Raw genomic sequence first — 56,869 nt, forward strand, 5'->3', positions numbered from 1 at the left:
GGCGGTTTCTCGATTCTGCCCTATTGTTTTATCGGGTGGCGCCCGTTGTGGTGTTCTCTCGCCCCTTTTTTGGGGGGGGGCGCGGCGGGCGGGGGGGGGGGGCCCCCCCCCCCCCGCCCCCCCCCCCCCCCACCCCTGCGTCCGGTGTTTCGTCAGAATCCCCGTACGGTGAGCCACTCGTCCAGCGCGACCGAGACGATGTCGCCGATGGGCAGGTGGTCGAGTTCGTTGTCCAGCGCGAAGCGTTTGATCCGCCTCTTCAGCTTCAGCGCGGTGGGGACCGACGAGTCGAGGCTCTCGCGCGCGATGATGCGCTGGTTGAGAACGACGGCGGTCTCAGGAATGTCCTTGGGGCGGCCGGGCCCTTGAGCCCACGGGGTTCCCTCGCTGGGTGTCTCCTCCCGGCGCGTGTGCTGCTCCTGGTGAGATTCCGGAGTATCGGTCCTCACTGGGAAGGCCGTACCGCCCGGGACCGGAGCAACGGCTGGCCGGACGGCAACCTCGGCGGTCGGGGACACCCCAGCGGTCGTGGGGGCGGCCTGGGGCAGACCGGCCTGCGGAACCTGCTCGACGAGCTGCCTGGCCTGAACCGTGGATGCCGCGGGTTCGGCAGCGCGGTCCACGAACTGCTCCGGCCCCTGCGTCGAATGCCCAGAAGGACCCGGCTGCACCGCGGCATCGACTACGGCCCGGGCCTGGACGGGGCCGCTCGATGCGACGCCAGCGGTCGGAGGGGCCTGGGACTGTGGTGCCTCGCGGACCGTCCTGGTCGGGTCGCCCTGCGCCGTAGTCTCCCCGGGAGCCGTAGAAGGGTGCTGAGCCGCGGACTCATCGGAAGCGGGACGCCCTTCACCTTGGTCGGTGGCCTGTTCGGCGGCGAACTGCTCAGGCGTGAGCTCGGCGGCCGGGGGAGGGGGCGGCGGGGTCGTCTTCTTGGCCCCGCCCAGGGTGCGCCCGCCCGTGCGGCGGGCCGGAGGCTTCGGCCTCTCGTTCTTCTCGCTCATGCCTGGGTCAGCTCCTTCATCAGGTGGGCGTACTCGCTCAGTTCGGTGGGGATCTCGCCGAAGGCCTCCATGTAGTGGACCCAGGAGTGGATGGTGGTCTCGGCGAGCGGGAACGGTTCGTCGCGGTCCGGGCCGATGCCCTCGCCTTCGGCGGGCTCCAGCAGCTGCTCCTTCGCCCGGCTGGGCAGGCTGGTGCGGTCGTCGGCCTTGACCATGACGACGTGGGCGGTGACGCCGTGCTCGTTGCGGGCGGCGGCGCGTTCGGCCTCGTCGAAGGTGGCGACGAGCTTGCGGCGTTCGATCTTGGTGGGGGCGACCGGCACGAGCAGCAGGTTGGCCTCGGTGACGGCTTCGTGGAAGATGCGGGCGCTGCCGCCGCCGGCGTCGACCACGATCGCGCCGAACTCGGCACGCTTGGCGCGGATGTACTCGGCGATGTCGTCGAACGGGTACCTCTCGACGACCAGGTTCGTCGGCAATTCGAAGCCCTCGGCCGCCGCGACCTTGAACCAGTCGTAGGCGGACTGGCTGGTCGCGTCGGCGTCCAGCAGCAGTGTCGGCAGGTTGAGGACGACCGCGTAGTAGAGCGCGATGAACCAGGCGGAGGTGGTCTTGCCGGTGCCGCCCTTGAGCATGCCGACGACGATGACGAAGGCGTCCCAGGCGTTCGCTGTGGCCGCGGCCAGGGTCTTGGTACGGGTGTTCTCACTCACGTGTGCTTGATCTCCTGAATCGGGGAAGGTGTGTTGGCTTGCGCGCGCCGGTGAGAGGGTCGGCGTTCGGGTGTGACTGCCTGCCGGTGACGGAGGGGCCCGTGCTGCAGCGCTGGAATCGGGATGGCTCACTGTCGGCCTCTTGATGTGCCGCGCTCTGCCGGCGACACGTGCGAGCGTGCTCATGACCGCTTCATCGGGGTGCGGGCGGCGCCGTGGTTGTGCTGGGGCCGCATCGGGGTGTCGGCTTGGTGCAGGAGCCGATAGACGGTGGCGACGGAGTAGCTGCACTCTTCGGCCAGTTCCGGCACGGTGGCGCCGGCCTCGTACCGTGCCCGCAGGGACGCCACGAGCCTCTTTCGCCGTGCGGTATTGACTGCGGAGCGGATGCGGTGGGTCTGCTGGGTGGTGCGGGGCGTGCCCCCGGCCTCGATCAGCAGCCGCCGGGCGGTATAGCGCGTCACGGACCCCGCCTTGGCCAGCTCCGTGAGCGTGGCGCCTTGCTGCTCGTAGAGGCGGCGCAGACGGGCCGCGAGGTTGCGGCGGGCTGGCCCGTCGCGCAGCCTGCGGGTCTGCCACGAGGTGCGCATCACGGTGTCGGCCTCGCGCAAGCGGTTGAGGACCGTGCCGTACGACAGCCTGCTCGCGGCGACGAGTTCGGCGACCGTGGCACCGGACTCGTACTGCTCACGCAGGCCTTGAGGGGTGGTCGATGAGCTGTCGGCATCGGCGGGTGGAGGTTGTGGGTTCACGCGGCGGAGTTCCATTCGCTGAGGGCTTCGGCATGGGCGGCGGCCAGCTCGTCGTAACTGCGCTGGTCGGCAGGGGTGATGAGGATCAGTCGGCCGTCGGTGGCGATCCGCCAGTCGGCGGCAGGCCGGCCGGTGACCGGGTCGAGGACGCTCCCGCCCGGGGCCTTGCACGTGGACGGGATCTCGTCGGGCCGGGGTGCCGGGACCAGGACCTGGCACCCGTCGCGGACGATCACCGTGGCCTTGCTGCGGTGTTCCGCGCGTCGGTCCAGCGCCTCCTCGTATGCAGCCCGCTCGACCGTGTGCAGGGTCTTGCGCCGGGCCGCGATGCCCGCCGTGGCGCAGAGCTGGGCGATGTCGTTCCAGACTTGTGCCGGGCGTGCCCCCGGTTCCACGGCGGCGTCCAGAAGGCCTTGACCGACCCCCTCCACGGCGCGGGGAGCGAGGGTCCAGGTCTCGCCGTCGTGCCGGACGAGTCCGTGGTCGGCCAGACGGCGCAGGGTCCGGTAGGCAGTGGCGCGGGACACGGAGGCCGTACCGACAAGGTCGCTGACGGTCTGAGCGGGCCGGACGTGCAGCGCGCTGATGATCATGAGGGCTGAGCTTCCGAGGCCGCGGTGGGCGAAGGCGTCGTGGCCCATGAGGCGGGCGATGACGGTGGAGTCGATGTCGGCCGTCATGGCCGTCTCAGGGGTGGTCCACTCCTCAAGTGCCAGGTCGGGGGGGTACTGAGTGGTCCGGAAACGAGACAGCGACGTATGGGCATGACGACGAGGAGTGGTGCCGTGGTCGAGGTACCAGGTGGAGCCTTCCCGGCCGTGGCCGACCCGCAGGCGACGCAGCCAGCCCCCAGGCTTGAGGACCGTCTCGTAGACCGCACGCAGCGTCGTTCGCGAGATCCCTGCCTCCTCCGCGGTCTGCCGCTCGCTCGCGTGGTGCAGCGGGCCGCCGGCGCTCTCGGCGAAGTTCAGATGCGCCCGCAGCACCCGCAGCGCGGTCCGTCCCCGCTCGCCGCGCCAGGGCGTGGTCTCGATGCGGTCCCGCAGCGCGGCCAGGACCTCGTAGACGTGGTGACGCGACTCCAGCACTCGCGTTCCGGCGACCACAGCCGAGGCGCTGGCCCACACCCGGCGGATGTAGTCCAGGGCACGTGCCTGCCCCGAGCGCAGCGCGATGTGCCGGGCGTGTCGGCCGCCCTCGTGGTCGGGGTGCAGCAGGAGCCGGGTCAGCTCCTCGACGGTGCCGCCGGCCCGTGCGACATGGCAGGCGATCGCCGCTGTGACGCGGTGCCCGTGGCCGGCTGCGCCCTCGCGGTCCTGGCGGACGACCACGGTGCGGCCGTCGGAGCCGAGCCTGCTGTAGCTGCCCGTCGCGTACCGGCCGGTGAGATCTCCGAGCAGGACGAGCTCGGCGGCAGCCGGACGAAGGTGGTGAAGGCCGAGTCGGCCGAACGGGTGAGGGGTCTGACTCTGTGGTTCTGCCTGATGACGGTGGTATGGCACGGTGAGGTCGTCTCGCAAGGACAAGGGCGCCACCCAGGCCCGCTAAAACCACGGGTGGTACCCGGAACCGACCTCCGAACGGTGCCAGCGAAGCCTCCAGGACGGCCATCCTGGAGGCATTCGTATGCCTGGCCCCGCTCCGGAGGCAGGCGTCCCCATCGCAACTCGACCAGGGCGGGATCGGCGAAGCAGCGAGATCGCCGCTCCTGATCAACGCCCGTCAACTCAGGTTCCTCAGAGGCGAGTTGTAGAGGGATCGCCTCTGACTGCCTCTGAGCGGACCGGGTCGAACCGGGGTCGAATCGGAGCGTTTTCCTCTGACTGCCTCCGATCGCCTCTGCAACCCGTCCTAGCAGGTCACAGCCGTTTCGACCTCCATGAGCCCAGGTCAGAGGGGTGCGGTCGGATTACCACGAGTACACGGTGAAGACCCCCGGGTCGTCGACGCGCGGAGCGCGCCGCATCGTGACCGGGAAGAAGACCGACGAGGACTACTACACGGCGGACCACTACGTCACGTTCAACCTGATCAACTACGGCTGCTGAGCCGGATCGCGATCGACGGTCGAACGTCCAGGAACGGCGCGACGGCGCCGGAGGTCCGGCTCACCCCACTCAGCCGGACCTCCGGCTCTCCGCGGCGGCGAACAGGGCGAACGCCGCCGCGATGAGCGCGGCGCTCGCGTACACCTCGTAGCCGTCGAGGAAGCCGAGCCGCTGCACGAGACCCGCGTGCCAGTCGGTGAACTCGTGCAGCAGGCCCAGGACGCCCTGCACCAGGGCGAGAAATCCGAGTACTCCCAGCAGTTCCTTCATGTCCGAGACCCTCGCCCCGCGGACCCCCCTCGCGCCATCGGCCGCGGGGCGAGACATCTCCGACGCAAGGTCCTCTCCCGCCCGCCCGGCCGCGCCGAAAGGAGCGGGCGCCGCGACTTCGGTCGACGGCCGTCTCCCTTCGGTAGGCATCCGGGCCAGGAAGAGGTGCCGCGGGTGCGCACTGCGTAGATTTGTCGACCATGAGGGCAGACGACGACACGGCGCCGACGGCCGTCGCGATCACCGGACACCGATGGCTGCTGCCGTCCGCCGTGGTCGCGGAGCTCGCCCCGGACCCCGAGCGCCCCGGCCGGCCGCAGCGGCGCACCGCCCGCGACTGGGTCGTCGACTTCTGCTGTTTCCTCGTCGCCGTCGGCGTCGGCCTGGCGGTCGCCGACGCGCTCCCCGGCGACGCGGACCTCCCGTCCGCCTTCGCCGGTGACCGACCAGCTCCTGGGCGTCCTCGCCTGCGCGGCGGTCTGGCTGCGCCGCCGGTGGCCCCTCGCCCTGGCGGTCGCCCTCGTCCCGCTCGGCTTCCTGTCGACGACCTCGGCCGGCGCCTGCACGGTCGCCCTGTTCACCCTCGCCGTGCACCGGCCGCTGCGCTACGTGGCCTGGGTCGGCGGCGCCCAGCTCGCCCTGCTCCCGCTGCTGGCCTGGGTCCGCCCGGACCCCACCCTTGCGTACGGGCCGTCGCTGGCGTGGAGCGTGCTGTTCATCGTCACGGCCATCGGCTGGGGCATGTTCGTGCGCTCCAAGCGGCAGCTGATGCTGAGCCTGCGCGACCGCGCCCGGCGCGCCGAGACGGAGGCCCGGCTGCGCGCCGAGCAGGCGCAGCGGCTGGCCCGTGAGTCCATCGCCCGTGAGATGCACGATGTGCTCGCCCACCGGCTCACCCTGCTCAGCGTGCACGCGGGCGCCCTGGAGTTCCGTCCCGACGCGCCCCGCGAGGAGGTCGCGCGGGCGGCCGGGGTCATCCGGGAGAGCGCCCACGAGGCCCTCCAGGACCTGCGGGAGATCATCGGAGTCCTGCGGGCCGGCGAACCCGACGACGCCGGCCGCCCGCAGCCGACGCTGGCCGCCCTGGACACGCTCGTCGCCGAGTCCCGGGAGGCCGGCATGAAGGTGACCCTCGACCAGCGCGTCACGGACGCCGACGCCGTCCCCGCCTCGGTCGGCCGCACCGCCTTCCGCATCGTCCAGGAGTGCCTCACCAACGCCCGCAAGCACGCCCCGGGCGCGGAGGCCGCGGTCACCGTGTCCGGCGGGCGGGGCGCGGGTCTCGCCGTGGGCGTGCGCAACCCGGCCCCCGAGGGCGACGTCCCGGCCGTCCCCGGCTCCGGCCAGGGCCTCATCGGCCTGACCGAACGGGCGACGCTCGCCGGGGGACGCCTCACGCACGGGGCGTGCGAGGACGGCGGGTTCGAGGTGCGGGCCTGGCTGCCCTGGCCGTGAGCGGAGCCCGTCCCTCCGGCCGGCGGCCCGGCGACCCGAGGCGTCCGCGCCGCCCGCATCCGCACAACTCGCCTGCCGCAACCGTGATTACGTAAGACCCATGACTGCGATCAGACTCCTCCTCGTCGACGACGATCCCCTGGTGCGGGCCGGTCTGACGTTCATGATGGGCGGCGCCGACGACATCGAGATCGTCGGTGAGGCCGCCGACGGCGACGAGGTGGAGGGGCTCGTGGAGCGCACCCGCCCCGATGTCGTCCTGATGGACATCCGGATGCCGTCGGTGGACGGGCTCACCGCCACCCGGCGGCTGCGCGAGCGCGAGGACGCCCCGCAGGTCGTGGTGCTCACCACCTTCCACGCCGACGAACAGGTGCTGCGGGCGCTGCGCGCGGGCGCCGCCGGGTTCGTCCTCAAGGACACCCCGCCGGCCGAGATCCTCGACGCCGTGCGCCGGGTGGCGGCCGGCGACCCCGTCCTGTCGCCCGCGGTCACCCGGCAGTTGATGGACCACGCGGCCGGCACGGCCGCCGACACCCGCCGCGCCCACGCGCGCGTGCGGCTCGCGGAGCTCGGCGCGCGCGAACGCGAGGTGGCCGTCGCGGTCGGCCGGGGACTGTCCAACGCGGACATCGCCGCCGAGCTGTTCATGAGCGTCGCCACCGTGAAGGCCCATGTCTCCCGGGTCCTGGCCAAGCTCGACCTGAACAACCGCGTCCAGATCGCCCTCCTGGCCTACGACGCGGGCCTCCTGGAGGGAGGAGAGCAGGGCGGGCACTAGGCGGACGTCCCGTGCGTTGTGGGGGTGGCAGGCCCGGGTGGCAGGCCCGGGTTGACGACGTCAGGGGGAGCGGCATGGTGGAGACGGTGGACCTGGGGGAGTTCGGCGACGACTTCCGCAGGAACCCGCACCCGGTCTACGCGCGACTGCGCGAGCGCGGCCCGGTGCACCGGGTGCGGCTGCCCGAGGAGGACCACGTGACCTGGCTCGTCGTGGGCCACGCGGAGGCCCGCGCGGCGCTCGCCGACCCCCGGCTGGCCAAGGACGCCTCGCGGACGAGCCGCACGTTCCTCGACGAACGGCTGATCGGCAGCCACCTGCTGATCAGCGACCCGCCGCAGCACACGCGCCTGCGCGCGCTGGTCTCCCGCGCCTTCACCATGCGCCGCGTGGAGGAACTGCGGCCGCGGATCCAGGAGATCACCGACGACCTGCTCGACGCGATGCTTCCGCACGGCCGCGCCGACCTCGTCGAGTCCCTCGCCTACCCGCTGCCCCTCACCGTCATCTGCGAGCTCCTCGGCGTTCCCGAGCTGGACCGCACCGAGTTCCGCAAGCTGTCCGGCGAGGCCGTCGCGCCCACCAGCATGGAGGCCGAGCACGACGCGTTCGTGCGGCTCGGCGCATACCTGACCGAGCTGATCGAGGACAAGCGGTGCGCAGGACCGAGCGACGACCTGCTGAGCGACTTGATCCGCACCACCGCGCAGGACGGCGACCGGCTCTCGCCCGGCGAACTGCGCGGCATGGCGTTCCTCCTCCTCGTCGCCGGCCACGAGACGACCGTCAACCTGATCACCAACGCGGTGCACGCCCTGCTCACCCACCCGGACCAACTCGCCGCCCTGCGCGCCGACATGACCCTGCTGGACGGCGCGGTCGAGGAGACCCTGCGCTACGAGGGGCCGGTGGAGAACGCCACCTACCGGTTCGCCGCCGAGCCGCTGGAGATCGCCGGGGTGCCCGTCGCGCCGGGCGAGGCGGTGATGATCGGGCTGAGCGCCGCCGGCCGGGACGCGGAGCGCTTCGCGGCTCCCGACGGCTTCGACATCCGCCGCGACAGCCGCGGCCACCTCGCCTTCGGCCATGGCGTCCACTACTGCCTGGGGGCCCCGCTGGCCCGCCTGGAGGCCCGCACGGCGATCCGGTCCCTCGTCGAGCGCGCCCCGTCCCTGGCGCTGGACGGACCGCCCGGCGCATGGATCCCCGGCATGCTGATACGCGGCGTGCGCAGCCTGCCGCTCCGCTGGACGCCGAGCAGTGACCCCCGGGCCTGAACCGCCGGTGCGCCCGGGCTCAGCCCGGCTGGGAAGTCTCCGGGATCTCGGCGAGCCACACCGCTCTGCGCTCCCGTCGGGAGACCTCGCAGGCCTCCGCGATCCGCAGCGCCTGGAGGGCCTCGCGGCCGTCGCAGGGGTTGGCCCGCAGACCGCGCACGACGTCCACGAAGGCGTTCAGCTCCGCCTGGTAGGAGGGCTCGAAGCGTTCCAGGAACCCGGTCCACGGCTTGTCCGCGGCGGGCGGCCCGGTCGGTTCGGTGGACGCGATCGGCGTGCGGTCGTCCAGGCCGACGACGATCTGGTCGAGCTCCCCGGCCAGCTCCATGCGGACGTCGTAGCCCGCGCCGTTCAGCCGGGTCGCCGTCGCCGTGGCGAGGGTGCCGTCGTCGAGGGTGAGGACGGCGGCGGCCGTGTCCACATCGCCCGCCTCGCGGAACATCGCCGGTCCGGCGGCGGAGCCGGTGGCGTACACGTCCGCCACCTCGCGCCCGGTCACCCAGCGCAGACAGTCGAAGTCGTGGATGAGAGCGTCCCGGTAGATCCCGCCGGAGAGCGGCAGCCACGAGGCCGGTGGCGGTGACTCGTCGGAGGTCAGCGCCCGCACCGTGTGCAGTCGTCCGAGCCGCCCCGACCGGACCGCCTCCCGGGCCCCCGCGTATCCCGCGTCGAAGCGCCGCTGGAAGCCCATCTGAAGGATCGTTCCGGCGGTCTCCACCTCGGCGATCGCCTGTAAGGTCCCCGCCAGATCCAGGGCGATCGGCTTCTCGCAGAAGACCGGCAGCCCGGAGCGCGCCGCCCGGCCGATCAGCTCGGCGTGGGCCGAGGTGGCCGTCGTGATCACCACGGCGTCCACGCCCCAGCGGAAGATCTCGTCCACCCCTGGGGCGGCCGTCTCGCCCAGCCGGTACGCGAGCTCCTGGGCCCGCGCATGGTCCGCGTCCGTCAGGATCAGGGATCCGACCTCGCGGTGACGGCTGAGTGTGTTCGCATGAATGGTGCCTATGCGGCCCGTCCCGATGACCCCGATGCGCATGGAATCAAAGTGACCTCGCAGGCAGCGCCCTGTCAATGCGTATGTCCGGACAACCGAACCACAGAACTTCCCGTCAACCGGCCACGGAGCTACGCTCGGCCCGTGCCGAAACCAGGAGTGGACCCGACTGTGCAGCTCGAACTACGTGTGGACCGAAACTCTCCGGTGCCGTTGTACTTCCAGCTGGCCCAGCAGCTGGAGGCCGCCATCGAGCACGGCTCGCTCACCCCCGGCAGCCTGCTCGGCAACGAGATCGAGCTGGCCGCACGGCTCGGGCTGTCCCGGCCGACCGTCCGCCAGGCCATCCAGTCCCTCGTCGACAAGGGCCTCCTGGTGCGCCGGCGGGGCGTCGGCACGCAGGTCGTGCACAGCCAGGTCAAGCGCCCGCTGGAGCTCAGCAGCCTCTACGACGACCTGGAGGCGGCCGGGCAGCGTCCCGCCACCACGGTCCTGGTCAACACCATGGTCCCGGCGTCCGCCGAGGTCGCGGCCGCGCTCGCGGTGGCCGAGGGCAGCGACGTCCACCGGGTGGAGCGGCTGCGGCTGGCGCACGGCGAGCCGATGGCCTACCTGTGCAACCACATCCCCTCCGGCCTGCTCGGTCTGGACACCGAGCAGCTCCAGGCCACCGGCCTGTACCGGCTGATGCGGGCCGCCGGGATCACCCTGCACAGCGCCCGGCAGTCGATCGGCGCGCGGGCCGCCACCGCCGCCGAGGCCGAGCGGCTCGCCGAGGACGAGGGCGCCCCGCTGCTGACCATGCAGCGCACGACCTTCGACGACACCGGCCGCGCGGTGGAGTTCGGCGACCACATCTACCGGCCGACCCGCTACTCCTTCGAGTTCCAGCTGCTCGTGCGCCCCTGAGGAGCATTGGTCGTATTGTCCGGACAATGCGATCGGACGGTCGATATGCACGCACAAAGCGGCCGACGGCCGTGCGGCGTGCGGCCTCCGTCACGGCCGCCCGGGACAGGGCGCGCGGCCATGTCGATTTGTCGCGCCGCCGCGTGGGCCTCGACCAGCCACGACGCACCCGGGAACGGCCGACGACGCGCCCGCCCCGCCGCCGCCCGGCTCGGCACCCGGCACGAGGGTGAGGCAGAATCGGCGACGATGAGCACCTACGGCAACTTCACCGCCCCCATCGGCTCCCGCCGCGCCCCGGCGCTGCGCACGGTCGGCACACGGGAGCGCCGCTCGCACCTGACGGCGCCCCGGGTGCCCACGGTGGGCATCGACATCGGCGGCACCAAAGTGATGGCGGGCGTCGTCGACGCCGACGGCAACATCCTGGAGAAGGTCCGCACCGAGACCCCCGACAAGTCCAAGAGCCCGAAGGTCGTCGAGGACACCATCGTCGAGCTGGTCCTGGACCTCTCCGACCGCCACGACGTGCACGCGGTCGGCGTCGGCGCGGCGGGCTGGGTCGACGCGGACCGCAACCGCGTCCTGTTCGCACCCCACCTGTCCTGGCGCAACGAGCCCCTCAGGGACCGCCTCTCCAGCCGGCTGGCGGTTCCCGTGCTGGTCGACAACGACGCCAACACCGCCGCCTGGGCGGAGTGGCGCTTCGGCGCGGGCCGCGGCGAGGACCACCTCGTCATGATCACCCTCGGCACCGGCATCGGCGGCGCCATCCTGGAGGACGGCCAGGTCAAGCGCGGCAAGTACGGCGTCGCCGGCGAGTTCGGCCATATGCAGGTCGTGCCCGGCGGCCACCGCTGCCCGTGCGGCAACCGCGGCTGCTGGGAGCAGTACAGCTCGGGCAACGCGCTGGTCCGCGAGGCCCGGGAGCTGGCCGCCGCCGACTCCCCGGTGGCCTACGGGATCATCGAGCACGTCAAGGGCAACATCGGCGACATCACCGGCCCGATGATCACCGAGCTGGCCCGCGAGGGCGACGCCATGTGCATCGAGCTGCTCCAGGACATCGGCCAGTGGCTCGGCGTCGGCATCGCCAACCTGGCCGCCGCCCTCGACCCGTCCTGCTTCGTCATCGGCGGCGGCGTCTCGGCCGCCGACGACCTGTTGATCGCGCCCGCGCGGGACGCCTTCAAGCGCCAGCTCACCGGCCGCGGCTACCGCCCCGAGGCCCGGATCGTCCGCGCCCAGCTGGGCCCCGAGGCCGGCATGGTGGGAGCCGCCGACCTGGCCCGCCTGGTCGCCCGCCGCTTCCGGCGCGCCAAGCGCCGCCGCGTGGAGCGCTACGAGCGCTTCGAACGGTTCACGGAGGCGGCCCGCCGCGCCCAGGACCCGGCGTGACCGCCGCACCGCCCCGCACCGCCCAGGACACCGCATGACCACCGCACCGCCCCGCACCACCCGGGACACCGCATGACAGCATCGCTGCCCCGCCAGGCCGACGCCGCCGAAGAGCCGTCCCGCCCGCCGGAGGACCGCCGGCACGTGATCCGTCGCCGGGCGCTCACCCTGCTGATCATCGTGCTGCTCATCGGCGTCCCGGCCGGCTACCTGGTGATCTCCGCCAACCAGAGCCGTGACAGCGGCAGGACCAAGGAGGCCAAGTACTCGGCCACCGGCCTGACCGAGGGCTGGCCCTCCAAGGTCCAGCGCCGGCTGTACCAGGTGCCGATCCCGCACCCGTCGAACCAGGTCGCCTACTACGAGACGAACAACTGGAAGACCAGCCGCCTCTATGTGCAGTTCCAGACCACGCACGCCGGTCTCGACCAGTTCCTCGCCGACCTCGGCCTGAGCCGGGCCGACCTGAAGAACGGCGACATCGCCATCAGCGCCCGCGACCAGGAGATCACCGGCTGGAAGTTCTCCGGCACCGGCTCCCGCCCCGGCGACGACTTCGGCACCGTCCATGAGCAGAAGGACCCCCAGCCGACGCTGGACATCGTGGTGAACACCGGCAACGCGGTGTACCCCTTCGTCTACGTCGTCTCGCGCGCGGTCCCCTGACCCGGCCGGGCCCGAGCCCCTCGGCAGGCCGCCGGGGCCGAATGTCAGACCCCGCCCGTAGAGTCGAAGACGACTGATCCGACACGCGGGCGGGAGGTGGACACCAGGCATGCGCGCCCTGGCCGACGACGACACGGCATCGACGCAGACGGCCTCCGTCCCGCTGCGGCTCGCCGCCGTCTTCCTGCCCGCGCCCCTCCCGCGCGAGGGCCGCGTCGCCTTCTGGGACCCGGCCGACGCCGCCCTGCCCGTCGAGGCGGACGCGGAGCGCACGGAGCTGACCGTCGTGCGCCGCCACGGTTCCTCGATCCGCCGCAGGCAGGCCCCCGCCCTGTCCCTGCCGCTCGACAAGGCGCTCCCGCTGCTCGTGCGCGCCCGCCGAGACCCCGCCGCCCACCCGGCGACGGCCTGCTGGGGCGCCGCCGCGCTGCACGCGCTGCGGCTCACCGCCCGCGGCCGCCTGCTGCCCGGTCTGACGCCCACCGGGCACGACGCCTGGCGGGCGGGCCCGCTGGACCCGGAGGACATCGCCCACCTGCGCGCGGTCGCCGCCGCGCTCCCGTCCGAGGGCCACGCCGTGCCGCTCCCCGGCCCCGGCCCGCTCCGGCTGCCCCGCCCGGAGGCCCTGATGCGATCCTTCCTGGACGCCGTCGCGGACACCATGCCCCGCACCCCGGCCGCGCCCCACGCGTGCGGGAAGCCCTTCGCGGACCGCCGGCCCCAGCGGCTGCCCGGCGCGCACGACTGGGCCGCCGAGGTAGCCGCGGGCATGGACGCGGGCGTGCGGATCTCGCTCCGCCTCGACCTGAACGCCTACGACCTGTTCGACGACGACGGCGGCGGGCGGGGGCGCAGCGCGGGCGCGGCCGTCGTCCAGGTGCACAGCCTCGCCGACCCCACCCTGGTGACCGACGCGGCGGCCCTGTGGGCGGGCGCGGCCGACGCCGCCTTCGGGGCACGCGCCCGCGTGGACGCGGCCCTCGCGGTGCGGCGCGCGGCCCGCGTCTGGCCGCCGCTCGCCCGGCTCGCCGAACAGGACGCGCCGGACGTCCTGGCCCTGTCCGAGGACGAACTGGGCGATCTGCTCGGCGTGGCGGCGACCCGGCTGGCGGCCGCCGGCGTCGCCGTGCACTGGCCCAGGGACCTGGCGCAGGACCTCGCCGCGGCCGCCGTGGTCCGCCCCGCACCGGGCTCGGCGACCGACGGCACCGGCTTCTTCGAGAGCGAGGAACTGCTGCAGTTCCGCTGGCAGCTGGCGCTCGGCGGCGACCCGCTCAGCGAGGCCGAGATGGACCTGCTGGCGGAGGCCCACCGCCCGGTGGTCCGGCTGCGCGACCAGTGGGTCCTGGTCGACCCGGCGCTGGTGCGCAAGGCCCGCAAGCGCGAGCTGGGCCTACTGGACCCGGTCGACGCCCTGTCCGTCGCCCTCACCGGCACCGCGGAGGTCGACGGCGAGACCGTGGCGGCCGTCCCCGTCGGCGCCCTGGCCACCCTGCGCGACCGACTCACCGCAGGGGTGCACCCCGCCGAACCGCCCGCCGGCCTGCACGCCACCCTGCGCGACTACCAGCTGCGCGGCCTGGCCTGGCTGGACCTCATGACCTCCCTCGGCCTCGGCGGCTGCCTCGCCGACGACATGGGCCTCGGCAAGACGATCACCCTGATCGCCCTGCACCTCAAGCGCGCCCGCACCGAGCCGACCCTGGTGGTCTGCCCGGCCTCCCTGCTGGGCAACTGGCAGCGCGAGATCACCCGCTTCGCGCCCGGCGTCCCCGTCCGCCGCTTCCACGGCCCCGAGCGCAGCCTGACGGACCTGTCCGGCGGCTTCGTCCTCACCACCTACGGCACCATGCGCTCGGCGGCCCCCGCACTGGCCGAACAGCCCTGGGGCATGGTCGTCGCGGACGAAGCCCAGCACGTCAAGAACCCCTACTCGGCGACGGCGAAGGCGCTGCGCACGATCCCGACGACCGCGCGCGTGGCGCTCACCGGCACCCCCGTCGAGAACAACCTCTCCGAGCTGTGGGCCCTGCTCGACTGGACGACACCGGGACTGCTCGGCCCGCTGAAGTCCTTCCGCGCCCGGCACGCGCGCGCGGTGGAGAACGGCGAGGATGCGCAGGCGGTGGAGCGCCTCGCCCGTCTGGTCCGCCCGTTCCTGCTGCGCCGCAAGAAGTCCGACCCCGGCATCGTGCCCGAGCTGCCGCCCAAGACCGAGACCGACCACCCGGTCCCGCTCACCCGGGAACAGGCCGCGCTGTACGAGGCGGTGGTGCGGGAGTCCCTGCTGGCCATCGAGACGGCGGACGGCATCGCCCGCCGCGGCCTGGTCCTGAAACTGCTGGGCGCGCTGAAGCAGATCTGCGACCACCCGGCCCTGTACCTCAAGGAGGAGGCCGCCTCCGCCGGCGACGCCCTGGCCGCCCGCTCCGGCAAACTCGCCCTGCTGGACGAGCTGTTGGACACCCTGCTCGCGGAGGACGGCTCGGCCCTCGTCTTCACGCAGTACGTCGGCATGGCCCGCCTGATCACCGAGCACCTCACCGCCCGCGCGGTCCCGGTCGAACTCCTGCACGGCGGCACCCCGGTACCCGAGCGGGAGCGGATGGTGGACCGCTTCCAGAGCGGCGCGACCCCGATCCTCGTCCTGTCCCTGAAGGCCGCCGGCACCGGCCTGAACCTCACCCGCGCAGGCCATGTCGTCCACTTCGACCGCTGGTGGAACCCGGCGGTGGAGGAGCAGGCCACCGACCGCGCCTACCGCATCGGCCAGACCCAGCCGGTCCAGGTGCACCGCCTGATCACCGAGGGCACGGTCGAGGACCGCATCGCGGAGATGCTCGAGGCGAAGCGCGCCCTGGCCGACGCGATCCTCGGCTCCGGCGAGTCGGCGCTGACCGAACTGACGGACCGTGAACTGTCCGACCTGGTCAGGCTGCGGAGGGAGGCGTGATGGGGGAGAAGGAGGAGACCACGGCCGCCGAGGTGTCCGAGGTGTCCGAGGAGCCGGGTCGGGAGGGGTCGGCGGTCTCCGAGGTGCACGAGGAGCCGGGGTCGAGGCCCGCCGACGAGGCCCGCCGCGCGCTGCGGGAGGCCCGCGAACGGCGGCAGGAACAGGCACAGAAGCAGGAACGCCCCGAAAGCCCCGCCGCCAGGCCGGGCGACGCGGCGCGCGCGGCCCTGCGGCGGACGCCGGCACTCGCCCCCGCACCCGCCCCCGACGCCACGCCCGTGGCGGACACCCCGGCAGCCGACCCCGTCCCGGTCTCCGAACCGGCCCCTGCTCCACAGGCCTCCACTCCGCAGGCCTCCACCGCGAACATCACCGCGGGCCCGCGCCCCGGGGACGTCGCCCGGGAGGCGCTGCGCGCGGCGCGGGCGCGGGCGCAGGCGCGTCAGGGTTCGGCCGAAGCGGGGGCAGGGGCGGGAGCGGAAGCGAGGGAGTCGGCCGCTCACGATCACCCGCGCCACGGCCCCCGTTCCCCCTCCCGGCCGCGCCCCGGCGCCGAAGCCCGCCTCGCCGAGGCCCGCCCAACCCGCTCTCCGAGCCGCCCGCGCGACCTCGTCGCCGAGGAACGCGCGCGTGTCGTGCGGGAGTCGCTCGCGGGCGCCTTCCGGATGCCGTCCCACGAGCACGAGCACGAGCACGAGCATGAGCACGAGACGGCCGAGCCGGAGGCCGAGTTCGCGTCCGGGCCCGAGCCCCAGCCCGATTTCGCGTTCGACGCAGACGCAGATACAGCTACAGATGCAGACGGGGACGGGGGTTTGTTCTCCCCGGTCGCCGAACCGTCCCGCGCCGCGCGCTCGATGGCCGCTCCCTCCCGGGACGGCGACCACCGCCGCACCTTCCCCGCCTTCCCGCCGCGCACCGGCGGCTCGTTCGCCGAGACCTGGTGGGGCAACGCCTGGGTCGCCGCGCTCGAAGAGGGCGCCCTGGACCCGGGCCGCCTCGCCCGCGGGCGCGGTTACGCCGAGCAGGGGAACGTGGACGCGATCACGGTCACCCCCGGGCACGTCCTGGCGTACGTCCAGGGCAGCCGCCCCCGTCCGTACCGCGTGCAGGTGCGGCTGCGCACCCTGGGCGAGGAGGACTGGGAGCGTTTCCTGGACGCCGCCGTCGAGCGGCCCGGGCACATCGCCGCCCTGCTCGACAAGGAGCTGCCCGAGTCCCTGGCCGAGTGCGGGGTGCCCCTGCTGCCCGGCCCGGGCGACCTCGAACCGCAGTGCAGCTGCCCCGACCGCGGGCACCCCTGCAAGCACGCCGCCGCCCTCTGCTACCAGAGCGCGCGACTGCTCGACGCCGACCCGTTCGTGCTGCTCCTGCTGCGCGGCCGGGGCGAACGCGAGCTGCTCGACGCGCTGTCGCGCCGCAACGCCGCCCGCGCGGCCCGCGCCGCCCAGGAACAGGAACCGGAGCCCCTGCCGGGCGTGCGGGCCGCGGAGGCCCTCGCCGAGCGTCGACTCCCGCCCCTGCCGGCCCCGTTGCCGGTGCCCCCGCACCCCGAGCAGCCCCCGGCCTACCCGTCCGCGCCGGGCGGCCCGGACTCCTTCGCGCTGGACCATCTGGCGACCGACGCGGCGGCCCGCGCCCACGCCCTGCTGCTCTCCGGGCAGGACGAGATCGGCGAACTGACCCTCTGGCAGGACGCCGTACGGCTCGCCGCCTCCCGCCCCGGCTCCGGGCTCACGGCCGCCACCCGCTCCCTGTACGCCTCGCTCGCCGCGGCCGCCGGCCGTACCCCGTCCGAGCTGGCGCGCGCGGTGGCCGCCTGGCGACAGGGCGGGCCGGACGGGCTCGTCGTCCTGGAGGAGGACTGGGATCCGCCGGCCGGACGCTTCGACCGGGCCCGCCCCCTGCTCCTCGCCGCCGACCTGCCCGCCTTCCGCCCTCGCCGCAACCACCTCACCCACCCGCGCGGTCACGTCCAACTCCGCTTCGGCCGCGACGGACTGTGGTACGCCTACGAGTCGGAACCGGGCCACGACGACTGGTGGCCGCGCGGCACCCCCGACCCGGATCCGGTGGGCGCGCTCACCGGCCTGGGCGGTGCCGACGACATGTGACCACCGTGGCTCACCCGGCCGGCCGCGCGCCGGCGCCCGCGAGCACGGCGTCCACGACCCGCTCCGGCAGATCGGCGTCGAGCGCCTCGCTCGGCAGGAGGACGCTGCGGACCAGGACCGGGCCGATCAGCAGGTCGTTGAGGAGGGCCACGTCGACGTCGGACCGGATCTCCCCGTCCGCGACACCGCGCCGCAGCACCGCGAGGGCCGTCTGCCGCCACGGCTCGATCACCTCGCCGGCATAGACCTCCCAGAGCTTCGGCAGCGTCCTGACGTGCGCCAGCACATCGTGGACGAGCAGCGGAGCGCGCGGGGCGGTGTGATGGCGGCGCACGTTCTCCAGCAGGGCGACCAGATCGTCCCGCACAGAGGTGCCGGGCATGGGCACGGGGGCCGGCGCCAGGCTGCGGATGACGTCCACGCAGAGGGATTCCTTCGTCGCCCATCTGCGGTAGACGGTGGCCTTGCCGACGCCCGCGGTGCGCGCTATCCGCTCCACGGAGAGATCGCCGAGCGCGATCCCGTCGTCCAGGAGCCGGACCACCGCCGCCATGATGGCCCGGTCCGCCGCCTTGCTGCGCGGCCGCCCCCGCACCGCCGCGGGCGGACCGTCCCGGCCGACGGTCATGCGCCGTGCAGCCGGGCCAGAGCGCCGGCCAGCACGGCGGCGGCGTCCGGGCCGGCCGACTCCGCGCGCCAGCCGACGAACCCGTCGGGGCGGACCAGCACGGCGCTCCCGGGCCCCATCCGGTACGTCTCCAGGAAGTCGCCCTGCGGGCAGTGCAGCGACTCGCCGTCCCCGATCCGGTAGGCCGCCAGGGGGGTGCCGGCCGTCGAGGCGCTGCGCGCGGCCGCGATCCAGTCGTCGCCGTCCGGGCCGGTGAGCAGGGTGAAGCCGGGGCCGAACAGGTCCAGGACGGAGATCGGGGTCCCGTGGCGCAGCAGGGTCACGTGGGGCGCCCGGGCGCCGGGGCGCGCACTCGGGTGGAAGGGGTCCTCGGCGATGTCCTGCCCCGCGCCGGGGCCGACGGCCGCCGCCGGGTAGCGGTAGCCGAGCTGCACCGTGGCCCGGTCCACCGCCCGGTCGGTTCGGCCCAGCCGGGCGAGCGTCTGCTCGACGGTGAAGTCCGCCACCGGCCGCCGTTCCGCGTCGTAGGAGTCCAGCAGGGCGTCCTGCGCCGCTCCGCGCAGCACGGCGGCCAGCTTCCAGGCGAGGTTGTGCGCGTCCTGGACGCCGGTGTTGCCGCCGAACCCGCCCGTCGGCGGCATCGCGTGGGCCGCGTCCCCGACGAGGAACACCCGTCCCTCGCGGAACCGGTCGGCGACCAGCGCCGCGCTCTCCCACGCCATGGCGCTGTGCACCTCGACCTGCACATCGGACAGGTCGGCCGCGATCCGCACCAGTTGGCGGACGCGCGCGTGCAGCGCCTCGGGGCTCGTGTCCGTGGCGCTGTCGTAGGGGAAGCCGATCTGCCACAGCCGGGAGTCGCTGTTGCCGCGGGCGAACAGGAACGCCCCGGCCCGCTTGACGATCACCGCCATGGCGCGGCGCCCGCGCAGCACCGGCGTCAGGTCCGCGTCGAAGATCGCGCTGACGGAGCGGCCCATCGCCCCGGGGCCGTGGCGGTCGATGCCGAGCCGCTCGCGGACGGGGCTGCGGATGCCGTCGGCGGCCAGCAGATAGTCGCACTCCACCCGCCAGGCGTCGCCGGTGTCCCGGTCCCGCAGGACGGCCGTGACCCGGTCGGCGTCCTGGTCGAACTCCACCAGCGTGGTGCCGAACCGGATGTCCGCGCCCAGTTCCACCGCCCGGTCCGCGAGCAGCGGCTCCAGCAACTGCTGGTCGCACAGCCGCATCCCGGTGGGGCTGATCTCCAGCGTCTCGTCCTCGTGGTCGCCGGTGGGCTGGTAGTGGGCGTCGGCCAGGGTGTCCGTCACGACGAACCCGATGGGCCCGGGGTCGCCGGCCTTGCGCACCTGCTCCTCCAGGCCCACCGAGCGCAGGAGTTCCATGGAACGGGCGGTCACCAGCCGGGCCCGGGGGTGGACGGAGGTCCCCGGGTGCTGCTCGACCAGCAGACAGTCGACGCCCTGCGCGGCCAGGAAGAGCGCCGACGACAGGCCGCTGAGACTGCCGCCCACCACCAGCACGGACACAGTCGACGTTCGGCCGGGGGGCTGGGCCATCGGGATCCTCCACGGGGTGAGCGGTTGCGTCGGGGCGGGCGTCGGACCACGGCGGGCGTCGGAGCGATGGCGCGCGTCGGACCACGGCGGGCGTCGGACCGCGGCGCGTGTCGGGTCAGGTCACGCGTCGGGCCCGGCAGCCGTCGGGTCGTGCTCCGGTCCGGCCCGGATCATGCTTCGCTGAGACGATAACGCGGTTGCCCGGACGGCGAGTTGACCCGATCGCGGCCCAGGCCGAAAGCCAGCGCGAGCGCCTGCGCGGCCACCGCGGCGCGGTGCCGCGGGGTGACCGCCGTGATCCGGGTGTCGGTGACCGACACGAAGTCGACCGGGATGCCGCCCCGGGCGAGCGCCTCGAAGAACTGGGCCACGATCCGGGTGTGCGAGGCCAGCGCCGCGCCGGACAGCGCCACGGTTCCGACGCCGGCGTCCTGGCCCAGCGAGGTGAACCCGATGGCGTGCCGGGCCCGGCCGAGGGCGGCGACCACCGCGAGCGCGTCGGGCTCGGGCACCACCAGCGCGACCTCGCGCAGCCCCGGCGCCGGACACCCGTACCGGACCGGTTCCGGCCGGGTCGACGCGTCCGCGCAGGCCCGGAAGACCGCCGCCACCGCGTCGGACCGGTCCGGGACGCCGCTCAGGGTGATCTTCACCGCCCGGGTGTCGTAGTGCGCGCCGAGGACGGTCGGCTGCTCCATCAGCCCACCGCCTGCCGGGACCGCGGAGGCGACGGGCTGTGCGCCGTCCGGCGGATGCGGGCGAACTCGAACAGATCGGCTCCGAGGGTCTCCAACTGGCCGACGACCTTCTCGCTGAGCCCGCCGTGCGCGGCGATCCGCTGCGTACGGTCGTCCTCCGTGCCGACGGCCACCCCGAGCGGCGCCGGCCAGCCCCGCAGCGCGTGCACGATCTGGCGCAGACCGTGCAGGGTGGCCGCGGCGCCCTGGCCCCCCGCGCCGACCCCGATGCAGCCGACCGCCCGCTGCTCCAGGTAGGGCCGGCGGTCGTCGCGCAGCCCCTCCAGATAGTCCAGGGCGTTCTTGACCAGGCCGGAGACCCCGCCGTGGTAGGCGGGGGAGGCCACGAGCACCGCGTCGGCCTCGGACACCGCGGCGAGCATCCGGGTCACCGTCGGCGGGACGGCGGAGGCGGAGGGGTCGTAGGGCGGCAGCCGCAGCCGCTCTCCCGTGAAGAACTCCACCTCGGCGCCGAGCGCCGTGGCCACCGAGGCCGCGCAGCGCAGCGCGGCCTCGGTGGTGGAGGCGCCGGAGGGCGAGCCGAGGCTGCCGCCGATCGCCACCATGCGGACGGTCATGACTTGACCCCGACCGCGAGGCCGTCGCCCAGCGGAAGCAGCGTGGTGAACAGGGACGGCTCGGCCAGCATCTCGTCGAGCATCTCGCCCACCGCGCGGCCCATCGGCTCGTCGCCGTAGCCGGTCAGACAGGCCCCGTTCCAGAACACGTTGTCGGCGACGAACAGACCGCCGGTGCGCAGCCGTGGCAGCGCCTCGCGCAGCACCGTCGGATACAGCCGCTTGTCGATGTCGCACAGGACCATGTCGAAGTCGCCCTCGACGGACCGGAAGCTGTCCACGGCGTCCCCGACCAGGAACTCCACGCGGTCCGCGACCCCGGCCTTGTCGAGGAACCCGCGGGCGCGCTCGGCGAGGTTCTCGTCGGACTCGGTGTAGTAGACCTTGCCCTCGGGTCCGACGGCCCGGGCCAGCCAGACGGTGGAGAACCCGATCGCCGAGCCGAACTCGAAGACCCGGCGGGAGCGGGACATCACCGCGAGCTGCCACAGCAGCCGGCCGGACAGCGGGCCGATGATCGGCACCTGGTGCTGCCAGGCGTACATCCCCATCTCGGTCATCACGGGGTCGTTCTTCGGGGTCTTGCGCCAGGCCCAGTTGAGGATCTCGTCGTAGCGGAAGCCGAAGTTGTAGATGCGGTCCGGGATCGCCGGGGAGGCGCCCTGCGCCGCGCCCGCGTTCGCGCCTGCGCCTGCGCTCGCCGCCGGAGCGGGTGCGGCGGCGGCCGGCGTCTGCCAGGCCTCCGGACCGAGCGCCATCGAGCGGAACATCTGCTGCAGGCCCGCGGCCACCGCCTCGGCCGCGGGGCCGCCCGAGCCGTCGGTGTCCGGGGCGGCCGCCTGGGTCTGGAACTTCGCGATGTTCTCGACCAGCGGCCTGCGCTCCTGCTCGTACTCCCGCAGCGACGCCGCCGACAGATCGTCGGCCTCCAGGGCCCGCAGCGCGGTGCGCGCGGCCGACGCGGCGTCGTACAGGGCCAGGTTCATGTTCTGGCCGCCGAACGTCGTCAGGCTGTGCGCGGTGCTGCCGATGAGCATCACCGAGTCGGTGACCCAGGCGTCGGCGATATGGCCCGGGAAGGAGTGGTGGCGTACGTCGTCCCAGCCGCGGATGCCTTCGAGGGCGGGCGCCAGCCGTGGCTCGACCGACAGGATCCGTATCCGCAGAGCGTCGAAGCCCGCCGCCTTCACCTCGTCGAACGAACCGCTGCGGATGCCCCACAGCACGCTCACCTCGTCGGGCGAGTAGGCCGCCAGACCCAGGTAACGGTTGCCGTCCGAGCGGTAGTTGCTCAGCACGGACGGCCAGTCGGCGGGACGCGGGGCGAGGAAGGTGATCGCCTCGTAGTCCCAGGTGGTCGGCTGGACGGTGATGCCGGCCAGGGCGCGGGTCGGCGAGCCCTCGCCGTCCGCCGCCACGACGAGCCGGCACTCGACGACCTGCTCGGCGCCGTCGTCGCTCCCGCCGTCGCCGGTGGTGAACGCCACGCCGTTCAGCGTGCCGTAGGCGTCCTTGAGCAGCGTGGTCACCTTCGCCCCGTCGAAGAGGCGGAAGGAGTCGTGCCGTGCGAGTTCGTCCAGGAACGCGTGCTGCATGGTGCGGTAGGGCACCCCGAGCCCGTAGGGGTAGGGGCTGCTGTCGAGGTCGGCGTAGCGCAGGGCGGCGATCCGCGGCCCGTTGACGTAGTAGTCGTACCCGTCGAGCTTGTGCGTGGCCGCTTCGATCGCCTCGCGGACGCCGAGCCGGTCGAGCGCCTTGATGGCGCCGGGCTGGATCAGCATGGTCTGCCGTTTGCCGGTGCGGTCGGTCTCCCGGTCGACGACGGCGACGTCCCGGCCCGCGTCGACCAGAGCCTTGGCCAGCGCCAGTCCGTGCGGGCCGGCGCCGATGACGCAGACGTCGACCTTGGCAGCAATGTGGTCAGGCATGTGCGTGGTTCCTCACGTGTGGTGTGTGCCGCAGGAAATAGAGCCGGCCGTCGGCCGAGCCGGCCGCGATGTCGGACCCGGAACGGGCCGCTCGCAGGACGGTGTGGCCCGCCCGGTGGCGGCCCAGTTCGCGGCCCTGGAGATCGAGCAGATAGAGGTGGTGGTCGGCCGAGGCCACGGCGATCGTGGCGTCGTCGGCCGCCGTGCTCTTGACCCACGAGCCCGTGGTGAAGCGCCACTGCTCCGCGAGCCGCGCCGAGTAGGCGCGCAGGGTGCCGTCGACGCAGGCCACCAGGACGCCCCCGCCGAGGCCCGTCACCTCGCGCACGGCGGGCGTCGGCTCCCGGCGGACCAGGCGGCCGTCGTCGGCGAGGAGCAGCAGCGCGCCCTCGGCGGTGCCCGCCACGAAGCCCTCGGCCACCGCGGCGCAGCCGTAGACCGGCAGGTCCTGTGCGTGGCGCCAGAGCACCTCGCCGGTCTGCGCCGACCGGCAGGTCACCGAGCCCTCCATGCTGGACGTGACGACCAGAGCGCGGGCCAGGGCGACCTCCCAGGCCGAGTCGCCGTCCTGCCGCCAGCGGGTCTCCAGCGCGTCGTCCAGCCGGGCCACGGAGCCGTTGCGGCCGACCGACAGCCAGCCGTCCGCGCACCGGGCCAGCCGCCAGCCGCCGAGTCCCGGCCGCCGCGCGACGACCGCGCCCGCGGCGTCGACCCGCACCAGGTCCCCCGACTCCAGCGAGACCAGCCAGCCGTCGGCGTGCGCGGCCAGATCGGTCACGGGGCAGTCCAGGCGCACCCGGTGCTCGGGGCGGTCCGCGCCCCGGCGGCCCAGGGCCAGTTCGCCGGCCGCGGTGGCGGCCGCCGCCCGGCCGGCGTCGAGCCGCACCGAGGTGACCCAGTCGCCGAGGTCCCAACTCCCCAGCAGGGTCAGCTGCGGACGACGTGTGTCAGTTTCCAATTCTTGAACCCCCCTCCCCGCTTGGTGAGTTCGTTGAAGTCGAAGGTCAACTCGACGTCCATGGCCAGCCCGTGGGAGAGCAGCCCCTCCTCGGCCTCGCGCCGGATGCGCACGCACTCGGCGTCGCTGCCGTGATCGCGTTCCACCTCCAGGCAGAGCACGGCCCGGCCGTCGTCCTCCAGCCGGATGCAGTAGCCGATCAGCCCGCGGATCGCGAATACCAGCTCCTCCACCTCGTACGGGCGGACCGTGCGGCCCGCGACGACGAGTTCGTCGGAGACCCGGCCCAGCACGCGCACCACCGGAAGGTCGAGCCCGCACGGACAGGCGTCGGGCTCGCGCCGCACGAGGTCGCCGGTGCGATAGCGCAGCAGCGGACGGGCGTCCGCGGTGAGCGTGGTCACCACCAGCTCGCCGTCGCCGGAGTCGGTGATCCGGCCCGTCCTCGGGTCGAGCCACTCGAAGTGGTACATGTGCTCCAGCAGATGCATCCGCTTCTCGGGGCAGGACGTGCAGCAGGTGCCGAGTTCGGAGGACCCGTAGGAGTTGATGTAGACCTCGGCGCCCCACAGCCGTTCCAGCATGCCGCGCATCGGCTCGGTGAGCAGTTCGCCCAGCAGCAGGATCTTCCGGATGCCGAAGTCCCTGGGCGCGAGGCCCCGGTTCTTCAGCTCGGCGTACAGGTGCAGGCACAGGCCCGGCGTGGTCAGGGCGGTGGTGATGCCGGTCTGGCGGCAGATCCGGACGATCTGGTCCCAGCCCGACACCCCACGGGTGAAGGGGAACGCGCGGACGCTGAAGACGTCCATCTCCTCCAGCCCGTAGACCATCGCGTCGGCGACCGGCGCGATGTCGGAGGGGACCATCAGGATCGCCTTGTCGGTCCGGGGCTCCAGGATCCTGCGCCAGTTCAGCAGCAGCCCCTGGGTGTTGGACTCGATGTCCCGCCGGGTCTTGGGCGTCGGCGTCGGAGCGCCGGTGGTGCCGGAGGACTCGTAGTAGCGGACGGTGTGCTCCAGCGGCACGGACAGGATGTCCAGGCCGGCCTTGCGCAGATCGTTCTTGTCGGTGAACGGCAGCCGCTCCAGCAGCCCGAAGTCGGCCTCGCTCAGCTCGTCCGGCTGGAAGGAGGACAGGACCGGGGCGTAGAAGGGGGAGTCGGCGGCCTTGCGCAGGGTGGTCCGCAGCAGCTCCAGCTGCCCGTCGGCGGGCCGGGCGCCCGCCGCCGGACGGACGGGCGCCGTCATCCCTCCTCCTCGTTCCTGGTGAACGTCCACGAGCAGCCGCCCGACTTCAGCGTGCAGGAGCTGCTGAGGTTCTGCTTGGCCGCGATCGCGGACTGCAGCTTCGTGCAGTACTCGCGGCACGGGTCGTCGAAGGTCAGCTCGATGCCCAGCCGGGCGGCGCCGCGCCGGTAGGAGAGGATCCCGCAGTCGTCGATGTCCACCACCGAGCGCTCCGCCGACTTCTGACGAACCGTCACCTCCGAGCCCCAGCAGTCGCCGAGGATGCGGGACAGGTTCTCGGTGAACGGCAGCGCGCCCTCGGTCTTGTACCGGTCCGACTGCTTGGCGGTGGCCTCGGCCGAGAAGTCGATCCACTCGTCGATCGCGCCATAGCCGTAGTTGGACACCATGTAGCGCTCCATGCCGGCCTGGGCCCGGAAGTACATCGCCTTCCACATGTCGGCCTTGGCCTCGGCGGACATCCCCGGCTGAGCCGTCTTGTCTTCCACGTCAGTCCTTCCTGGCCCGGTGACGGGCGGTCTATCGGGAGCCGGTGTACTGCAGGCCGCGCCCCTCGGCGCGTCCCAGGTGGAGGTAGACCGGCTTGAACATCGCTTCCTGTTCGACCTGGCGGTCGAGCGTCATATGGGTGCCGGCGGGGACCACGTCGATGTCGGCCCGCAGCCCCAGCCGTTCGGCCAGCGCCGCCGCGACGGCGTCGGTGCGCCCGCTCAGCGCGGCGGCCCCGGCGGCCGTGCCCTCCAGGCTCAGCCGCAGCAGGTCGCCGTCCAGCGCACCCGTCCAGAACACCGGCTCGCAGCCGAGGAGCGCCCCGTAGACGACGTCCTCGACGTCGATCGGGAACAGCTCGCGCCCCCCGGCCCGGAACCGGTCCGCCGCACGGCCGTGCACCCGCAGCTGCGGCCGCGCCGAGCCGCAGGCGCAGGCGGACTCCGACACGGTGACGACGTCGCCCATCCGGTAGCGCACGATCGGCATGGCCTGCCGGTGGAAGGAGGTCACCACGAGCTCCCCCGTGCCGTACTCCGAGCAGGAGCCGAGGACCTCGTCGAGCACCTCGAAGTGGAACCGGTCCGACCACAGGTGCAGCGAGCCGGACGCGCAGGCCCCGCCCAGCGTCGTGGTCTCGGTGGAGCCGTAGTCCGGGAACAGCCGGATCGACCAGAGCTCCTCCAGGAACCGCTGCTTGGCCGGGCTGAGCATCTCCCCGTTGACGACGGCGGCGCGCAGCGCGGGGAAGTCGGCGCGCGGATCCAGCCCCTCGGCCAGCGCCCGGCGCGCGAACAGCATCAGCTCCACGGGCATGCAGTACGCGACGCTCACCCGGTAGTCGCGCAGCAGCCGCAGCACCCTGCCGTACGGCATCAGCTCGGTGCGGTTGCCGGCCGGCACGACGGCCGCTCCGGCCCGCTGCGCCGCCCCGTGCATCTGATGGGCGGTGGACAGCATCGAGTACGGCGTCTTGACCAGGACGACGTCCTCGGGGCCGAGGCCGACGCCGTTGAGCAGCATCCGGCTCAGCCACTCGTCGATGTCCTCGGCGGTGAACAGCGAGGACGTCGGCTGCCCGGTGGTGCCGCTGGACTCGTGGACCACCGCCACCTCACGCCAGTCGACGGCGAGCAGCCCGTCCGGGTAACCCCGGCGCAGATCGTCCTTGGTCATGAACGGCAGCCGAGCGAACAGGTCCTGAGACCACGGCTCCGGCACGGTCCCGGCGGCCGACCACTTGGCGCGCAGATACGGCGAACCGCGATAGGCGCGGGTGACCGTCTCCCGCAGCCGCTCGGCATCGGTCATGGCTTTCCTCCCCTCAACAGGCGTCGCATGTTCGCGCCGAGCACCAGCGGGAGTTCCTTCTCCGCGAGCGCCAGCGACAGCTTGGTCAGCTCGACCCTCGGATGCTGGATGGGGAACTCCGAGCCGAACACGACCCGTTCGGCGCCGAGCGTGGCGACGGCCTCCTTGATGACGTGGTCGAATCCGCCGGAGGTCTCGAACAGCACGTTCTCGCTCTCCCGGATCTCCTGCGCGGCCAGCAGGTCGAAGTTGCCCCGCCCCGCGTGCCCCAGCAGGAAGTCCACGTCCGGGTTCCGGCGGGCGAGGCGCGCGTACTGCTCGACCGACAGGGGGCCGTTGCCGATGCAGTGCGCGTACACGGGCAGGGACGCGTCGCGGGCGATGTCGACGTAGGACTGGACCCGTGGATCCAGGTGGCCCACGCCGTGCACCCCGGGCGCGAACTTGATGCCCGCGCAACCACGGATCAGCTCCAGGTCGCGCTCGTCGGCCGCCCGGTGCGGGTTGGCGAAGTAGAACACCGCGAGCCGGTCCTCGCCCCGCACCGCGTCCAGCAGATCGGCGTTGTCGGCGTCGACGTCCCGGCCCGGGCCCTCCCGCACGATCGTGCGGGACAGCTCCTCGGGCGGGACGACACCGCCGACGACGAGACAGGCCGTCGAGACGCCGGTCTCGGCCATCGTCGTCAGCAGGCGCGGCAGCAGCGCGCGGTGGGCGTGGGCGTGGGCGTCGACGACGTCGACGCCGCCCCAGGCGTCACTGTTCAATGATCAGCTCATCCACCTTGACGCCGACATGGCGGCCCGGAGCCGTGGTGTAGCCGAACACCTTGTCGCCGGGCTTCAGCTCGGTGATGTTCTTCGGCAGGGAGTCGGTGCCGAAGACCCGGACGTGCCAGTCCTCCTGCATGATCGTCGTCACGACCGTGCCGTCCGGGGCCTGGGCCCTGATCTGCAGCATGGGCCGCCGCTCGATCTTGACCCGGCCGACCGTGACCGGGCGGGCGGTGCCGTCCGTCTTGACCGCCAGCACCTCCATGCCGGCCCGCAGATCGGACAGGTACCAGGTCTGGTTGTCCGGGGCCAGGACGTACATCTGCAGGCTGCCGGCGTTGACCCGGAACGGCCGGGTCGGCATGTACGGCAGCGGGTGGGTCTCGCTGGTGGCCAGGATCCCGCCGTTCGAGAAGCAGCCCAGCAGCACGCCCTCGTCCAGGCCCAGGTAGGAGGTGAAGTCGAGGCAGGCCCGGTCGCCCATGCCGACGTGCCGGGTCTCCAGCACGGTCAGCTCGGACAGCTCCTGGCCGTGGGTGCGCCCGGCCGCGACGACGACCTCGCCGAGGGCGTGGATCGCGGTCAGGTCGGTCACCTTCGTCATCACCCCGTCGGCGCCGATCTCCAGGACGCCGAAGACCACATTGGCCTCCACGCTGTCCCGGACGCCCATGACGACGTCGGTGCCGTGGTTCTGGGCGTCGGCCAGCACGATCTCCAGCGGGATCTTGGTGTCGTCCTTGAACGTCACCAGCAGCAGCCGCACCGCCCGGGTCATCTCCACGGCCAGTTCGAGCGAGGCCGGGTCGACCACGTCGACCACTGCGCCGACCGTGATGCCGATGCGGTCCTTGTGCTCCGTGAACCAGTTGCTCGCCACGACGTCCGCGTCGAGCAGCAGCACGTCGTACGTCTCGCGGATGCGGGTGAGCTTCGCTTCGGACGGCACGCCCGAGTAGATCTTCACCTTGCGCAGTCCGTCCGGCACCTGGCCGAGCTGCTCCTCGTCCACGACCACCGCGCCGCCCAGGTGCACCCGCCGCACCGCCTCGTACAGCTCGTCGAGGTTGGGGCCGTCGGTGACCTGGCGGAAGTCGTGCCAGGTGTAGCGCTTCGCGGCGGAGACCGGCCGGTTCGGCCGGCTCGGCCGGTCCGGCCGGTTCGAGGGCGGGGCGGCTTCCTCGGCCCGGACCTCGGCCGGCGGCGCGGTCTTCGCCTCGGCGGCGGGACGCTGCTTGCCGGCCGGCGCGGTGGTCTTGGTCTTGGCGTTCAGTACGTCGGTCATTTTCGCCTTCGGGTGGGTTTCGGGCTGGTTCAGGTGTGATCAGGTGAGGCCGGGTGGGTTCAGGTGAGTTCAGACCGCGCGGGCGAGCGTCGCCGACACGGCCATGTGGTCCTGGTACTGCTCGTACGCCTCGGCCGCGGACAGCCGGCCGTGGATGATCTTCGTCAGATGCCGGGTCAGCGTCGTCGGATCGCTGTGCTCGAAGACGTTGCGGCCGATCGACACCCCGGCGGCCCCCGCGTCGAGGGCCTCGTGCACGGTGGTGAAGAGCCGTGCGACATCGCCGTACGCGGCGCCGCCGGCGATCAGGACCGGCGCCGGGCACGCCTCGACGACCTCGGCGAACGACTTCGGGTCCCCGGTGTAGTGGCACTTGACCAGGTCGGCGCCCAACTCCGCGGCCATCCGCGCGGCGTGGCCCACCTTGGCGGGGTTCAACTCGTCCTCGGGCGCGGAGCCGCGCACGTACACCATGGCCATCAGTGGAATGCCCCAGGCGTCGCACTCCGCCGCGATCCGAGCGGTGTCCACGATCTGCTCGGGCTCGGTCTCCGAGCCCGCGTTGATGTGCACGCTCACCGCGTCGGCGCCGAGCCGTGCCGCCTCCGGCACGGTGCACACGGCCACCTTGCGGTTGACATGCGGGCCGAGTGTCGTCGACGCGCTCATGTGGACGATCAGCGACGTCGACGGCCGCAGCCGCGGCGCACAGGTCTGCACCAGCCCCTTGTGCAGTACCACGGCGTCCGCGCCTCCCGCGGAGATCTGCCCCACGGTGGCGGCGATGTCGCGCAGCCCCGTGCCGGCGCCGACGCTCATGCCGTGGTCCATCGGTACGACCAGCGATCGTCCCTGATCCGATATCAGGCGCCGCAGCCGGAGCCTTTTGCCTTCGCTCACTGCTGGCTTCCCCTCACTTCGCTTGGGTTGGGATGGGTGGGGTCCTCTTGCGTCGCGTCGCGTCGCGTCGCGTCGCGTCGCGTCGCTCGGGTCGGGCCGTGGTGCCGGCCCGTCGGCACGTCCCCTGTGCGTGCCGACGGACCGACGCCGTCCTGGCGGACGGCCGGGCGGCACCCGGGTCAAGCGGCGCCGACGGCGGAGGAGGCGCGCGCGGTCGCCGGGTCGAAGCGGCGCTCGACCGGCAGGAACTTGCCGGAGGGCGAGGCGGGGATGGCGTCGACGACGGCCACCTCCACGGCGCAGCCCTCGCCGAAGACCGGCGCCACCCGCTGCGCCACGCGGTCGGCGAGGCCGGCGCCGCCCCCCGGCAGCGGCTCGACCAGGACGGACACCCGGTCCACGGCCTCCTGCACCAGCCGGAACCGCTTCACGCCGGCGATGTTCTCGAACAGCTCCATGAACACGCCCTGCGGCACCGGCCGCAGGTCCCGGCCGCTGCGCCGGTACAGCAGGGTGTTCTCCCGGCCCAGCAGCTCGCCCACCACCGGCAGGCTGCGCCCGCAGCCGCACGGCTTCTCGGCCACGGAGATCAGATCGCCGAGCCGATAGCGGACGATCGGCAGCGTCCGGTGCCAGAAGCTGCTGATCACGATCGAGCCCACCTGCCCGGCGGGCGCCGGCCGGCCCTGCTCGTCGAGGATCTCGATGAGGGCGCAGTCGGTGTTCAGGTGCATGGAGCCCTGCTCGCAGGTCCACGCCAGATACCCGGTGTCCGTGGAGCCGTACAGGTCGAAGACGCGCACGCCGTCGAACGCCTCGGCGGCCCGCCGGATCAGGTCCTTCTCCAGCGTCGCGCCGGTGTTGATCAGCGCGAGGGGCCGCCAGGAGAACGCCGGATTGGCCTCCTTGTACTCGACGAGCATCCGCAGCGTCGAGCCGAAGCAGGTCAGGACGTGCGGGGCGAACTCCTCCAGCGACGCCGCCGTCTCCTCGACCGTCACGGGTCTGCCGTCCCGCAGCACCGGGATCAACCGGAAGAACTCCGGCGGCAGATGACGCTGCATCTTGTAGCCGATCATGTGCGCGCCGGTGACGATGATCGCCGCCGAGCGCAGCGGACCGGCCGGGCGGACGGCGGCCAGCACCGCCCGCATGAAACGGAAGTACTGGGCCCTGATGTGGGCCTGTTCGGCCCGGTCGTAGACGAAGTGGCCCGGCTTGCCGGAGGTGCCGGCGGTGCTGACCACCAGAAGATCGTCCGCGGAGTTGAACGGCTCGTCCGCCCTGGACCGGTCGTCCAGGTACGCGCCGACCGCTTGGTGCGGAATGTCCTGACGGGTCCGCACGACGTCGAAGTTCTCCAGCAGCGTGGCCTTGTCCATGAAAGGCAGGTCCTGCCACCGGTCGGGGGAGAGCAGTTCCCCCGTCGGCACGCCGCGCAGCAGATTGCTGAAGTAGGGCGATCTGCTGCGGGCGTATTCGAGCTGATGATGCAGCAAATGACGCTGACGGGTCACGAGTTGCTGTTCCGTCAGCCGCTCGTTCTCTTCCAGAAAATCGTAGACCCCCAGAACGGAGGACTGTCCCGCGATCATTCGGTCACGTATGACGTCCACAGGTTGCGCCTTTCCGTGCTCGCGTACTCCTCATTATTGGGAGTCGAGCCGAGCCGGGCTTCTGCACAACGTGGAAGAGAAATCGGGGGTCTTGCGACTCTGGGAAGCGCGCCGCCCCGTCAGGGGGCGAGGCGTTCCAGTACGACGACGGGGAACACCCTGGACGTGAGCTTCTCGTACTCCCGGTACACGGGGAAGAGCTCGACGTGCCGCGCGTACAGCCGGTCGCGTTCGCCGCCTGCGACGATCGTGGCGCGGGCCCGGAACGTCTCGGGGCCGAGCTCCACCGTCGCCTCCGGGTGCGCGCGCAGGTTGTGGTACCAGTCCGGATGGGTGGGCGCGCCGCCCTTCGCGCCGACCACGACCAGCAGGCCGCGGTCCGTGTGGTGGCCGAGCGGACTCGTCCGCTCCTGGCCGCTCCGGGCGCCCGTCGTCGTCAGCAGCAACAGGCCCGCGCCGTTGCCGTCGGGCCCCTTGAGGCGCCGGTTCGCGCGGTACTCCTCGATGATCGGGATGTTGTACTCGGGCCGGCCGCCGAACGCCTGCATGCCCTCTCCTCGGGGTGGGGGGTGGATGTAGCAGGCATCATTCCGGTTCCGCTTCGCCGGCGGGCCCGGAAACCGGCGGGGCTGCACACACGAGAAGGGCGGCCGACGACTCTGCTGCATTGGGAAATTGTCCCGGCGCCGACCCCAGGTCAGGGTGTGAAGAGAAGAGAAACCGACCCCCTGCGGCGTACCGGAGATCCGGGGCCCGACCGAGCGAGGATTCCGTTGGTCGAAAACAGTGTTCAGTCCGCATCTGGGAAGCCCGGAAAGGAACCCATCCGTCATCTCCTGACCCCGATATGGGGATTCATCGTGGCGATGACGGTGTCCGCTCTCGACTCCACCATCGCCGGGACTGTCACTCCGACGATCGTCGCGGAATTCGGCGGTGTCAGCCTTTCCGCATGGGTGTTCGGCAGTTACATGCTGGCGCTGACCGCACTGCTTCCCCTGTACGGAAGACTGTCGGACCACTTCGGCAGGAAGCCGACCATCTATGTCGGCATCGCCATTTTCCTCGTCGGTTCCGTCTGGTGCGGCGCCTCCCGCGGAATGGTGGAACTGATCATCGCCCGCGCGGTACAGGGACTGGGGGCCGCGGCGCTGTTCCCCATCGGCATGGCCGCGATCGGCCTGCACTTCCCGCCCCGGCTGCGCAGCCGCCTCCAGGGCGTCTTCGCATCGGTGTTCGGACTCGCCAGCCTCCTCGGCCCGCTGGTGGGCAGCGCCCTGGGCGAGTACGTGGGCTGGCGCTACGCCTTCTACATCAACCCGCCGCTGCTGCTGCTCTCGGCGTGGCTGATCCACCGTCACTACGAGGACCCGAAGACCGAGGCGAGCGGGCAGAAGCTCGACCTGCCCGGCGCCGTTCTGATCACGCTGTCCACGGCCGGCGTGCTCTTCGGCGTCTACCGGCTCGGTGAACAGCGGGACTGGGCCGATCCGCTGGTGTGGCCCTTCGTGCTGGGCGGGATCGCGGCCTTCGTGCTGTTCCTGCGGGTCGAACGGCGGGCCGAGGTGCCCATTATTCCGCTCAGCCTGTTCTCCAACCGGGCCCTGACCGCCGCGTTCGCCGTGAACTTCGTCATCGGCCTGGTGATGTACAGCGCGATATTCTTCGTGCCCGTCTTCGCCCAGGGCGTCACCGGCGGCTCGATCGGCAAGACCGGTCTGACCCTGTTCCCCTTCCAGGTCGCCAGCATGGTGGGCAGCCTGTTCGCCGGACGGATGGTCTTCAAGTCCGGCATCCGCGCCATGGGCGTGCTGTCCATGGCGCTGCTGTGCGGCGGATTCCTGCTGCTGGCGACGATGGACACCAGCACGACCGGCTGGCAGACCGCGGCGTTCACGCTGGTCATCGGGGCCGGTACGGGCGTCGGCCTGCCGGTCCTGATGATTGCGGTCCAGTCGGCGCTGCCGCCGTTCCTGATGGGCGTCGGCTCCTCGCTCACCCAGCTCTTCCGGGAGTTCGGCGGCGTCGTCGGGGTGAGTCTGCTCGGCGTGCTGCAGTACTACCTCTTCGTCGGCGAGACCCAAGGACTCGACGGCTCCGCCGAACGCCTGGTCACCGAGGCGGGCCCCAGCGGGGTGAGCGAGATGCTCTTCTCCGACCGCTCCGGCTTTCCCGCCGAACTCGTCGAGACGCTGCGGGACGCACTGAGTTCCGCGTTGTCCACGGTCTTCCTGGTGACCGCGGTCCTGTGCCTCATCGGCACCGTGACCAGCGCGAAGCTCGTCAAAAAGCTCAACCGGCCGGGGCCGCCCGGCGGCCCGGGCGGCCCCGGGGGCCGCCCCGCCGGCGCAGCAGCCCCCGGCGGCGCGGCCGACAGCGGCCCAGCCTGAACCGCCGGCACGGCCATCGACCTCGGCGGTCAGGTTGCGCCGAAGATGCCAACCCCGGGTCGGACTGGCCAACTGGCCTGGGGCTGGGCGGCCTTGGCGGCTGACACGGGCGGGTGCGGTCGCGCACTTGGGGGGCGGGGTGGCCGAGGGCCGGGGGGAGGGTTGCCGGGTGCGGCGGTGGCTCGGGTTTGAACTGGCGGGGGATTGGGGGGCCTTGGCCGTCCGGTCCGGGTGGCCGCAGCGGCGACGGCGGCTCCCGGTTTGAACTGGCGGGGAGCTGGCAGGACTTGGCGGTCCGGGTGACGGCGGCGGCGTTCTCGCGGGGGCTGTGCCCGGCGGCGGGATCGCAGGTGGCCCGGGCTGAATCCGCCGGCCCGGCCCGGCCCGGGCCTGGATTGGCCGGGCAGCCGGAGGCCCGGGGCGGGGGACGGCTACGAAGGTTGCCTCGCGGCGCGGACGGTAGCCCGGGCCTGAACTGGGCGCTCCGCTGGAAGTGCCGCGATGTGCGGTCTTTTCGCTGCGGCGCCGTCGTGGCTGGTCGCGCAGTTCCCCGCGCCCCTTCAGGGCGCGGCCGACTTCGCCTGACCCGCTTAGCCGGGCCGGGGGTGCAGGTGGGGCTGGCGGTCGCCCCTGGCGCGAACGGTGGCCGGGGTTCGTACCGGCCGGGCACCTGGAGGCCCCGGGGGCGAGGGCGGCCCCGGCGGTCGCCCCACGGTGCCGACGGCGGCCCGGGCCTGAACTGGCCGGGAAGTCGCAGACCTCGGCGGCCAGCCGCAGGCGCGGTCGCGCCCGGTGCCGTCGGTGGCCCTCGGCCCGCATCGGCCGAGTGTCCGGCGGCCCCGGGGGAGCCTCGCCGGTCCCGGCGGGGCACCCCGCCCGCGCCCGGTGCGGTCGTGGGCGGCCACCCGGCGGGCCGATTGGCCGGGGCCCTCGGCCTGGATCGGCCGGGTGTCCGGCGACCGCGGCGGTGTCCCGGAGGCCCCGCCGGTCGCCGCGGCGCTCGCCCCGCAGCCGGCTGACGACCCACCCCGGCAGCACCGCCCCGCACGACGGCGACCGGCACTGGAAGCACCGCCCGCACGACTAGGACCGGCACTGGAAGCACCGCCCCGCAAGACCACGACTGGCCCCGGCAGCACCGCCCGCGCGACGGCGACCGGCACTGGAAGCACCGCCCGCACGACTAGGACCGGCACTGGAAGCACCGCCCCGCACGACCGCGACTGGCCCCGGCAGCACCGCCCGCACGACGACGACCGGCCCTGGCGACAACGCCCCGCACGACCACGTCCGCCCCGGCAGCACCGCCCGCATGACCACGACCCGGCCCGCTTCTGACCGTACGACCGACTGGACTGGAAGAGAACTCGCATGCCAACCAACCATGTGCCCGTCCTGATCGTGGGAGGTGGCACCGTCGGCCTTGCCACGGCCGTCTTCCTCGGCCACCACGGCATCCCCGCGACCGTCCTGGAGCGTCGGCCGGGCCCGCTCGACCATCCGCGCGCCCTGGGCATCAACGAACGCACGCTCGAACTGCTGCGCGAGGTCGGCCTGCGCGAGCAGGTGGAGGAGGCCTTCGGCCGGCTCCCCACCGCCGCCTGGCGAGGGTCGGTCAACACCCTTGCGGAGTCGGCCTACCCGCCGCTCGGCGACGCGCTGGACTTCCGTACCGCGACCGTCGCCGAGGTCTCGCCGGCCGAGGTGCTCGGCACCTGCCCACAGGACCGCCTCGACGCGATTCTCCTGCCCGCGGCCCGTGCGCACGGCGCGACCGTCCGCTTCGGGGCGTCCGTCGCCTCCGTCGCGACGGGCCCCGACGGCGCCACGGTGACCCTCGCCGACGGCAGCGTGCTGCACGCGGACCACGTGATCGCCGCGGACGGGGCGTCGAGCACCGTGCGCGAAGCCCTCGGCATCGCCGCCCAGGGGCCCGGCACGCTCGGCGTCCCCAAGATGAACATCGTCTTCCGGGCCGAACTCTACGAACGGTTCGGCAGCGTCCCGTTCATGACCGACATCACCTCGCCCGGCGCCTGGGCCGTCCTGATCGCCGTCGACGGCACGGACCGGTGGATGCTGCACGTCGACTGCGACCCCGCCGCCGGCGCCCACCCGGACGACTTCACCCCGGAGCGGTGCGCCGCCCTGGTCCGGGGCGCGCTCGGCGCCGACGACATCCCTGTCGAGCTGCTGAGCGTCGCCTCCTGGCGGCTCACCGCCCGCGTCGCCGAACGCTTCCGGGACGGCCGCTTCTTCCTCGTCGGCGACGCCGCCCACACCATCCCCCCGCTCGGCGCCTTCGGCATGAACACCGGTGTCGCCGACGGCCACAACCTGGCCTGGAAGCTCGCCGCGGTGCTGCGCGGCGACGCCGAGGACGCGCTGCTGGACACCTACCACACCGAACGCCACCCGGTCGCCGAATTCACCCTGCGCCAGGCGATGGCGAGGCTGCGGAACCCGGCGCTGCACTGGAATCCGTTCGCCGCCGCGGAACGCCAGAAGGCGGGAGCCGTCGCCACCCCGGTCGTGCAGCTCGGCTATCGCTACGACTCCACGGCCGTCGTCGGGGCCGATCTGAAGCTGCCGTCCACCGAGGACGTGCGTCAGAACCTCGACGGCTCCCCGGGCTCGCGGATGCCGCACCTGTGGGTGGAGCGCGACGGGGAGCGCCTGTCGACGCTCGACCTGCCGGGATCCCGTTTCGCCGTGCTGACCGGACCCGTCGGGGACGGCTGGTACGAGGCCGCCGAGGCGCTGGCGGCATCCCGCAGCGACGGCCTGACCGTCTACCGGATGGGCGGGGGCGGACTGGACGTGCCGGAGGGCCGCTGGCTCGCCCTCGCCGGAACGGGCCCCGAGGGAGCCCTGCTGGTCCGGCCGGACGGCTTCGTCGCCTGGCGCGCCACAACGGCGGCCGAGGACGCCAAGCATGTGCTCGGCGAGGTACTGGACCGGGTCCTCGGACGCCGCTGAAACCTGCCCCGACTCATCCCCCCGATACAACCCGATCCCACCCCATCTCACCCCATCTCACTTCATCTCACCTCACCCCACCTCATCCCAGAGAGGAAATTCCGTGGAAGCGGTTTCTTTCACCGCGCAGTGGACCGCCGCCGCGCGTGCCATCGAATCGGAGCGTGCGGACGGCCTGTTCACCGACCCGTACGCCCGCGCCCTGGCCGGCGAGAGCGGATTCCGCCTGCTGGATCGCTACGCCAGCCCGGTCACCGTCGAATACCTGGCGCTGCGGACCGCCTACCTGGACCGGCAGGTCCTCGCGGCCGCCGAACAGGGCATCCGGCAGGTCGTGTTCGTCGCCGCCGGCATGGACACCCGCCCCTACCGGCTCTCCTGGCCGGACGGGACCACGCTCTACGAACTCGATCACGCCGAACTCCTCAAAGCCAAGGAAGAGGTGCTCGCCGAGCACGCGCCCAGCCCCGGCACCACCCGGGTCACGGTGCCCGTGGACCTCGCCGGCTCCTGGGAGGACGCGCTCAAGGACGCCGGCCTGGACACCGCCTCCGCGACGCTGTGGGTGGTCGAAGGCCTGCTGTACTACCTGCCCGAGGACGCGGTCCGCCGACTGCTGCAGACGGCCGTCCGGCTGTCCGGGCCCGGCAGCGTGCTCTGCGGCGACCTGGTGAGCGTGGCGGCGCTGGAGAACCCGGTGGCCCGCCCCTTCCTCCAGGCGCTGGCCGAGGACGGCGCGCCCTGGCTGTTCGGCACCGACGAGCCCGAAGAACTGCTCGCGGGCTGCGGCTGGAGCGTCACGGAGGTCATCCAGCCCGGCGAGGACGGCTCCGGCCGCTGGCCCTACCTGGTGCTTCCCCGCCATGTGACGGCCGTCCCCCGCAACTTCCTGCTCACCGCGACGCTCGCGGACTCCCCGGACGCATCGGACTCCCCGGACTCCCCGGATGTGCCGGACGCGCGCTGAACTGCCGCACCGACCCGCCGAGTTGACCCGCTGCCCGGCTGCCCGGCTGCCCCGCTGCCCGGCTGCCCGGCCGCCTGACTGCCGCGCTCAGCGGCGCACGCACGCACGCACCCACGACGCCGCGAACCGAGAAGGGAGCACGACCCCGTGGCCAATCGCTTTCTGGAAGGGCTCATCGGCCCGGTCTCCGAGGAGGTCACCGCCCACGATCTCCCGGTGACCGGCCGGATTCCGCCGGAGCTCAGCGGCCGCTATCTGCGCAACGGCCCCAATCCGCTGGGCATCGAGGACCCGGAGGCCTATCACTGGTTCACCGGCGACGGCATGGTGCACGGCGTGCGGCTGCGCGACGGCAGGGCCGAGTGGTACCGCAACCGCTGGGTGCGCTCTCGGAGCATTGCCGGGAAACTCGGTGAGCCATGGCCCGAGGGCCCGGTCTTCGCGGACCGGGACGCCGCGGCCAACACTCATGTCATCGGCCACGCCGGACGGACGCTCGCCCTGGTCGAGGCAGGCATCCGGCCGTACGAACTCGGCTACGAGCTGGAGACGCTCGGCCCGTGCGACTTCGACGGCGGGCTGCCGGGCGGATACACGGCCCACACCAAGCGCGACGCCGTCACCGGCGAACTGCACGCCGTGGCCTACTACGCCGGCTGGGACTATGTGCAGTACATCGTCATCGACGCCCAGGGCGCCGTCACCCGCACGGTGAACGTCCCGATCGCGGACGGGCCGATGATGCACGACTTCGCGCTGACCCAGCGGTACGCGGTGCTCTACGACCTGCCGATCACCTACAACGCCGGTCTCGCGCGCGGCGGTTCGCGGCTGCCGTACGCCTGGAACAACGCGCATCAGGCGCGGATCGGTCTGCTGCCGCGCAACGGCGCCGCCGAGGACGTCCGTTGGTTCGAACTCGAACCCTGCTGGGTCTTCCACACCCTCAACGCCTACGACGAGGGCGACACGGTGGTGGTCGATCTGACCCGGTTCCCCCGCATGCTGCAGAAGGGCGGCCTGGACGGCAACTCCGCACCGGTACTGGACCGTTGGACCCTCGACCTGACATCCGGCAAGGTCCTCCAGGAAACGCTCGACGACCGGAACCAGGAGTTTCCACGGGTCGACGAGCGGGTCGTCTCCCTGAAACACCGTTACGGCTACACCGTGGCCTCCGACGCGGTCTTCGATACCGGTTCGGGCGAGGTGATGTTCAAGCGCGACTATCTGAACTCCACCACCGAACGGCGGACGTTCCCGGTCGGATCGGCGATCGCCGAGGCGGTGTTCGTGCCGGCGGAACCGGGCGCGGCCGAGGACCACGGCTATGTCATGGCCTATGTGTTCGACCCGGAGCGCGGCGGAACCGATCTGCTGATCCTCTCCGCGCAGGACTTCACCGGAGAGCCGGTCGCCAGGATCCACCTGCCCGCCCGGGTGCCGCCCGGCTTCCACGGCAGCTGGGTCCCCGACCTGGACTGACCGCCCGCGAAACGGGTACGGGTCGGCAGCCTCGTCGTCGAGGATGCCGACCCGTTCGTCATGCGCCGGCGGGCAGATTGCGCGCCGTGAGGGCCAGCGTGAGCGACTGGATGCCCCGGGCCCGCACCGGATTGATCCCGGTCAGCTGCTCGATCTTCTCGATGCGATACGTCAGCGTCCGGCGGGCGACGTTCAGCCGCCGGGCGGTACGCGTCCGGTCGAGATCCATCGAGTACAGCGTGCGCAGTGTGTCGATCAGATCCGGGTGCTGCCGCAACGGAGCGATGAGCCCCATCAGTTCCTCCTGGTAGGAGCGGTCGCGGAGCATGGCCAGCTCGCTGATGATCTCGTTCTCCTCGACCACCGCACCGGCCAGCTCCGCCGCCGCGGCGAGCGACTCCACGGTGATGGCGCGCTGGGCCGCGTCGTCCAGCTTCTCCCGGAAGGCGACGACCGAGCCGACCGGCAGGCGCACCGGAAGCTCCGCCTGCCGCAGTTTCTCCAGCACGCGCGCACCGATGCCGGGCGCGGTCTCCAGGGAGCGCAACGGGACCAGTACGCACAGGTGTTGCCCGACCTGACAGCACAGTCCCGCGTCGCCCGCCGCCAGGGCCGCCGCGCCCAGGGCGACGGTGGCCGGCCCGGGTGCGATCCCGTCGAGAAGGCCGAAAGCCATCACCAGATACCGGTCGGCCGGCTCGTGATGCGCGGCTGCGGCGAGCTCGTCGTTGACGGAACCGCTCACCATCATGTCGGCCAACACCCGCCGTGGCAGGCCGAGTCCGGTCTGTTTGAGGGTGTGGGAGTAGGCGGCGGCGATCTCCGTGGTGATGCCCGAGACGGTCCTGGTGATCCAGTGGGTGAAGGCCGCGAGCTGTCGCTGTTCACCGCTCAGGGCCCGGGCCCAGTACTCCGCGAGCAGGGTGGAGCTCCCCAGCTCCCAGGCCTGCAGCAGCGGGCTGATGCGCACGCCGTGCTCGGCGAGCCGGACGGCGGGTTCGGTGCACCGCATCAGATCGCCCGCGGTGATGTCCTGTCCGCGGCGGAACAGGTCGATTGCCTGACTCAGTGTCAGGGCCAGGTCCGGGGGCGTCGTTTCGGGTGGGGCGTCGCACATCGCCTCGCATGGATTGAGCAGTGGGCGCACTTTCGCCCAGACGACGTCGGCGATCTCCGCCGACTGCGCCGCGAGCCGGTCGAGCAGATCCGTTTGTTTATGGCTCATCGCTTTCGTGATCCCCCGTTGGATTTCGTACGATGTGTATCTTCGAGCCCTCGCAGCCGATGCTGAACGTCCGGCCGGGCCCGGTGATCTCCACGCTCGAGAAGCCGGCCGGCTCCGCCTGCCGCATCCGGATGACACCGTCGGACAGTTCCAGGACGGCCTCCTGGCCGCCGACCGTGATCCGGTCCTGGGGCACCCGGTACAGCTCGGCGTAGCGATCCACCTCGGGCTGCAGCTCGGGGGCGTTCAGACAGACCCCCGTCAGGGCCAGCTCGCCCGGCACCTTGGGCAGTTCGCCGTCGTAGGCGATGACCCAGGGCGTCAGGTGGTACTGCCCGAAGAAGAGTGACGAGAAGTTGATCTTGGTGCCGTCGGGCTGGGGTACCCAGGTGGTGATCGGTCCGCAGTGCCGCACGTCTTCGGGCAGTTGAGACGTGAACGAGGAGAGGTCCTCCTCGGTGCGCAGGGTCACGGAGAAGATTCCGCCGCCGCGTGTGTCCACGTAGTCGACGAACTTCTGGCCGAACGGCGCTCGTCGGGCCTCCTCCCGGTCATGGACGGCCATCACCTCGATGAAGCCGGTGTCCAGGACCGCGACCCGCCCGGTGATGCCGGGGATGGTGCCGGTGGGGGCCTCGAACCGTACTCCGAGGGAGTGTTCCACTCTCTCCACGGCGTCATCCAGGTCGACGAGGGCCAATGTGACGTGATCGAGGAACACGTTCTTCCGTCTCCAGTGTCTAGAAGCGCGCAAGGTCGGCGACGGGTGAGAAGCGAACGCACGTACTGGGTTCCCCCGTTGCTTTGTTAAATATACTGTACGAGCGGCTCTCGGGGGTGGGTCAACAGAGTGATATAGTTTTCAACTGTCGGCCCTGGTGGGCGGGTCACCTCAGGGGCGGAGCAAGGAGCCGGGAAGTGGACAAGGACAACGCGGCAGGGGCGTCGCCCCCGCCGGTGCGCGGGCTGGCCGATCGCCTCAACGAGCTCTTCGCCACCGTGACGTACGTGGACGAGCGCGGACGGCGCCGCGAGTACTCCACGCCCCAGGTGGCGAAGGCGATCAGCGACGACCCCGGGCACGACACCACCGTGTCCCGGGTCTACCTCGCCACCCTGCGCTCCGGCGCCAACACCAACCCGACGATCTCGGTCGTCCGGGCCATCGCCAGGTTCTTCGACGAGTGCCGGGGGCCCGAACACCCGCCGGTCACCGCCGCGTTCCTCCTCGGCGAGGACGAGGCCGACGAGGACAGGGAGCTGCGGCGCCGGCTCGCCGACCATCAGGTCCGGGCGATCGCGATGCGCGCCGGCGACATGAGCCCGGCTCTGCGCCGTCAGGTCCTGAAGATGCTCGACGTGCTCGACGAGGCGACGACCGAGGAGTCGTCGTAGATCTTCCGCACCGCCCGCGCCAGCCGGGCCAGCCACTGCGCGTCCGACTGCAGGTCGGCGCCGCCGCCGGTCGGGGTGGGGTACGGACGCTCGGCGGGCCGGTCCGCCGCCTTGCGGCGCAGCGCGTCGACCGTGAGCTCGGCCTGGACATGGATGTCCAGATCCGTGTCGGTCAGCCCGGCCGCGCGACCCGAGGTGTGGGCCCGCTCGGCGGTGTCGGCGTCGTAATAGGGCGTCAACTGGACGATGCCGTCGCGAATTTCGATGATCCGGCGGTAGTAGGCGCGGTGCGTCCAGGGCAGCCAGGGCGCGGACCGGCGGACCGACGACGCGGGCGTGGCCCGGGGCAGGACCAACTGCGGGAAGGCGTCCCGCAGTTCAGCCCACAGCGGCTCCAACTCGTGGAAGGTGCGCCGCCGTTGACGCAGCACCGGCCAGCGGGCCAGCACATCGGCGACGGCCGGGTAGGTGACGCCGACGGCCAGCAGCAGCGAACCCGTCATGGCGAGCACGGCATAGGTCACGTTCAGCGCCGACGGCGCCGGAGTGGGATGGATGACCGCCTGGATCACCGCGAGCAGGCTCTTGATGACGGCCGCGCCCAGCAGGGCGATCAGCGCCCCGGCGACCATGCGCAGGCCGTTGCGCAGCTGTCTGCGCGTCGTCGCGCGCGAGTAGGCGACACAGGAGCGCAGCGCGAGCGACAGGCCGATGCCCATATAGCCGAGGGCGGCCAGCACGAACACCGTCGCGTGCGGGTCCCCGCCGTTGGCGAGATCGGCCGGGTCGGCCCGCACCGGTGCGGGCGCGAGCGCCCACGCGCACGTCAGCACGGCCAGGGTGGCGCCCAGCGGATACAGCTGCACCCGTACCGCGCGCCGCGCCGCGGGCCCGTGCACGGCGTAGCGGAAGAACGCCATCAGCCAGTACGTGGCGTTCAGCGTCACCACGTTCAGCAGCAGCCGGTCCAGCCCGGTCAGCCACCCGTCGAGCGTGGTGTGCACCTGGGGCAGGGAGAAGAACGGGGCCAGGGCGGTGCAGACGATGCAGGCGGTGAGGGCGCGCAGCGAGAGATCCGAGGGCGTCCTGCGCAGATAGACCAGCTTGGTCAGGGCGGTGGCCCACAGGGCCGTCTCGAGACAGCCGAAGACGATCAGTCCGGTGCCCATGTCGTCACAGCCAGCTGGATCGATGGGCGAGGGCGTGTTCGATCCGGACCAGCGACGGATCCTCCGCCGGAGCAGCGGCGTCCGTCCCGCGGAGCTGGTCGGAGAAACTGGCCCGTTCGAGGATGATCGTGGCGATCAGCTCGGCCTCCCGCTCGTGCCGGGAGTCGTAGCAGGTGCGCGGCAGTCCGCGGGGCAGTCCACCGGGCAGGAGGCCGGCGGCCGGATCGTCGCCCGGCGTCCACACCTGCTCGTCCTTGTGGTCGGCGATGATGTGCCCGACCTCGTGCAGGATGATGTGGTCCTGGTGCGCCCGGGTCGTGTCCTGCTGGTAGAAGACGATGTCCGCGCTGTCGGTCATCAGCCACAGCCCGAACGGGCCCGGGGCCTCGATCGGATAGGGCATCAGCCTGATGGGCCGGCCCCGATGAGCCCCCAGGCGCCTGCATAACTCCGGAGTGTCCAGCGGCGGCCTGATGTCCAGCTCGCGCAGCAGCCGACGGCATTGCCGGCGCAGTCTTCTTTCCCTCGTCATTCCCCGACCCCGAATTCCCCGTTGGCCCGGCGGTTCCGTTCTTCGCGACGGCCTCGACGCCCGCAGCGCGTAGCTCGTCCGCTCCCGTCGGACGGTTCTGCGCACGGATACGGGCCGGGCCTGTCGCAAAGGGAATCTCTGTCGCCCGGATTGAACTGACATCCGCGTCCGGATGTTCGAACGCCGGGAATGCTAACAGGCCGTTCTGAGTGAGCTACTCGGTGTCGATCACCGGGGCGAGGTTGGCCGAATCTGGTCCTTGTCCCGGTGGGCCACGGCCGTCCGACCGCGACTCGGAGCTTCCCAGGGTGCGTCGGTACGATGCTCGCGCGCGGTGTCTCACAGGTGTGAAGGCCGCCGCATCGGATCTTCGCGAGGCTGCCACAACGTGGGACGGCCTGCACGGGGTTCCGACCTAAGCACATGAGAAATTCGGAGATGTGGGAGCGTGAGTCGGGTGAGCGAGAGTACGTCCAACACCCTGCAATACCGCTTTGACGGGCCGGAAGAGGCGCCAGTGCTGATCCTGGGCCCCTCGCTCGGTACGACATGGCACATGTGGGACCGCCAGGTTCCCGAGCTGGCTCAGCAGTGGCGGGTGTTCCGGTTCGACCTGCCCGGCCACGGCGGCGCCCCGGCCTATCCGGTGGGCTCGGTCTCCGACCTCGCCGCCCGGCTGCTCGCCACCCTGGACGGGCTCGGCGTCCAGCGCTTCGGCTACGCCGGCTGCGCGCTCGGCGGCGCGGTGGGCGTGGAACTGGCCCTGCGGCACCCCGAGCGCGTCGCCTCGCTCGCGCTGATCGCCGCCTCGCCCCGGTTCGGCACGGCCGACGAGTTCCGCCAGCGGGGCGTGATAGTGCGCACCAACGGCCTCGACCCCATCGCCCGCACCTCGCCCGACCGCTGGTTCACCAGCGGCTTCGCCGCCGCGCAGCCCGCCATCACCGAGTGGGCCGTGCAGATGGTGCGCACCACCGACCCCGGCTGCTACATAGCGGCCTGCGAGGCGCTCGCCGCGTTCGACGTACGCACCGAGGTCGGCCTCGTGACCGTGCCGACGCTGGTCCTCGTCGGCTCGGACGACCAGGTCACCGGCCCCGCGGAGGCCCGCACCCTGGTCGCCGGCATCCCGGACGCCCGGCTGGCCGTCGTACCCGGCGCCTCGCACCTGGTGCCGGTGGAGCAGCCCGCGGCCGTCACCGAGCTGCTGGTCCGCCACTTCTCGACCGCGTGGCAGCCCGCCTACGACTCCGCCACCGGACAGACGGCCGTCCCCGGCATCCCCGTCCGAGCGGTTGCGACCACGCCTGCGCCGGTGCAGCCGGTGGCGATCGCGGAGATCGCGCCCGCCCCCGTCCTCGAACCGTCGCTGGTCATGGGCCGCCCCGATCCCTACGACGCCGGGCTGAAGGTGCGCCGGGAGGTGCTGGGCGACGCCTACGTCGACCGGGCCCTGTCGCAGGCCGACGACTTCTCCGGCGACTTCCAGGAGTTCGTCACCCGCTACGCCTGGGGCGAGATCTGGGACCGCCCCGGCCTCGACCGGCGCTCACGGTCCTGCGTCACGCTCACCGCGCTGGTCGCCGGCGGCCACCAGGAGGAGCTCGGCTTCCACGTGCGCGCCGCGCTGCGCAACGGCCTGACCCCGGACGAGATCAAGGAGGTGCTGCTCCAGGCGGCCGTCTACTGCGGCGTGCCGGCGGCGAACAGCGCGTTCAAGGTGGCGCAGCAGGTCATCCGCGAGGAGACCACCCCGCAGGAGTGAGCGCCCGCGCCGCGCGAGCGGCAGGATGGAACTCATGACGACCATGAGGCTCACGAAGAAGTCGCACGCGTGCGTGCGCCTGGAGAAGGACGGCCGCACCCTCGTCCTCGACCCCGGCGGGTTCAGCGAGACGGACGCCGCGCTCGGCGCGGAGGCGATCCTGGTCACGCACGAGCACCCCGACCACTTCGACGAGGGGCGGCTGCGCGCCGCCATGGAGGCCGATCCGGCCACCGAGATCTGGACCCTGCGCTCGGTCGCCGAGAAGATCTCCGCCGCCTTCCCGGGCCGCGTCCACACCGTCGGCCACGGCGACGCGTTCACCGCCGCGGGCTTCGACGTCCAGGTCCACGGCGAGCTGCACGCCGTCATCCACCCGGACATCCCGCGCATCACCAACGTCGGCTACCTCGTCGACGGCGGCCGCGTCTTCCACCCCGGCGACGCGCTCACCGTCCCCGACCGGGCCGTCGAGACGCTGATGCTCCCGGTGATGGCCCCCTGGAGCAAGATCTCCGAGGTGATCGACTACGTCCGCGAGGTACGGCCGCAGCGCGCCTACGACATCCACGACGCGCTCCTCACCGACCTCGCCCGGCCGATCTACGACCACCAGATCGGCGCCCTCGGCGGGGCGCCGCACCTGCGGCTGGCCCCGGGGGAGAGCGCGGCACTGTGAGTGTCAGTGGCGCCCGGTAGGTTGTGAGGCATGCGCATCGCGACCTGGAACGTGAACTCGATCACCGCCCGCCTGCCGAGGCTCCTGGCCTGGCTGGAGAGCAGCGGCACCGACGTGCTGTGCCTCCAGGAGGCCAAGGTCGCCGAGGCGCAGTTCCCGTTCGACGAGCTGCGCGAGCTGGGCTACGAGGCGGCGGTGCACGCCACGGGCCGGTGGAACGGCGTGGCGGTGATCTCCCGCGTCGGCATCGAGGACGTGGTCAAGGGCCTGCCCGGCGACCCCGGCTACGAGGGCGCCACCGAGCCCCGCGCGATCTCGGCGACCTGCGGCCCGGTCCGCGTCTGGTCGGTCTACGTGCCCAACGGCCGGGAGGTCGGCCACCCGCACTACGCCTACAAGCTCCAGTGGTTCGAGGCCCTCAAGGCCGCCGTCGCCGGGGACGCGGCGGGCAGCCGGCCCTTCGCGGTGATGGGCGACTACAACGTGGCGCCGACCGACGACGACGTCTACGACGTGGCCGCCTTCGAGGGCCTCACCCATGTCACCCCGGCCGAGCGCGCCGCCCTGACCTCCCTGCGCGAGGCCGGCCTGACGGACGTGGTGCCGCGCCCCCTGAAGTACGACCACCCCTTCACCTACTGGGACTACCGCCAGCTCTGCTTCCCCAAGAACCGCGGCATGCGCATCGACCTGGTGTACGGCAACGAGCCCTTCGCCAAGTCGGTCGAGGACTCCTACGTCGACCGCGAGGAACGCAAGGGCAAGGGCGCCTCGGACCACGCCCCGGTCGTGGTCGACCTGACGGTGTAGCCCCCCGTCGGGTCGGGGGCGCGGCAGGCGCGGCGGGGCGGGAATTCGCCCCTCGGCGCGGGCCAGCGCGCCTGTGGTGCGTGCGCGGGTGAGGGTGTCACGCTGGAGCAATGAACATCCCTTTCCTGGGCAACAGGAGCAAGAAGTACCGCGCGGCGGTGCTGGCCGAGGACCCCGAGGGGATCGCCGAACTCCTCTCCGAATGCGAACTGTTGCGTTCGCACGCGGCCCGGGAGGGGATCGGACTGGACGACACGGCCGCGTCGTTGGAGGCGCTGGACCAGCTCCCGCCCCGCTGGCGCGACGACGAGGAGACCCTGCCCTGGTTCGGCCACGACGCCGGGCTCTACCTGGGGACGGTCGTCGTGCGCACGGTGCCCGGCGCGGCCTGGGCGATCCGGCCCGGCGGCGAGGCGGTCGTCCGGCTGGTGTCCGGCCGCGAGGTGGACGTCGTCACGGCCGGGCGGGAGTGGGCCGCGACCGGCACCCCCGAACTGTCGCAGCTGTACGCCGAGGTGGCCGAAAACTGAGGAACAGCCGTCGACAGGGCTGATACCGGAAAAGAGTAGGGCTGCGAATGGCCGTCGATCCATTGATCGAGCTGCGTGACGTCAACAAGTACTTCGGGGAGCTGCACGTCCTGCAGGACGTCGACCTCGTCATCGGCCGGGGGGAGGTGGTCGTGGTCATCGGCCCCTCGGGGTCGGGGAAGTCGACGCTGTGCCGGGCGATCAACCGGCTGGAGCCCATCCGGTCCGGCACGATCACGCTGGACGGCCGGCCGCTGCCCGAGGAGGGCAAGGCGCTGGCGCAGCTGCGGTCCGAGGTCGGCATGGTCTTCCAGTCCTTCAACCTCTTCGCCCACAAGACCGTCCTGCAGAACATCTCGCTGGGCCAGGTGAAGGTCCGCAGACGCAAGAAGGACGCCGCGGACAGACGCTCCCGCGAGCTGCTGGACCGGGTCGGTCTCGCCGACCAGGCGGACAAGTACCCCGCGCAGCTCTCCGGCGGCCAGCAGCAACGCGTCGCGATCGCGCGCGCCCTCGCCATGGACCCCAAGGCGCTGCTGTTCGACGAGCCCACCTCCGCCCTCGACCCCGAGATGATCAACGAGGTCCTCGAGGTGATGCGGCAACTGGCCCGCGAGGGCATGACGATGGTCGTCGTCACCCACGAGATGGGTTTCGCGCGCTCGGCGGCCAATCGGGTGGTCTTCATGGCCGACGGCCGCATCGTCGAGGACCGCACCCCCGAGGAGTTCTTCACCGACCCGCGCAGCGACCGCGCCAAGGACTTCCTGTCCAAGATCCTCAAGCACTGAACGACGGCGGCGGAGCCGGCGGCTCAGGAGGCGCGATGCGTCGAGCGGGTGGAGACCTCCTGGGCGGGCGGCAGGGGAGCCTGGGCCGCCCGGGTCACATCGGCGACCAGCTCCACCACGTCCGGACCGTACGCCTGCGAGTTGACGACCTTCAGCAGCAGCACGAACGAGCCGTTGCCGTGCTTGCGCGCCAACCGCTCATGGTTGCGGGCGAGATAGCGGGTGGCCGCCTGGTTGTTGATCGCCCGCTGGCCGCAGAACAGGAACACCGGCCGCGCCTCACGCCGTTGGCCCGCGGTGAGCCGGGCCAGCAGCACGTACTCCGTGATGCCCGGGTCCAGCCGGTAGCGCTCGGCGCCGATCTGGAACGCGCCCCGGTCCGGCCCCGGCTCGGGATCGATGTTGACGCGCACGCCGGGCAGCATCGCCGACATGTGCGCCATCATGCGCCGGTTGGACGAGGGGCCGCCCACACAGAACTCGGTGCGCTCGCCGAAACCCTGCTGCGCCGTGTCCTGCGTGACCACCTGGACGTTCGCGCCGCAGTCCTTGATCAGCGCGGAGAGCTCCAGCAGCGCGAACACGTCGAACCGGTGCACCGCCGGCTCGGAGGACGCCGGGTCGCGGTTGACGACGAGCAGCGTCTCCGAGTTCTCCGGCAGCCCGAAGAACGCCTGCTTGCGCCGGAGCCTGCGCTTCCACAGATAGGTACGGGCGAGCCAGCCGAGCGCGGCGCTGATACCGGCCGCGACGACCCCGAGGGCGATGTTGCGCACGTCGTCGTTCATGGGCGCGCATGGTAGCGGGCGAGCATGACCGGTACGTACCCGTGTTCGAGGTGTGGCAGTCGTATGACACTGCCCGGAACGAGGCTGTCGAGGCCCTGTGAATGTGGTTACGCTGCGCGGACGGTCCCGGACTGGAGGCATGGATGGGTCGCTCTGTCGCGCGAAAACTGTCGGTCCTGGCGGTCTCGGCCGCCGTGGTCACGGTGGGGGCGGCGGCGCCACCCGCCGCCGGGGGAACGACAGTCGAGAAGGTCCCGGTCGCCGTCGGCTACGGCGGCGCCGTGGCCAGCGTCGACGCGGACGCCTCCGCCGCCGGCATCGAGGTGCTCCGCAAGGGCGGCAACGCCGTCGACGCGGCCGTCGCCACCGCCGCCGCCCTCGGCGTCAGCGAGCCCTACTCCGCCGGCCTCGGCGGAGGCGGCTACTTCGTCTACTACGACGCCAAGTCCCGTACGGTGCACACCATCGACGGCCGCGAGACCGCCCCGCTGAGCGCCGACTCCGGTCTGTTCCTGGAGAACGGCGCACCGCTCGCCTTCGCGGACGCCGTCAGCAGCGGCCTGAGCGTCGGCACCCCGGGCGCGCCCGCGACCTGGGCGACGGCGCTGAAGCAGTGGGGCAGCCGGCAGCTCGGCACGGTCCTGAAGCCCGCCGAGCGCCTCGCCCGCGACGGCTTCACCGTCGACGACACCTTCCGCTCCCAGACGGCCGGCAACGAGACCCGCTTCCGCTACTTCCCGGACACCGCGAAGCTGTTCCTGCCGGGCGGCCAACTCCCCGTCGTGGGCTCGACGTTCAAGAACCCCGACCTCGCGAGGACCTACGCGGAGCTGGGCCGCAAGGGCGTCGCCGCGATCTACCGGGGCGACCTCGGCAAGGAGATCATCTCCACCGTCAACAACCCGCCCGTGGACCCGAGTTCGGGCTGGAAAGCCCGGCCCGGCAAGCTGACCGCGCAGGATCTCGCGGCCTACCGCGCCAAGCTCCAGGCGCCCACGAAGACCTCCTACCGGGGCCTGGGCGTCTACTCCATCGCGCCCTCCTCCTCGGGCGGCACCACGGTGGGCGAGGCCCTCAACATCCTGGAGAACACGGACCTTTCGAAGGCGAGCGACGTCCAGTACCTGCACCGCTACATCGAGGCCAGCCGGATCGCGTTCGCCGACCGCGGCCGCTGGGTCGGCGACCCCGCCTTCGAGGACGTCCCCACCCAGCAGCTGCTGTCGCAGAGTTACGCCGACTCGCGCGCCTGCCTCATCAAGGACGACGCGGTCCTCACCAGCCCCGTCGCGCCCGGCGACCCGCGCAACCCGGCGGCCTGCAACACGGGCGGCACGGCGGCGCCGACGACGTACGAGGGCGAGAACACCTCGCACCTGACCGTCGCCGACAAGTGGGGGAACGTCGTCGCCTACACGCTCACCATCGAGCAGACCGGCGGCAGCGCCATCACCGTCCCCGGCCGTGGCTTCCTGCTCAACAACGAGCTGACGGACTTCTCCTTCGCCCCCGCCAAACCGGCCGTCCACGACCCGAACCTGCCCGGCCCCGGCAAGCGGCCGCGGTCCTCGCTGTCGCCGACGATCGTGCTCGACCGGCACGGCAAGCCCGTGGTGGCGCTCGGCTCGCCCGGCGGCGCGACCATCATCACCACCGTGCTGCAGACCCTGACCCGGTTCCTCGACCGCGGCCTGCCGCTCGTCGACGCGATCGCCGCACCGCGCGCCAGCCAGCGCAACGCCGCCCAGACGGAGCTGGAGCCCGCGCTCTTCAACGACACCAGTCCCGGCGGCCTGAGGGCCCGGCTGGAGGCCATCGGGCACTCCTTCAGGCTCAACCCCGAGATCGGCGCGGCGACCGGCGTCCAGCGGCTGCCGAACGGCAAGTGGCTCGCCGCCGCCGAGACCGTCCGACGCGGCGGCGGCTCGGCGCAGGTGGTGTACCCGGCGCCGTAGCGGTTCAGGGAGCGGGGGCGGGCGGCGGCTCGCCGGTGTCCGCACGGGTGCCGGGGCCGGGGCCGGGGCCGGCGTCGGTGCGGAACGTGAGCCGTCCGTCCTCGACCTCCACCGTCACCCGGTCGCCGCTCTTGACCCGCCCGTCGAGCAGCAGCCGCGACAGCTCGTTGTCGACCTCCCGCTGGATGGTGCGGCGCAGCGGGCGCGCGCCGTACTCGGGCTGGTAGCCGCGCCGGGCCAGCCAGTCCACCGCGGCGTCGGCGAACTCGACGGTGACGCCCTGCGCGTGCACCAGCCGACGCGTCTTCTCCAGCAACAGGTCGGTGATCTGCCGCAGTTGCTCACCGCTGAGCTGCCGGAAGACGACGATCTCGTCGATCCGGTTGAGGAACTCCGGGCGGAAGTGCTCGCGCAACGGCCGCAGGATCTGCTCGCGCCGCGCCTCCTCGTCGGCGTCCGCGCCGCCCGACCCGAAGCCGATGCCGGCGCCCCGCCGGGTGATCGCCTCCGAACCCAGGTTGCTGGTCATCACGATGACCGTGTTGGTGAAGTCGACCGTGCGGCCCTGGGAGTCGGTCAGCCGGCCGTCGTCGAGGACCTGGAGCAGGATGTTGAAGACGTCCGGATGGGCCTTCTCCACCTCGTCCAGCAGGAGCAGCGAGTACGGGTGGCGCCGGACGACCTCCGTCAGCTGCCCGGCCTCCTCGTGCCCGACATAGCCGGGCGGGGCGCCGACCAGCCGGCTGACCGTGTGGCGCTCCTGGTACTCGCTCATGTCCAGCCGGACCATGCGCTCCTCGCTGCCGAACAGCGACTCGGCGAGCGCGCGGGCCAGTTCCGTCTTGCCGACGCCGGTCGGGCCGAGGAACAGGAAGCTGCCGATCGGCCGGTCGGGACTGGCGAGACCCGCGCGCGAGCGCAGCACCGCGTCGGCGACGACCCGTACGGCCTCCTGCTGGCCGACGATCCGCTCGTGCAGATGGTCCGCCAGACCGAGCAGCCGGTCCTTCTCCTCCTGGGTGAGACTGGCCACCGGAATGCCGGTCTGCCGGGACACCACCTCGGCGACGGCCTCCGCGGTCACCTCCAGATGCAGTCCCTCGTCGGCCGTCCCCTGGCCGGTCGCCGCCGCGATGCGCTGCTTCAACTCGGCGATGCGGTCCCGTAGTTGGGTGGCCTGCTCGTACTGTTCGTCGGCCGCAGCCTGGTCCTTGTCGCGGGCCAGCTGCTCGGCCTCGCGCTCCATCGCCCGCACGTCCGTGCCCTTGGTCCGCGAGCCGAGCCGCACCCGGGCGCCGGCCTGGTCGATGAGGTCGATCGCCTTGTCCGGCAGCCTGCGGTCGGTGAGATAGCGGTCGGACAGCTCCACGGCCGCGACGAGCGCCTCGTCGGTGTAGCGGATCTGGTGATGGGCCTCGTAGCGGTCGCGCAGCCCGCGCAGGATCTCCAGCGCGTCCGCGACGGACGGCTCCGGCACCAGGATCGGCTGGAACCGGCGGGCGAGCGCCGCGTCCTTCTCGATCCGCCGGTACTCCTCCAGCGTCGTCGCGCCCACGATGTGCAGCTCGCCGCGGGCCAGGGCCGGCTTGAGGATGTTCCCGGCGTCCATCGCCCCGCCCTCGCCGCCCCCGCCCGCGCCGACCACCGTGTGCAGCTCGTCGATGAAGACGATCAGCTGGTCGGAGTGCGCGCGGATCTCGTCGACGATCGTGTTCAGCCGTTCCTCGAAGTCGCCCCGGAAGCGGGTGCCCGCGACCACGCCCGTCAGGTCCAGCGCGACCACGCGCCGGGCGACGAGGACGTCCGGCACGTCCCCGTCCGTGATCCGCTGGGCCAGCCCCTCCACGATGGCGGTCTTGCCCACGCCCGCGTCGCCGATCAGCACCGGGTTGTTCTTGCCGCGCCGGGACAGCACCTCGATGGTCTGCTCGATCTCGTCCTCGCGGCCGATCACCGGGTCGATCCGGCCCTGCCGGGCCGACTCGGTCAGATCGCGGCCGTACTTGTCGAGGGTGGGCGTGTCGGTGGCCCGCTGCCGGTCCGTCGCCCGCGCCGGCTGCACGGTGTCCGGCGCCTCGGGCGGCAGGCCCGCGGCGGCGGCGAAGCGGGCCGCGTTCAGGATGTGCCCGGCCGCCGAGTCGGGGTTCGCGGCCAGGGCGCTCAGCACATGCTCCGGGCCGATGTGGCCCGCGCCCCGGGAACGGGCCAGGTCGTGCGCGTCCAGCAGGGCGCGTTTCGCGGCCGGGGTCAGGGACAGCGAGGTCGGCGGCGGCACCTCGCCCGGCGGATGCTGCACCGGGCCCGACCGCTCGTCGATCTCCGTCGCCAGCGAGTCGGGATCCGCGCCGGCCCGGCTGAGCAGACTGCGGGTCGGCTCCGCGCTGAGTGCCGCCCGCAGCAGATGCTCGGTGTCCAGGTCCCGGCTGCCGTGCTCGGCGGCGTACTGGGCCGCGCCGCGGACCAGATCCCTCGCGGGGCGGCTGAGCAGCTGGCCTATGTTGACCTGGCGGGGGCCGGGTCGGGGCCCGCCGAAGAAGCGGGCCAGGAATTCACCGAAGGGGTCGCCGTAGCCCTCCGGGCCGGTGAAGCCGTTGGTCATCGCGTTCCGTTCGATCGGGGCACCGGATCGACACGCGGGTGCCCGTCCCTGCGGGGCTTAGACCACCATGGCATGCCCGGGAGTGGGCGGCATTTCCTACCGGTTGCGCGGCAGGGGCGGGGGCTTTGTGTTGTCTGGCGGCTGCGGGTCCGTTGTGGCTGGTCGCGCAGTTCCCCGCGCCCCTGGGCGGGGGTGTTCTACCGTCGCTCGGTCAGTACTCTCGGTCCACGTTCCGTGATGGCGACCGTGTGTTCCGCGTGGGCTGCGCGGGAGCCGTCGTTCGTGCGCAGGGTCCAGCCGTCGGGGGCCGCGTGGTAGCCGTCCTTGCCGCCGGCGATCAGCATCGGCTCGATCGCGATGACCATGCCGTGGCGCAGCGGGAGGCCGCGGCCCGGGCGGCCCTCGTTGGGGATCCCGGGGTCCTCGTGCATCTGACGGCCGATGCCGTGGCCCCCGAAGCCGTCCGGGATGCCGTAGCCGGCCGCCCGGCACACCGTGCCGATCGCGTGCGCGATGTCGCCGACGCGGTTGCCGACCACCGCCGCCTCGATGCCGGCCGCGAGGGCCCGCTCCGCGGTCTCGATCAGCCGCACGTCCGCCGGGCGCGCCGTGCCCACGGTGAAGCTGATCGCGGAGTCGCCGGCCCAGCCGCCCAGCTGCGCGCCGAAGTCGGCCGAGAGCAGATCGCCGTCGCGCAGCCGGTAACCGGTGGGGATGCCGTGCACGATCGCGTCGTTCACGGAGGCGCAGAGCACGGCCGGGAAGGGCGTCGGCGCGAAGGACGGGCGGTAGCCGAGGAACGGCGACGTCGCCCCCGCCTCCCGCAGGACGTCGTGCGCCAGTTCGTCCAGCTCCAGCAGGGAGACGCCCACGGCGGCGGCCTCGCGCACGGCCGTCAGGGCGCGTGCGACGACCTGCCCCGCCTCGTACATGGCGTCGATCGATGTGTCTGTCTTGAGTTCCACCATGCCAATTACTATACCGGTATTAGAATGACGGCATGGTGCGCACCCCACTGACCCCCGAAGAGCGTGAACGCGGCGAACGGCTCGGGCGCCTGCTGCGCGCGGCCCGCGGCGGCCGGAGCATGACCGAGATCGCGGCGGGCGCGGGCGTCTCCGCCGAGACCCTCCGCAAGATCGAGACCGGCCGTGCGCCGACCCCGGCGTTCTTCACCGTCGCCGCGCTCTCCCGAGTGCTCGGCCTGTCGATGGACGAGCTGGCGGAGCTGTGCACGCCCGCGCCCGTGTGACCCCGGGGGCGGCCGCCCTCGCCTCGGTCAAGACCGGGCAATGAACGCGTCGCGTCCGCTTTGAAAACTCGTCGTAGCCCCGCTGTAACACAACTGGTGTTTTCTACGAAGCCGGAGTGTTCCGGGTTGGGCGGGAGTTGGGCGATGACAGTGGATCAACTCCCGGGCCGGGTGCGGGAGTTCGTGAACCATCTGAACGAACTGCTGGCGCGCCTCGATCAGCGCGCCGGCTGGTGCGCCGTGTTCTGGCAGCGCGATCCCGACGGTATGCAAGCCTGCCTCGACGGACATGAGATACCCCCCTGGGACGTGGTCGAGGCGGTGCTCCAGGACCTCGCCGCCGAGTACGGCCCCGAGGTCGCAGGGCGCGAGGCGGAACGGGTCCGGCCGCTGCACGCCGGCGCGCTCGCCGCCCACGACGCCCGTCCGGGCGGCCGCGACGCCCTCGGGGACCGGCTCGACGTCATGCTCCGCGAGCAGCGCTACGCCGCCGAACGGCTGGCCGAACTGGGCCGCCGTCTCTCCAGCGCGGGCACCCGGGACCAGGCGGACGCCGTCCGCCTCGACCTCGCCTGGGCCCACGACGACCATGAACGGGCCACCGCGCGTTGCGCGGAACTCCGGCACCGGATAGCCGAGTTCGACCGTCTCCCGCCCTCCACCCCGAGCCGCGAACAGACCCCGCACACCGCCGCCGGGGCGGGGTACGCCGGTGCCACCGAGCCGGTGGCGGGCCGGACGGCGGACGTGTACGACGTCCATGACGCAGCGGTCCCCGCCGAGGTCGAGGTGCCCGCCCCGGCCCCTGTGCCCAAGCAGCGCAAGCGGCGGCGCGGTAGCGCTCGGTTCGCCGGCATGGTCGAGGAGGAGGACGCCGCCGCACCCGTCGTCCAGCCGCCCGCCGCCGGACCGGCGGCGCCCGCGCCCGCCCCGGCCGCCCGCCGCACCCCGCGCGGGGCCCGGTTCGCCGGAGCCGCGGCCGACGGCCCCGAGGGACGCTCCGAGCCGCAGCGGCGCGAGCCGGTGGACGCGGCGGCCCGGCAGCAGACCGTCGAGGTCGTGGAGCGGCTGGTGCGGCTGCGCGGCGAAGGCCGCAGCGGCGAGGCGCACGCCCTGCTCGTCGAACTCGCGTACTGGCCGGCCGCCCGCATCCCGCTCCTCGCGGCCGAACTGCAGCGCACCGGGCTCACCGCCGACTGGACCACCCTGCTCTGGGAGGCCGCCTCCCTCCCCGCCGACCGGCTCGTCGCCGCGGCCGACGCACTGGCCGCGGTGGGGCGCACGGCCGACGGCGAGCAGATCCTGCGGCAGGGCGTCGCCCGGCCCGCCGTGGAGATCGGACAGGCCGTCCTCGGCCTGGTCCGGGACGGCCGACCGCGCGACGGCCGCGCGCTGCTCGACGCCTATGTCCGGGTGCGCACCCCCGAGGAGGCCGCCCGCAGCGTCGCCCCGGACCCGCAGGCACTCGTCCCGCTGCTGCTGGCCGCCGCCCGTGCGGTCTCGGAGCAACGCCACTGGGACCTGGTGCACGCGCTCAGGGTCGCCGGCTTCACCGCCTGACCGGCCGCACCGCCTGACCGGCCTCACCGCCTCGGAGCGGTCGCCGCCCGACCGGCTCGACTGCCCGGCGCGGTCGCCGCCCGGGCGCGGTCGCGTCCCCTCTGTCGTACGGCACCGCGACTTAACCCACCGGAGTGTGAAACGCGATCGACTCCGCGGGTTAACGACGATGGTCTTGGCAAGGCTGTCCCGGAGGCTTACGTTCATCCCTCTACGACCTTCGTCTACGGGCGTAGAGGCTCTGACGGAACCGTCGAAGGAGCAGCTCATGGCCAACGTCGTACGTGCCGCACTGGTTCAGGCCACCTGGACCGGCGACACCGAGTCCATGGTGGCGAAACACGAGGAGCACGCCCGCGAGGCGGCCCGCCGGGGCGCGAAGATCATCGGGTTCCAGGAGGTCTTCAACGCCCCCTACTTCTGCCAGGTCCAGGAGCCGGAGCACTACCGCTGGGCCGAGCCGGTGCCCGACGGGCCGACCGTGCGCCGTATGCAGGAACTCGCGCGCGAGACCGGCATGGTGATCGTCGTCCCGGTCTTCGAGGTCGAGCAGTCCGGTTTCTACTACAACACCGCCGCCGTGATCGACGCCGACGGCTCGTACCTCGGCAAGTACCGCAAGCATCACATCCCGCAGGTCAAGGGCTTCTGGGAG

At 72.5% G+C, this 56,869-nt stretch carries 48 protein-coding genes and 2 pseudogenes (1 of these 50 cut by a window edge); 23 read left to right on the forward strand and 27 right to left on the reverse strand.

Going from position 1 to position 56,869, the window contains the following annotated elements:
- Positions 1–152: 152 nt before the first annotated feature.
- The 4 genes from ACWCPF_RS38215 to ACWCPF_RS38230 all read right to left on the reverse strand — a co-directional run bounded on the left by ACWCPF_RS38215 (position 153) and on the right by ACWCPF_RS38230 (position 3,971).
- Positions 153–449, reverse strand: a complete 297-nt coding sequence (locus ACWCPF_RS38215) for a hypothetical protein (RefSeq protein WP_451049736.1) — start codon at positions 447–449, stop codon at positions 153–155.
- 551 nt (positions 450–1,000) lie between these two features.
- The gene (locus ACWCPF_RS38220) at positions 1,001–1,717 is read right to left on the reverse strand and encodes a ParA family protein (protein ID WP_451049737.1); all 717 of its coding nucleotides are present in this window, start codon (positions 1,715–1,717) and stop codon (positions 1,001–1,003) included.
- Positions 1,718–1,899: 182 nt separating this feature from the next.
- The gene (locus tag ACWCPF_RS38225) at positions 1,900–2,469 is read right to left on the reverse strand and encodes a helix-turn-helix domain-containing protein (RefSeq protein ID WP_451049738.1); all 570 of its coding nucleotides are present in this window, start codon (positions 2,467–2,469) and stop codon (positions 1,900–1,902) included.
- On the reverse strand, positions 2,466–3,971 hold the full coding sequence (locus ACWCPF_RS38230) for a helix-turn-helix domain-containing protein (RefSeq protein ID WP_451049739.1): 1,506 nt from the start codon (positions 3,969–3,971) through the stop codon (positions 2,466–2,468). The genes ACWCPF_RS38225 and ACWCPF_RS38230 overlap by 4 nt, the downstream gene beginning before the upstream one ends.
- Before the next feature lie 408 nt (positions 3,972–4,379).
- On the opposite strand from ACWCPF_RS38230, the pseudogene ACWCPF_RS38235 reads away from it, so the two are divergent.
- Positions 4,380–4,517 (forward strand): annotated as a pseudogene (locus ACWCPF_RS38235) (ribonuclease domain-containing protein); the annotation flags it as partial.
- Between the two features lie 69 nt (positions 4,518–4,586).
- On the opposite strand, the gene ACWCPF_RS38240 reads toward ACWCPF_RS38235, so the two are convergent.
- Positions 4,587–4,787, reverse strand: a complete 201-nt coding sequence (locus ACWCPF_RS38240; protein ID WP_451049740.1) for a hypothetical protein — start codon at positions 4,785–4,787, stop codon at positions 4,587–4,589.
- Between the two features lie 200 nt (positions 4,788–4,987).
- On the opposite strand from ACWCPF_RS38240, the pseudogene ACWCPF_RS38245 reads away from it, so the two are divergent.
- The 3 genes and pseudogenes from ACWCPF_RS38245 to ACWCPF_RS38255 all read left to right on the forward strand — a co-directional run bounded on the left by ACWCPF_RS38245 (position 4,988) and on the right by ACWCPF_RS38255 (position 8,300).
- A pseudogene (locus ACWCPF_RS38245) lies at positions 4,988–6,242 on the forward strand (sensor histidine kinase).
- A 100-nt stretch (positions 6,243–6,342) separates the two neighbouring features.
- A complete protein-coding gene (locus ACWCPF_RS38250) occupies positions 6,343–7,023 on the forward strand; it encodes a response regulator (protein WP_451049741.1) in 681 nt (226 codons plus the stop codon).
- 74 nt (positions 7,024–7,097) lie between these two features.
- Positions 7,098–8,300, forward strand: coding sequence for a cytochrome P450 family protein (locus tag ACWCPF_RS38255; protein WP_451049742.1), 1,203 nt, complete (start codon positions 7,098–7,100; stop codon positions 8,298–8,300).
- Positions 8,301–8,319: 19 nt separating this feature from the next.
- Here the strand turns inward: ACWCPF_RS38255 and ACWCPF_RS38260 are convergent, their stop codons facing one another.
- Entirely contained in the window at positions 8,320–9,336 is a 1,017-nt protein-coding gene (locus tag ACWCPF_RS38260) for a Gfo/Idh/MocA family protein (protein ID WP_451049743.1), read from the reverse strand.
- Between the two features lie 129 nt (positions 9,337–9,465).
- On the opposite strand from ACWCPF_RS38260, the gene ACWCPF_RS38265 reads away from it, so the two are divergent.
- From ACWCPF_RS38265 to ACWCPF_RS38285, 5 genes are all read left to right on the forward strand, one after another.
- Positions 9,466–10,203 (forward strand): GntR family transcriptional regulator, encoded by a 738-nt coding sequence (locus ACWCPF_RS38265; protein ID WP_451049791.1) that lies wholly within the window; start codon positions 9,466–9,468, stop codon positions 10,201–10,203.
- A gap of 249 nt (positions 10,204–10,452) precedes the next feature.
- The gene (locus tag ACWCPF_RS38270) at positions 10,453–11,601 is read left to right on the forward strand and encodes an ROK family glucokinase (protein WP_451049792.1); all 1,149 of its coding nucleotides are present in this window, start codon (positions 10,453–10,455) and stop codon (positions 11,599–11,601) included.
- A gap of 72 nt (positions 11,602–11,673) precedes the next feature.
- Complete coding sequence (locus ACWCPF_RS38275) at positions 11,674–12,267, forward strand: sugar kinase (RefSeq protein WP_451049744.1); 594 nt, start codon at positions 11,674–11,676, stop codon at positions 12,265–12,267.
- A gap of 109 nt (positions 12,268–12,376) precedes the next feature.
- A complete protein-coding gene (locus ACWCPF_RS38280) occupies positions 12,377–15,220 on the forward strand; it encodes a DEAD/DEAH box helicase (RefSeq protein ID WP_451049745.1) in 2,844 nt (947 codons plus the stop codon).
- Positions 15,220–17,334 (forward strand): SWIM zinc finger family protein, encoded by a 2,115-nt coding sequence (locus ACWCPF_RS38285; RefSeq protein WP_451049746.1) that lies wholly within the window; start codon positions 15,220–15,222, stop codon positions 17,332–17,334. The genes ACWCPF_RS38280 and ACWCPF_RS38285 overlap by 1 nt, the downstream gene beginning before the upstream one ends.
- Positions 17,335–17,344: 10 nt before the next feature.
- Here ACWCPF_RS38285 and ACWCPF_RS38290 read toward each other — a convergent pair whose 3' ends face one another.
- The 14 genes from ACWCPF_RS38290 to ACWCPF_RS38355 all read right to left on the reverse strand — a co-directional run bounded on the left by ACWCPF_RS38290 (position 17,345) and on the right by ACWCPF_RS38355 (position 31,891).
- Entirely contained in the window at positions 17,345–17,962 is a 618-nt protein-coding gene (locus ACWCPF_RS38290; RefSeq protein ID WP_451049747.1) for a TetR/AcrR family transcriptional regulator, read from the reverse strand.
- The gene (locus ACWCPF_RS38295) at positions 17,959–19,521 is read right to left on the reverse strand and encodes an FAD-dependent monooxygenase (RefSeq protein ID WP_451049748.1); all 1,563 of its coding nucleotides are present in this window, start codon (positions 19,519–19,521) and stop codon (positions 17,959–17,961) included. Before ACWCPF_RS38295 ends, ACWCPF_RS38290 begins: the two co-directional genes overlap by 4 nt.
- A 170-nt stretch (positions 19,522–19,691) precedes the next feature.
- Positions 19,692–20,219: an ACT domain-containing protein gene (locus tag ACWCPF_RS38300; protein ID WP_451049749.1), complete on the reverse strand. Its 528-nt coding sequence runs from the start codon at positions 20,217–20,219 to the stop codon at positions 19,692–19,694.
- The gene (locus tag ACWCPF_RS38305; protein ID WP_451049750.1) at positions 20,219–20,836 is read right to left on the reverse strand and encodes an NADPH-dependent FMN reductase; all 618 of its coding nucleotides are present in this window, start codon (positions 20,834–20,836) and stop codon (positions 20,219–20,221) included. The genes ACWCPF_RS38300 and ACWCPF_RS38305 overlap by 1 nt, the downstream gene beginning before the upstream one ends.
- A complete protein-coding gene (locus ACWCPF_RS38310; RefSeq protein ID WP_451049751.1) occupies positions 20,833–22,764 on the reverse strand; it encodes an FAD-dependent monooxygenase in 1,932 nt (643 codons plus the stop codon). Before ACWCPF_RS38310 ends, ACWCPF_RS38305 begins: the two co-directional genes overlap by 4 nt.
- Complete coding sequence (locus tag ACWCPF_RS38315; RefSeq protein WP_451049752.1) at positions 22,757–23,722, reverse strand: outer membrane protein assembly factor BamB family protein; 966 nt, start codon at positions 23,720–23,722, stop codon at positions 22,757–22,759. The genes ACWCPF_RS38310 and ACWCPF_RS38315 overlap by 8 nt, the downstream gene beginning before the upstream one ends.
- The gene (locus ACWCPF_RS38320; protein ID WP_451049753.1) at positions 23,692–24,969 is read right to left on the reverse strand and encodes a phenylacetate--CoA ligase family protein; all 1,278 of its coding nucleotides are present in this window, start codon (positions 24,967–24,969) and stop codon (positions 23,692–23,694) included. Before ACWCPF_RS38320 ends, ACWCPF_RS38315 begins: the two co-directional genes overlap by 31 nt.
- Positions 24,966–25,457 (reverse strand): hypothetical protein, encoded by a 492-nt coding sequence (locus tag ACWCPF_RS38325; protein ID WP_451049754.1) that lies wholly within the window; start codon positions 25,455–25,457, stop codon positions 24,966–24,968. The genes ACWCPF_RS38320 and ACWCPF_RS38325 overlap by 4 nt, the downstream gene beginning before the upstream one ends.
- A 31-nt stretch (positions 25,458–25,488) precedes the next feature.
- Positions 25,489–26,769 (reverse strand): phenylacetate--CoA ligase family protein, encoded by a 1,281-nt coding sequence (locus tag ACWCPF_RS38330; protein ID WP_451049755.1) that lies wholly within the window; start codon positions 26,767–26,769, stop codon positions 25,489–25,491.
- Positions 26,766–27,536 (reverse strand): amidohydrolase family protein, encoded by a 771-nt coding sequence (locus ACWCPF_RS38335; protein WP_451049756.1) that lies wholly within the window; start codon positions 27,534–27,536, stop codon positions 26,766–26,768. The genes ACWCPF_RS38330 and ACWCPF_RS38335 overlap by 4 nt, the downstream gene beginning before the upstream one ends.
- Positions 27,526–28,827 (reverse strand): 3-dehydroquinate synthase II, encoded by a 1,302-nt coding sequence (locus ACWCPF_RS38340; protein WP_451049757.1) that lies wholly within the window; start codon positions 28,825–28,827, stop codon positions 27,526–27,528. Before ACWCPF_RS38340 ends, ACWCPF_RS38335 begins: the two co-directional genes overlap by 11 nt.
- A 69-nt stretch (positions 28,828–28,896) precedes the next feature.
- A complete protein-coding gene (locus tag ACWCPF_RS38345; protein ID WP_451049793.1) occupies positions 28,897–29,901 on the reverse strand; it encodes a 2-amino-3,7-dideoxy-D-threo-hept-6-ulosonate synthase in 1,005 nt (334 codons plus the stop codon).
- A gap of 5 nt (positions 29,902–29,906) precedes the next feature.
- Positions 29,907–31,343, reverse strand: coding sequence for a phenylacetate--CoA ligase family protein (locus ACWCPF_RS38350; protein ID WP_451049758.1), 1,437 nt, complete (start codon positions 31,341–31,343; stop codon positions 29,907–29,909).
- Between the two features lie 119 nt (positions 31,344–31,462).
- On the reverse strand, positions 31,463–31,891 hold the full coding sequence (locus ACWCPF_RS38355; RefSeq protein ID WP_451049759.1) for a nitroreductase/quinone reductase family protein: 429 nt from the start codon (positions 31,889–31,891) through the stop codon (positions 31,463–31,465).
- A gap of 318 nt (positions 31,892–32,209) precedes the next feature.
- Between ACWCPF_RS38355 and ACWCPF_RS38360 the strand changes: the two genes are divergently transcribed.
- The 4 genes from ACWCPF_RS38360 to ACWCPF_RS38375 all read left to right on the forward strand — a co-directional run bounded on the left by ACWCPF_RS38360 (position 32,210) and on the right by ACWCPF_RS38375 (position 39,164).
- Complete coding sequence (locus ACWCPF_RS38360) at positions 32,210–33,733, forward strand: MFS transporter (RefSeq protein ID WP_451049794.1); 1,524 nt, start codon at positions 32,210–32,212, stop codon at positions 33,731–33,733.
- 1,371 nt (positions 33,734–35,104) lie between these two features.
- Positions 35,105–36,712 (forward strand): FAD-dependent monooxygenase, encoded by a 1,608-nt coding sequence (locus ACWCPF_RS38365; protein WP_451049760.1) that lies wholly within the window; start codon positions 35,105–35,107, stop codon positions 36,710–36,712.
- 103 nt (positions 36,713–36,815) lie between these two features.
- The gene (locus tag ACWCPF_RS38370) at positions 36,816–37,679 is read left to right on the forward strand and encodes a class I SAM-dependent methyltransferase (protein ID WP_451049761.1); all 864 of its coding nucleotides are present in this window, start codon (positions 36,816–36,818) and stop codon (positions 37,677–37,679) included.
- Between the two features lie 147 nt (positions 37,680–37,826).
- Positions 37,827–39,164: a carotenoid oxygenase family protein gene (locus ACWCPF_RS38375; RefSeq protein ID WP_451049762.1), complete on the forward strand. Its 1,338-nt coding sequence runs from the start codon at positions 37,827–37,829 to the stop codon at positions 39,162–39,164.
- 58 nt (positions 39,165–39,222) lie between these two features.
- Here the strand turns inward: ACWCPF_RS38375 and ACWCPF_RS38380 are convergent, their stop codons facing one another.
- Positions 39,223–40,389, reverse strand: coding sequence for a PucR family transcriptional regulator (locus tag ACWCPF_RS38380; protein ID WP_451049763.1), 1,167 nt, complete (start codon positions 40,387–40,389; stop codon positions 39,223–39,225).
- Entirely contained in the window at positions 40,379–41,110 is a 732-nt protein-coding gene (locus tag ACWCPF_RS38385; RefSeq protein ID WP_451049764.1) for a VOC family protein, read from the reverse strand. The genes ACWCPF_RS38380 and ACWCPF_RS38385 overlap by 11 nt, the downstream gene beginning before the upstream one ends.
- 197 nt (positions 41,111–41,307) lie before the next feature.
- Between ACWCPF_RS38385 and ACWCPF_RS38390 the strand changes: the two genes are divergently transcribed.
- A complete protein-coding gene (locus ACWCPF_RS38390) occupies positions 41,308–41,784 on the forward strand; it encodes a hypothetical protein (RefSeq protein WP_451049765.1) in 477 nt (158 codons plus the stop codon).
- Here the strand turns inward: ACWCPF_RS38390 and ACWCPF_RS38395 are convergent.
- Together ACWCPF_RS38395 and ACWCPF_RS38400 are read right to left on the reverse strand one after the other, a co-directional pair.
- A complete protein-coding gene (locus ACWCPF_RS38395) occupies positions 41,727–42,953 on the reverse strand; it encodes an MAB_1171c family putative transporter (RefSeq protein ID WP_451049766.1) in 1,227 nt (408 codons plus the stop codon). The genes ACWCPF_RS38390 and ACWCPF_RS38395 overlap by 58 nt on opposite strands.
- A 4-nt stretch (positions 42,954–42,957) precedes the next feature.
- Positions 42,958–43,356, reverse strand: a complete 399-nt coding sequence (locus tag ACWCPF_RS38400; protein WP_451049767.1) for a hypothetical protein — start codon at positions 43,354–43,356, stop codon at positions 42,958–42,960.
- 586 nt (positions 43,357–43,942) lie between these two features.
- Between ACWCPF_RS38400 and pcaDC the strand changes: the two genes are divergently transcribed.
- The 5 genes from pcaDC to ACWCPF_RS38425 all read left to right on the forward strand — a co-directional run bounded on the left by pcaDC (position 43,943) and on the right by ACWCPF_RS38425 (position 48,060).
- Positions 43,943–45,250, forward strand: a complete 1,308-nt coding sequence (gene pcaDC / locus ACWCPF_RS38405; RefSeq protein WP_451049768.1) for a bifunctional 3-oxoadipate enol-lactonase/4-carboxymuconolactone decarboxylase PcaDC — start codon at positions 43,943–43,945, stop codon at positions 45,248–45,250.
- Between the two features lie 43 nt (positions 45,251–45,293).
- Positions 45,294–45,929, forward strand: a complete 636-nt coding sequence (locus tag ACWCPF_RS38410) for an MBL fold metallo-hydrolase (protein WP_451049795.1) — start codon at positions 45,294–45,296, stop codon at positions 45,927–45,929.
- A 30-nt stretch (positions 45,930–45,959) separates the two neighbouring features.
- Positions 45,960–46,739: an exodeoxyribonuclease III gene (locus ACWCPF_RS38415; RefSeq protein WP_451049769.1), complete on the forward strand. Its 780-nt coding sequence runs from the start codon at positions 45,960–45,962 to the stop codon at positions 46,737–46,739.
- Positions 46,740–46,849: 110 nt separating this feature from the next.
- On the forward strand, positions 46,850–47,269 hold the full coding sequence (locus ACWCPF_RS38420; protein ID WP_451049770.1) for a DUF6278 family protein: 420 nt from the start codon (positions 46,850–46,852) through the stop codon (positions 47,267–47,269).
- A gap of 47 nt (positions 47,270–47,316) precedes the next feature.
- On the forward strand, positions 47,317–48,060 hold the full coding sequence (locus ACWCPF_RS38425; RefSeq protein ID WP_451049771.1) for an amino acid ABC transporter ATP-binding protein: 744 nt from the start codon (positions 47,317–47,319) through the stop codon (positions 48,058–48,060).
- Between the two features lie 23 nt (positions 48,061–48,083).
- Here ACWCPF_RS38425 and ACWCPF_RS38430 read toward each other — a convergent pair whose 3' ends face one another.
- Positions 48,084–48,848: a hypothetical protein gene (locus ACWCPF_RS38430; RefSeq protein WP_451049772.1), complete on the reverse strand. Its 765-nt coding sequence runs from the start codon at positions 48,846–48,848 to the stop codon at positions 48,084–48,086.
- 143 nt (positions 48,849–48,991) lie between these two features.
- Between ACWCPF_RS38430 and ggt the strand changes: the two genes are divergently transcribed.
- Complete coding sequence (ggt, locus tag ACWCPF_RS38435) at positions 48,992–50,803, forward strand: gamma-glutamyltransferase (RefSeq protein ID WP_451049773.1); 1,812 nt, start codon at positions 48,992–48,994, stop codon at positions 50,801–50,803.
- Positions 50,804–50,807: 4 nt separating this feature from the next.
- On the opposite strand, the gene ACWCPF_RS38440 is transcribed toward ggt, so the two are convergent.
- Both ACWCPF_RS38440 and map read right to left on the reverse strand, forming a co-directional pair.
- Positions 50,808–53,402 (reverse strand): ATP-dependent Clp protease ATP-binding subunit, encoded by a 2,595-nt coding sequence (locus ACWCPF_RS38440; protein WP_451049774.1) that lies wholly within the window; start codon positions 53,400–53,402, stop codon positions 50,808–50,810.
- 197 nt (positions 53,403–53,599) lie between these two features.
- Complete coding sequence (gene map / locus ACWCPF_RS38445) at positions 53,600–54,370, reverse strand: type I methionyl aminopeptidase (RefSeq protein ID WP_451049775.1); 771 nt, start codon at positions 54,368–54,370, stop codon at positions 53,600–53,602.
- 32 nt (positions 54,371–54,402) lie between these two features.
- On the opposite strand from map, the gene ACWCPF_RS38450 reads away from it, so the two are divergent.
- The 3 genes from ACWCPF_RS38450 to ACWCPF_RS38460 form a co-directional block, all read left to right on the forward strand.
- Complete coding sequence (locus tag ACWCPF_RS38450; protein WP_351905216.1) at positions 54,403–54,654, forward strand: helix-turn-helix domain-containing protein; 252 nt, start codon at positions 54,403–54,405, stop codon at positions 54,652–54,654.
- 144 nt (positions 54,655–54,798) lie between these two features.
- Positions 54,799–56,214 carry a hypothetical protein gene (locus tag ACWCPF_RS38455; RefSeq protein ID WP_451049776.1) on the forward strand — a complete coding sequence of 472 codons (1,416 nt, stop codon included), beginning with the start codon at positions 54,799–54,801 and terminating at the stop codon, positions 56,212–56,214.
- A 268-nt stretch (positions 56,215–56,482) separates the two neighbouring features.
- Positions 56,483–56,869 carry the start of a nitrilase-related carbon-nitrogen hydrolase gene (locus ACWCPF_RS38460; protein WP_451049777.1) on the forward strand. The gene runs 456 nt beyond the window's last position, so only the first 387 of its 843 coding nucleotides appear in the window; it begins with the start codon at positions 56,483–56,485; its stop codon lies off the right edge, out of view.

The organism is Streptomyces sp. NPDC001858, from assembly GCF_053594615.1.

Excerpts from the sequence above, each read along its gene's own strand:
- ACWCPF_RS38240 (WP_451049740.1), bottom strand. The coding sequence starts at position 4,787 with ATGAAGGAACTGCTGGGAGTACTCGGATTTCTCGCCCTGGTGCAGGGC.
- ACWCPF_RS38250 (WP_451049741.1), top strand. The coding sequence starts at position 6,343 with ATGACTGCGATCAGACTCCTCCTCGTCGACGACGATCCCCTGGTGCGG.
- ACWCPF_RS38255 (WP_451049742.1), top strand. The coding sequence starts at position 7,098 with ATGGTGGAGACGGTGGACCTGGGGGAGTTCGGCGACGACTTCCGCAGG.
- ACWCPF_RS38260 (WP_451049743.1), bottom strand. The coding sequence starts at position 9,336 with ATGCGCATCGGGGTCATCGGGACGGGCCGCATAGGCACCATTCATGCG.
- ACWCPF_RS38270 (WP_451049792.1), top strand. The coding sequence starts at position 10,453 with ATGAGCACCTACGGCAACTTCACCGCCCCCATCGGCTCCCGCCGCGCC.
- ACWCPF_RS38275 (WP_451049744.1), top strand. The coding sequence starts at position 11,674 with ATGACAGCATCGCTGCCCCGCCAGGCCGACGCCGCCGAAGAGCCGTCC.
- ACWCPF_RS38280 (WP_451049745.1), top strand. The coding sequence starts at position 12,377 with ATGCGCGCCCTGGCCGACGACGACACGGCATCGACGCAGACGGCCTCC.
- ACWCPF_RS38285 (WP_451049746.1), top strand. The coding sequence starts at position 15,220 with ATGGGGGAGAAGGAGGAGACCACGGCCGCCGAGGTGTCCGAGGTGTCC.
- ACWCPF_RS38290 (WP_451049747.1), bottom strand. The coding sequence starts at position 17,962 with ATGACCGTCGGCCGGGACGGTCCGCCCGCGGCGGTGCGGGGGCGGCCG.
- ACWCPF_RS38295 (WP_451049748.1), bottom strand. The coding sequence starts at position 19,521 with ATGGCCCAGCCCCCCGGCCGAACGTCGACTGTGTCCGTGCTGGTGGTG.
- ACWCPF_RS38300 (WP_451049749.1), bottom strand. The coding sequence starts at position 20,219 with ATGGAGCAGCCGACCGTCCTCGGCGCGCACTACGACACCCGGGCGGTG.
- ACWCPF_RS38305 (WP_451049750.1), bottom strand. The coding sequence starts at position 20,836 with ATGACCGTCCGCATGGTGGCGATCGGCGGCAGCCTCGGCTCGCCCTCC.
- ACWCPF_RS38310 (WP_451049751.1), bottom strand. The coding sequence starts at position 22,764 with ATGCCTGACCACATTGCTGCCAAGGTCGACGTCTGCGTCATCGGCGCC.
- ACWCPF_RS38320 (WP_451049753.1), bottom strand. The coding sequence starts at position 24,969 with ATGACGGCGCCCGTCCGTCCGGCGGCGGGCGCCCGGCCCGCCGACGGG.
- ACWCPF_RS38330 (WP_451049755.1), bottom strand. The coding sequence starts at position 26,769 with ATGACCGATGCCGAGCGGCTGCGGGAGACGGTCACCCGCGCCTATCGC.
- ACWCPF_RS38340 (WP_451049757.1), bottom strand. The coding sequence starts at position 28,827 with ATGACCGACGTACTGAACGCCAAGACCAAGACCACCGCGCCGGCCGGC.
- ACWCPF_RS38355 (WP_451049759.1), bottom strand. The coding sequence starts at position 31,891 with ATGCAGGCGTTCGGCGGCCGGCCCGAGTACAACATCCCGATCATCGAG.
- ACWCPF_RS38360 (WP_451049794.1), top strand. The coding sequence starts at position 32,210 with ATGACGGTGTCCGCTCTCGACTCCACCATCGCCGGGACTGTCACTCCG.
- ACWCPF_RS38365 (WP_451049760.1), top strand. The coding sequence starts at position 35,105 with ATGCCAACCAACCATGTGCCCGTCCTGATCGTGGGAGGTGGCACCGTC.
- ACWCPF_RS38380 (WP_451049763.1), bottom strand. The coding sequence starts at position 40,389 with ATGAGCCATAAACAAACGGATCTGCTCGACCGGCTCGCGGCGCAGTCG.
- ACWCPF_RS38395 (WP_451049766.1), bottom strand. The coding sequence starts at position 42,953 with ATGGGCACCGGACTGATCGTCTTCGGCTGTCTCGAGACGGCCCTGTGG.
- ACWCPF_RS38400 (WP_451049767.1), bottom strand. The coding sequence starts at position 43,356 with ATGCCCTATCCGATCGAGGCCCCGGGCCCGTTCGGGCTGTGGCTGATG.
- ACWCPF_RS38410 (WP_451049795.1), top strand. The coding sequence starts at position 45,294 with ATGAGGCTCACGAAGAAGTCGCACGCGTGCGTGCGCCTGGAGAAGGAC.
- ACWCPF_RS38415 (WP_451049769.1), top strand. The coding sequence starts at position 45,960 with ATGCGCATCGCGACCTGGAACGTGAACTCGATCACCGCCCGCCTGCCG.
- ACWCPF_RS38420 (WP_451049770.1), top strand. The coding sequence starts at position 46,850 with ATGAACATCCCTTTCCTGGGCAACAGGAGCAAGAAGTACCGCGCGGCG.
- ACWCPF_RS38425 (WP_451049771.1), top strand. The coding sequence starts at position 47,317 with ATGGCCGTCGATCCATTGATCGAGCTGCGTGACGTCAACAAGTACTTC.
- ACWCPF_RS38430 (WP_451049772.1), bottom strand. The coding sequence starts at position 48,848 with ATGAACGACGACGTGCGCAACATCGCCCTCGGGGTCGTCGCGGCCGGT.
- ggt (WP_451049773.1), top strand. The coding sequence starts at position 48,992 with ATGGGTCGCTCTGTCGCGCGAAAACTGTCGGTCCTGGCGGTCTCGGCC.
- ACWCPF_RS38440 (WP_451049774.1), bottom strand. The coding sequence starts at position 53,402 with ATGACCAACGGCTTCACCGGCCCGGAGGGCTACGGCGACCCCTTCGGT.
- map (WP_451049775.1), bottom strand. The coding sequence starts at position 54,370 with ATGGTGGAACTCAAGACAGACACATCGATCGACGCCATGTACGAGGCG.
- ACWCPF_RS38450 (WP_351905216.1), top strand. The coding sequence starts at position 54,403 with ATGGTGCGCACCCCACTGACCCCCGAAGAGCGTGAACGCGGCGAACGG.
- ACWCPF_RS38455 (WP_451049776.1), top strand. The coding sequence starts at position 54,799 with ATGACAGTGGATCAACTCCCGGGCCGGGTGCGGGAGTTCGTGAACCAT.